The sequence below is a fragment of the Burkholderia sp. HMSC10F09 genome (genome assembly GCF_001806955.1).
GTDB classification, from domain to species: domain Bacteria; phylum Pseudomonadota; class Gammaproteobacteria; order Burkholderiales; family Burkholderiaceae; genus Burkholderia; species Burkholderia multivorans.
In genome coordinates this window covers 35,937-89,593 of the sequence record NZ_KV786860.1, presented here as the reverse complement: position 1 = coordinate 89,593, position 53,657 = coordinate 35,937, and the positions used below count along the sequence as shown (strand labels likewise).

General features: G+C 63.6%; 65 protein-coding genes and 1 tRNA gene (1 of these 66 only partly in view). 11 read left to right on the top strand and 55 right to left on the bottom strand.

Features of this window, described 5'->3' with window-relative positions; translation table 11 throughout:
* From HMPREF3115_RS23520 to HMPREF3115_RS31715, 33 genes are all read right to left on the bottom strand, one after another.
* Positions 1–1,268, bottom strand: the 5' portion of a protein-coding gene (locus tag HMPREF3115_RS23520; RefSeq protein ID WP_070556299.1) for a tail fiber domain-containing protein. It extends 55 nt beyond the left edge of the window; 1,268 of the gene's 1,323 nt are visible here — the first part of the coding sequence; the start codon lies at positions 1,266–1,268; its stop codon lies beyond the left edge, outside the window.
* 1 nt (position 1,269) lies between these two features.
* Complete coding sequence (locus HMPREF3115_RS23515) at positions 1,270–1,578, bottom strand: hypothetical protein (protein WP_233632899.1); 309 nt, start codon at positions 1,576–1,578, stop codon at positions 1,270–1,272.
* Positions 1,579–1,580: 2 nt separating this feature from the next.
* Entirely contained in the window at positions 1,581–1,919 is a 339-nt protein-coding gene (locus tag HMPREF3115_RS23510; RefSeq protein WP_070556294.1) for a hypothetical protein, read from the bottom strand.
* Positions 1,916–2,644, bottom strand: a complete 729-nt coding sequence (locus HMPREF3115_RS23505; protein WP_070556292.1) for a hypothetical protein — start codon at positions 2,642–2,644, stop codon at positions 1,916–1,918. The genes HMPREF3115_RS23510 and HMPREF3115_RS23505 overlap by 4 nt, the downstream gene beginning before the upstream one ends.
* On the bottom strand, positions 2,619–3,122 hold the full coding sequence (locus HMPREF3115_RS23500; RefSeq protein ID WP_070556291.1) for a DUF2514 family protein: 504 nt from the start codon (positions 3,120–3,122) through the stop codon (positions 2,619–2,621). The genes HMPREF3115_RS23505 and HMPREF3115_RS23500 overlap by 26 nt, the downstream gene beginning before the upstream one ends.
* Positions 3,119–3,538 (bottom strand): lysozyme family protein, encoded by a 420-nt coding sequence (locus tag HMPREF3115_RS23495; RefSeq protein WP_006405661.1) that lies wholly within the window; start codon positions 3,536–3,538, stop codon positions 3,119–3,121. The genes HMPREF3115_RS23500 and HMPREF3115_RS23495 overlap by 4 nt, the downstream gene beginning before the upstream one ends.
* Entirely contained in the window at positions 3,531–3,800 is a 270-nt protein-coding gene (locus tag HMPREF3115_RS23490; RefSeq protein ID WP_241756696.1) for a holin, read from the bottom strand. Before HMPREF3115_RS23490 ends, HMPREF3115_RS23495 begins: the two co-directional genes overlap by 8 nt.
* Positions 3,800–4,135, bottom strand: coding sequence for a hypothetical protein (locus tag HMPREF3115_RS23485; RefSeq protein WP_006405663.1), 336 nt, complete (start codon positions 4,133–4,135; stop codon positions 3,800–3,802). Before HMPREF3115_RS23485 ends, HMPREF3115_RS23490 begins: the two co-directional genes overlap by 1 nt.
* Positions 4,128–7,124: a glucosaminidase domain-containing protein gene (locus HMPREF3115_RS23480; protein ID WP_083302280.1), complete on the bottom strand. Its 2,997-nt coding sequence runs from the start codon at positions 7,122–7,124 to the stop codon at positions 4,128–4,130. The genes HMPREF3115_RS23485 and HMPREF3115_RS23480 overlap by 8 nt, the downstream gene beginning before the upstream one ends.
* Before the next feature lie 54 nt (positions 7,125–7,178).
* Positions 7,179–8,807, bottom strand: coding sequence for a hypothetical protein (locus HMPREF3115_RS23475; protein ID WP_233632900.1), 1,629 nt, complete (start codon positions 8,805–8,807; stop codon positions 7,179–7,181).
* Positions 8,808–8,814: 7 nt separating this feature from the next.
* Complete coding sequence (locus HMPREF3115_RS23470; protein WP_070556289.1) at positions 8,815–9,123, bottom strand: hypothetical protein; 309 nt, start codon at positions 9,121–9,123, stop codon at positions 8,815–8,817.
* Complete coding sequence (locus HMPREF3115_RS23465; protein ID WP_233632901.1) at positions 9,120–9,569, bottom strand: hypothetical protein; 450 nt, start codon at positions 9,567–9,569, stop codon at positions 9,120–9,122. The genes HMPREF3115_RS23470 and HMPREF3115_RS23465 overlap by 4 nt, the downstream gene beginning before the upstream one ends.
* A gap of 18 nt (positions 9,570–9,587) precedes the next feature.
* Positions 9,588–10,604 (bottom strand): hypothetical protein, encoded by a 1,017-nt coding sequence (locus HMPREF3115_RS23460; protein WP_233632902.1) that lies wholly within the window; start codon positions 10,602–10,604, stop codon positions 9,588–9,590.
* Between the two features lie 93 nt (positions 10,605–10,697).
* On the bottom strand, positions 10,698–11,120 hold the full coding sequence (locus tag HMPREF3115_RS23455) for a hypothetical protein (RefSeq protein ID WP_233632903.1): 423 nt from the start codon (positions 11,118–11,120) through the stop codon (positions 10,698–10,700).
* A complete protein-coding gene (locus tag HMPREF3115_RS23450) occupies positions 11,102–11,347 on the bottom strand; it encodes a hypothetical protein (RefSeq protein WP_233632904.1) in 246 nt (81 codons plus the stop codon). The genes HMPREF3115_RS23455 and HMPREF3115_RS23450 overlap by 19 nt, the downstream gene beginning before the upstream one ends.
* A gap of 71 nt (positions 11,348–11,418) precedes the next feature.
* The gene (locus tag HMPREF3115_RS23445) at positions 11,419–12,888 is read right to left on the bottom strand and encodes a hypothetical protein (RefSeq protein WP_070556285.1); all 1,470 of its coding nucleotides are present in this window, start codon (positions 12,886–12,888) and stop codon (positions 11,419–11,421) included.
* Positions 12,888–13,409 carry a phage adaptor protein gene (locus tag HMPREF3115_RS23440; protein WP_256276387.1) on the bottom strand — a complete coding sequence of 174 codons (522 nt, stop codon included), beginning with the start codon at positions 13,407–13,409 and terminating at the stop codon, positions 12,888–12,890. The genes HMPREF3115_RS23445 and HMPREF3115_RS23440 overlap by 1 nt, the downstream gene beginning before the upstream one ends.
* Before the next feature lie 76 nt (positions 13,410–13,485).
* A complete protein-coding gene (locus tag HMPREF3115_RS23435; protein ID WP_070556281.1) occupies positions 13,486–13,887 on the bottom strand; it encodes a hypothetical protein in 402 nt (133 codons plus the stop codon).
* A 1-nt stretch (position 13,888) separates the two neighbouring features.
* A complete protein-coding gene (locus HMPREF3115_RS23430) occupies positions 13,889–14,176 on the bottom strand; it encodes a hypothetical protein (protein ID WP_006405674.1) in 288 nt (95 codons plus the stop codon).
* Between the two features lie 239 nt (positions 14,177–14,415).
* Entirely contained in the window at positions 14,416–15,369 is a 954-nt protein-coding gene (locus HMPREF3115_RS23425) for an SU10 major capsid protein (protein WP_070556279.1), read from the bottom strand.
* A gap of 27 nt (positions 15,370–15,396) precedes the next feature.
* Complete coding sequence (locus HMPREF3115_RS23420) at positions 15,397–16,374, bottom strand: response regulator receiver protein (protein WP_070556317.1); 978 nt, start codon at positions 16,372–16,374, stop codon at positions 15,397–15,399.
* Between the two features lie 13 nt (positions 16,375–16,387).
* Positions 16,388–18,811, bottom strand: a complete 2,424-nt coding sequence (locus tag HMPREF3115_RS23415; RefSeq protein ID WP_070556277.1) for a portal protein — start codon at positions 18,809–18,811, stop codon at positions 16,388–16,390.
* Positions 18,808–20,085 carry a PBSX family phage terminase large subunit gene (locus HMPREF3115_RS23410; RefSeq protein ID WP_070556315.1) on the bottom strand — a complete coding sequence of 426 codons (1,278 nt, stop codon included), beginning with the start codon at positions 20,083–20,085 and terminating at the stop codon, positions 18,808–18,810. Before HMPREF3115_RS23410 ends, HMPREF3115_RS23415 begins: the two co-directional genes overlap by 4 nt.
* Positions 20,086–20,354: 269 nt before the next feature.
* On the bottom strand, positions 20,355–20,648 hold the full coding sequence (locus HMPREF3115_RS23400) for a hypothetical protein (protein WP_006405680.1): 294 nt from the start codon (positions 20,646–20,648) through the stop codon (positions 20,355–20,357).
* Positions 20,641–21,201, bottom strand: a complete 561-nt coding sequence (locus HMPREF3115_RS23395) for a terminase small subunit (protein WP_070556275.1) — start codon at positions 21,199–21,201, stop codon at positions 20,641–20,643. Before HMPREF3115_RS23395 ends, HMPREF3115_RS23400 begins: the two co-directional genes overlap by 8 nt.
* Positions 21,202–21,207: 6 nt before the next feature.
* Positions 21,208–21,477 carry a hypothetical protein gene (locus HMPREF3115_RS23390; RefSeq protein WP_125902803.1) on the bottom strand — a complete coding sequence of 90 codons (270 nt, stop codon included), beginning with the start codon at positions 21,475–21,477 and terminating at the stop codon, positions 21,208–21,210.
* Positions 21,453–21,728 carry a hypothetical protein gene (locus HMPREF3115_RS23385; RefSeq protein ID WP_070556271.1) on the bottom strand — a complete coding sequence of 92 codons (276 nt, stop codon included), beginning with the start codon at positions 21,726–21,728 and terminating at the stop codon, positions 21,453–21,455. The genes HMPREF3115_RS23390 and HMPREF3115_RS23385 overlap by 25 nt, the downstream gene beginning before the upstream one ends.
* Positions 21,728–22,120 (bottom strand): MarR family transcriptional regulator, encoded by a 393-nt coding sequence (locus HMPREF3115_RS23380; RefSeq protein WP_070556270.1) that lies wholly within the window; start codon positions 22,118–22,120, stop codon positions 21,728–21,730. Before HMPREF3115_RS23380 ends, HMPREF3115_RS23385 begins: the two co-directional genes overlap by 1 nt.
* Positions 22,121–22,151: 31 nt before the next feature.
* Entirely contained in the window at positions 22,152–22,556 is a 405-nt protein-coding gene (locus HMPREF3115_RS23375; protein ID WP_227747617.1) for a Gp49 family protein, read from the bottom strand.
* A 976-nt stretch (positions 22,557–23,532) separates the two neighbouring features.
* Entirely contained in the window at positions 23,533–24,357 is an 825-nt protein-coding gene (locus HMPREF3115_RS23370) for a toprim domain-containing protein (RefSeq protein WP_070556266.1), read from the bottom strand.
* On the bottom strand, positions 24,344–25,891 hold the full coding sequence (locus HMPREF3115_RS23365) for a DEAD/DEAH box helicase family protein (RefSeq protein ID WP_070556265.1): 1,548 nt from the start codon (positions 25,889–25,891) through the stop codon (positions 24,344–24,346). Before HMPREF3115_RS23365 ends, HMPREF3115_RS23370 begins: the two co-directional genes overlap by 14 nt.
* Complete coding sequence (locus HMPREF3115_RS30055) at positions 25,884–26,954, bottom strand: ParB N-terminal domain-containing protein (protein ID WP_175835824.1); 1,071 nt, start codon at positions 26,952–26,954, stop codon at positions 25,884–25,886. The genes HMPREF3115_RS23365 and HMPREF3115_RS30055 overlap by 8 nt, the downstream gene beginning before the upstream one ends.
* Positions 26,932–27,225, bottom strand: a complete 294-nt coding sequence (locus HMPREF3115_RS31715; protein ID WP_146608043.1) for a hypothetical protein — start codon at positions 27,223–27,225, stop codon at positions 26,932–26,934. The genes HMPREF3115_RS30055 and HMPREF3115_RS31715 overlap by 23 nt, the downstream gene beginning before the upstream one ends.
* A gap of 163 nt (positions 27,226–27,388) precedes the next feature.
* Between HMPREF3115_RS31715 and HMPREF3115_RS23355 the strand changes: the two genes are divergently transcribed.
* Positions 27,389–28,066, top strand: coding sequence for a hypothetical protein (locus HMPREF3115_RS23355; RefSeq protein ID WP_070556263.1), 678 nt, complete (start codon positions 27,389–27,391; stop codon positions 28,064–28,066).
* A gap of 32 nt (positions 28,067–28,098) precedes the next feature.
* On the opposite strand, the gene HMPREF3115_RS32735 is transcribed toward HMPREF3115_RS23355, so the two are convergent.
* The 8 genes from HMPREF3115_RS32735 to HMPREF3115_RS31230 all read right to left on the bottom strand — a co-directional run bounded on the left by HMPREF3115_RS32735 (position 28,099) and on the right by HMPREF3115_RS31230 (position 32,394).
* Positions 28,099–28,365, bottom strand: a complete 267-nt coding sequence (locus HMPREF3115_RS32735) for a hypothetical protein (protein ID WP_070556261.1) — start codon at positions 28,363–28,365, stop codon at positions 28,099–28,101.
* Positions 28,366–28,550: 185 nt separating this feature from the next.
* A complete protein-coding gene (locus HMPREF3115_RS23345; RefSeq protein WP_070556259.1) occupies positions 28,551–29,297 on the bottom strand; it encodes a hypothetical protein in 747 nt (248 codons plus the stop codon).
* A gap of 56 nt (positions 29,298–29,353) precedes the next feature.
* Complete coding sequence (locus HMPREF3115_RS23340; protein ID WP_070556256.1) at positions 29,354–30,061, bottom strand: hypothetical protein; 708 nt, start codon at positions 30,059–30,061, stop codon at positions 29,354–29,356.
* The gene (locus tag HMPREF3115_RS23335) at positions 30,058–30,351 is read right to left on the bottom strand and encodes a hypothetical protein (RefSeq protein WP_141751723.1); all 294 of its coding nucleotides are present in this window, start codon (positions 30,349–30,351) and stop codon (positions 30,058–30,060) included. The genes HMPREF3115_RS23340 and HMPREF3115_RS23335 overlap by 4 nt, the downstream gene beginning before the upstream one ends.
* On the bottom strand, positions 30,344–30,631 hold the full coding sequence (locus HMPREF3115_RS31240; RefSeq protein WP_141751722.1) for a hypothetical protein: 288 nt from the start codon (positions 30,629–30,631) through the stop codon (positions 30,344–30,346). Before HMPREF3115_RS31240 ends, HMPREF3115_RS23335 begins: the two co-directional genes overlap by 8 nt.
* Positions 30,624–31,073: a hypothetical protein gene (locus HMPREF3115_RS23330; RefSeq protein ID WP_083302278.1), complete on the bottom strand. Its 450-nt coding sequence runs from the start codon at positions 31,071–31,073 to the stop codon at positions 30,624–30,626. Before HMPREF3115_RS23330 ends, HMPREF3115_RS31240 begins: the two co-directional genes overlap by 8 nt.
* Positions 31,066–31,500, bottom strand: a complete 435-nt coding sequence (locus tag HMPREF3115_RS31235; RefSeq protein WP_141751721.1) for a hypothetical protein — start codon at positions 31,498–31,500, stop codon at positions 31,066–31,068. The genes HMPREF3115_RS23330 and HMPREF3115_RS31235 overlap by 8 nt, the downstream gene beginning before the upstream one ends.
* A gap of 36 nt (positions 31,501–31,536) precedes the next feature.
* Positions 31,537–32,394, bottom strand: a complete 858-nt coding sequence (locus HMPREF3115_RS31230; RefSeq protein ID WP_200053104.1) for a hypothetical protein — start codon at positions 32,392–32,394, stop codon at positions 31,537–31,539.
* Between the two features lie 54 nt (positions 32,395–32,448).
* Between HMPREF3115_RS31230 and HMPREF3115_RS23320 the strand changes: the two genes are divergently transcribed.
* Positions 32,449–32,727: a pyocin activator PrtN family protein gene (locus HMPREF3115_RS23320; RefSeq protein WP_070556247.1), complete on the top strand. Its 279-nt coding sequence runs from the start codon at positions 32,449–32,451 to the stop codon at positions 32,725–32,727.
* A gap of 27 nt (positions 32,728–32,754) precedes the next feature.
* Here HMPREF3115_RS23320 and HMPREF3115_RS31225 read toward each other — a convergent pair whose 3' ends face one another.
* The 6 genes from HMPREF3115_RS31225 to HMPREF3115_RS23305 form a co-directional block, all read right to left on the bottom strand.
* Positions 32,755–33,087, bottom strand: a complete 333-nt coding sequence (locus HMPREF3115_RS31225; RefSeq protein ID WP_141751719.1) for a hypothetical protein — start codon at positions 33,085–33,087, stop codon at positions 32,755–32,757.
* A gap of 224 nt (positions 33,088–33,311) precedes the next feature.
* Positions 33,312–33,527: a hypothetical protein gene (locus HMPREF3115_RS31220; RefSeq protein WP_125902812.1), complete on the bottom strand. Its 216-nt coding sequence runs from the start codon at positions 33,525–33,527 to the stop codon at positions 33,312–33,314.
* Positions 33,528–33,627: 100 nt separating this feature from the next.
* Entirely contained in the window at positions 33,628–33,933 is a 306-nt protein-coding gene (locus HMPREF3115_RS30040) for an addiction module antidote protein (RefSeq protein ID WP_080594244.1), read from the bottom strand.
* 2 nt (positions 33,934–33,935) lie between these two features.
* A complete protein-coding gene (locus HMPREF3115_RS23315; RefSeq protein WP_043282337.1) occupies positions 33,936–34,235 on the bottom strand; it encodes a type II toxin-antitoxin system RelE/ParE family toxin in 300 nt (99 codons plus the stop codon).
* A gap of 114 nt (positions 34,236–34,349) precedes the next feature.
* The gene (locus tag HMPREF3115_RS23310; RefSeq protein WP_070556245.1) at positions 34,350–35,540 is read right to left on the bottom strand and encodes a tyrosine-type recombinase/integrase; all 1,191 of its coding nucleotides are present in this window, start codon (positions 35,538–35,540) and stop codon (positions 34,350–34,352) included.
* Positions 35,541–35,713: 173 nt separating this feature from the next.
* Positions 35,714–35,800 (bottom strand) — tRNA-Leu (locus HMPREF3115_RS23305).
* A gap of 230 nt (positions 35,801–36,030) precedes the next feature.
* Here HMPREF3115_RS23305 and hpnD point away from each other — a divergent pair.
* The gene (hpnD, locus tag HMPREF3115_RS23300; protein WP_065494702.1) at positions 36,031–36,864 is read left to right on the top strand and encodes a presqualene diphosphate synthase HpnD; all 834 of its coding nucleotides are present in this window, start codon (positions 36,031–36,033) and stop codon (positions 36,862–36,864) included.
* A gap of 16 nt (positions 36,865–36,880) precedes the next feature.
* Here hpnD and HMPREF3115_RS23295 read toward each other — a convergent pair whose 3' ends face one another.
* The 3 genes from HMPREF3115_RS23295 to HMPREF3115_RS23285 form a co-directional block, all read right to left on the bottom strand.
* Positions 36,881–38,092 (bottom strand): DUF1501 domain-containing protein, encoded by a 1,212-nt coding sequence (locus HMPREF3115_RS23295; RefSeq protein WP_006408381.1) that lies wholly within the window; start codon positions 38,090–38,092, stop codon positions 36,881–36,883.
* A 61-nt stretch (positions 38,093–38,153) separates the two neighbouring features.
* Positions 38,154–39,641 (bottom strand): DUF1800 domain-containing protein, encoded by a 1,488-nt coding sequence (locus tag HMPREF3115_RS23290; RefSeq protein WP_070556243.1) that lies wholly within the window; start codon positions 39,639–39,641, stop codon positions 38,154–38,156.
* A gap of 122 nt (positions 39,642–39,763) precedes the next feature.
* Positions 39,764–40,042, bottom strand: a complete 279-nt coding sequence (locus HMPREF3115_RS23285) for a hypothetical protein (RefSeq protein WP_006408379.1) — start codon at positions 40,040–40,042, stop codon at positions 39,764–39,766.
* Between the two features lie 257 nt (positions 40,043–40,299).
* On the opposite strand from HMPREF3115_RS23285, the gene ompR reads away from it, so the two are divergent.
* From ompR to HMPREF3115_RS23265, 4 genes are all read left to right on the top strand, one after another.
* Positions 40,300–41,034, top strand: a complete 735-nt coding sequence (gene ompR, locus HMPREF3115_RS23280; protein ID WP_004192636.1) for an osmolarity response regulator transcription factor OmpR — start codon at positions 40,300–40,302, stop codon at positions 41,032–41,034.
* Between the two features lie 40 nt (positions 41,035–41,074).
* A complete protein-coding gene (locus tag HMPREF3115_RS23275; RefSeq protein ID WP_070556241.1) occupies positions 41,075–42,436 on the top strand; it encodes an ATP-binding protein in 1,362 nt (453 codons plus the stop codon).
* A 188-nt stretch (positions 42,437–42,624) separates the two neighbouring features.
* Complete coding sequence (locus HMPREF3115_RS23270) at positions 42,625–43,173, top strand: peroxiredoxin (protein ID WP_004192241.1); 549 nt, start codon at positions 42,625–42,627, stop codon at positions 43,171–43,173.
* A 77-nt stretch (positions 43,174–43,250) separates the two neighbouring features.
* Positions 43,251–43,778 carry a carboxymuconolactone decarboxylase family protein gene (locus HMPREF3115_RS23265; RefSeq protein WP_006402220.1) on the top strand — a complete coding sequence of 176 codons (528 nt, stop codon included), beginning with the start codon at positions 43,251–43,253 and terminating at the stop codon, positions 43,776–43,778.
* Positions 43,779–43,903: 125 nt separating this feature from the next.
* Here the strand turns inward: HMPREF3115_RS23265 and ispF are convergent, their stop codons facing one another.
* Positions 43,904–44,389: a 2-C-methyl-D-erythritol 2,4-cyclodiphosphate synthase gene (gene ispF, locus HMPREF3115_RS23260; protein WP_006408377.1), complete on the bottom strand. Its 486-nt coding sequence runs from the start codon at positions 44,387–44,389 to the stop codon at positions 43,904–43,906.
* Positions 44,390–44,418: 29 nt separating this feature from the next.
* On the bottom strand, positions 44,419–45,129 hold the full coding sequence (gene ispD / locus HMPREF3115_RS23255; RefSeq protein ID WP_006402218.1) for a 2-C-methyl-D-erythritol 4-phosphate cytidylyltransferase: 711 nt from the start codon (positions 45,127–45,129) through the stop codon (positions 44,419–44,421).
* 19 nt (positions 45,130–45,148) lie between these two features.
* Here ispD and mfd point away from each other — a divergent pair, with 19 nt between their 5' ends.
* The 4 genes from mfd (at position 45,149) to HMPREF3115_RS23235 (ending at position 51,794) form a co-directional block, all read left to right on the top strand.
* Positions 45,149–48,706: a transcription-repair coupling factor gene (mfd, locus tag HMPREF3115_RS23250; protein WP_105752497.1), complete on the top strand. Its 3,558-nt coding sequence runs from the start codon at positions 45,149–45,151 to the stop codon at positions 48,704–48,706.
* Between the two features lie 175 nt (positions 48,707–48,881).
* Positions 48,882–50,102 (top strand): acetylornithine deacetylase, encoded by a 1,221-nt coding sequence (gene argE, locus HMPREF3115_RS23245; RefSeq protein WP_006408374.1) that lies wholly within the window; start codon positions 48,882–48,884, stop codon positions 50,100–50,102.
* A gap of 61 nt (positions 50,103–50,163) precedes the next feature.
* Positions 50,164–51,183, top strand: coding sequence for a threonine/serine dehydratase family protein (locus tag HMPREF3115_RS23240; RefSeq protein ID WP_070556237.1), 1,020 nt, complete (start codon positions 50,164–50,166; stop codon positions 51,181–51,183).
* Between the two features lie 134 nt (positions 51,184–51,317).
* Positions 51,318–51,794: a DUF3574 domain-containing protein gene (locus tag HMPREF3115_RS23235; protein ID WP_070556234.1), complete on the top strand. Its 477-nt coding sequence runs from the start codon at positions 51,318–51,320 to the stop codon at positions 51,792–51,794.
* Positions 51,795–51,924: 130 nt separating this feature from the next.
* Here HMPREF3115_RS23235 and HMPREF3115_RS31210 read toward each other — a convergent pair whose 3' ends face one another.
* The 3 genes from HMPREF3115_RS31210 to HMPREF3115_RS32730 form a co-directional block, all read right to left on the bottom strand.
* Positions 51,925–52,326 (bottom strand): hypothetical protein, encoded by a 402-nt coding sequence (locus HMPREF3115_RS31210; protein ID WP_125902814.1) that lies wholly within the window; start codon positions 52,324–52,326, stop codon positions 51,925–51,927.
* A gap of 17 nt (positions 52,327–52,343) precedes the next feature.
* Entirely contained in the window at positions 52,344–52,751 is a 408-nt protein-coding gene (locus HMPREF3115_RS31205; protein ID WP_125902815.1) for a hypothetical protein, read from the bottom strand.
* Positions 52,752–52,963: 212 nt separating this feature from the next.
* The coding region (locus HMPREF3115_RS32730) for a penicillin-binding transpeptidase domain-containing protein (RefSeq protein WP_256276374.1) at positions 52,964–53,657 on the bottom strand (694 nt) is incomplete at its 5' end.

The window sequence follows — 53,657 nt, the reverse complement described above, 5'->3', positions numbered from 1 at the left end:
GCGAGGAGCGCCGTCATATTCGCGTACGCGATCGACTTCATGCCCTTCTCGTCGGTGTGCACGACCTCAGGCACGATCGGCTCCACGTCCTGCGCGATGAAGCCCATGTGACGCGCCTTGTCCTTCGAGCGGCGCCGCGTGAACGTCACGCCGACCAGCTCGCGTACCTTCGCCATCGCGCCCTTGATCCGCTTGATGTTCGACTTCACGCGGCGGTCGGAGAAGCCTTGAATATCGCCGCGCGCCCAGAAGTTACCGTTGTTGTCGAACCACCCGAGCTCAGCATTGTAGGCGTCATTGATGAAGCGAATTCGGCCACCGCCATCACAATTAATGATGTCTGTGTTGTTACTGCTGTCGCTCGTGAGCTGCATTGCAATGTGGTACGTGCCGTCCGTTCGCTTGAAGTAAATGCCGCGCGAATTGCCAAGCCGCACAATGCCGTTCATGCAAGTGAACGCTTGACCGTAAAAGTCGAGATTGCCTTGCCCATTTGCCGACCCGCCGCCGGTCGCAATGAGCCGAACGTCGTAGTCGTTGCCCGTTCCGGATGAGTGAAAATCGATGTACGACGCTTGTGCGGTTCCAAAAGAGCCGATCTCGGCCCACGGCATGTACACGCCGTAGTCTGCATTGAGTACCCCGGACAACGCGCCGCCGGTGCGCGGCAGGAAGCTCGTCGCGACAAACTTCGTGCTCGCCGCGTTATCCGTCGAGTCGCCCACCGCGCGCGTCGGCACACCGACATTGCCCGTGAAGGTCGGATTCGCCTTCGGTGCACCGCCGAGATTCGCGAGCGCAGTTGCCGCGTCGGCCACGTCCGACAAATTGTTCGCCTTCTTCAACGCGTTCGCCAGCGTCGCTGCAGCATTCTGCTCGCTGACCGACGCAGCCGTCGCGGAATTTGCTGCGCTCGTCGCCGACAACGTAGCGGACGTTGCGCTCGATGCAGCACTGCTTGCGGAACCCGCCGCATCCGTCGATGCCACTTGCGCAGCCGTCGCGTACTGCGATGCGTGCTGTTCGCTCGTTGATGCCGCGGCCGCGCTCGCTGCAGCCTGCGTTGCAGAATCCGCGCTCGCGGCGGCCGACTGCGCCGCTTGGCCGGCGGAATCGAGCGCGCTGTTTGCGCTATTCGTCGCCGTTTCGGCCGCCTGCTGAGCCAGAATACGGTCCGCGCGCGTTTCTGCCGCGCTGGATTCGATGAACTGGCCGAGAATTGCCTGATAGGTCTCGGTGTCGTCGGACAGGATGAGAGAAAGTTCCATGTCAGCTCAGCGGAGATTGTTCGATTCGGATATAGACGGGCGGCCCGAGCACAACGTCGCCCGTCGCCAGAGCGAGTCGCACATCGATGCGCGCCTTCTGTGGCGACCAGCCAGCCGTGGAGTCGGCCGTCAGCGTGAGCAGCCCCTTTGTGACGTCGAGCCATTCGACATTGAGGGCTGCAATCTGCTTCTTGCCCGCGCTGTCGAACAGCACGGCCGTCAACGTCGAGCCGGTGAAGTCGGCCGGCGCGCCATCTTTCTGCAGGCCGCCGACGAGCTTGAACGTCGATCCGATATAGACGGTCAGCATCTTCAATCCCCCTGCCCTTCGATGAGCGACGGCCGCTCGGTAATGTCGACCACCGCGCGGGCCTTCGGAATCCCGGTAGCCATCGTCAGCAGCGCTGTATTGAGGCCGTCCTGCCGCTGGACGACGTCGTTGCGCATCGACTCGACGGCAGCCTGAACACCGCGCGTCTGCCGTGCGCCTTCGGTCATCATCACCGGCAGCCACCGCACCGAGCAGTCCCAGTGATCGACATCGCGGCCGGTCTGCGGATCGCGGCCGACGACATGGGCGAACCACGCGCATTCGTGCTCGAGACACGGCTTCTTGAGCAGTGGGCACACAACTTTTTTCGCTTTCGTCATTGCTTCACCGCCACGATGCAATCGGCGTACTTGACCTGCGGGGCGCGGTACGTATGGTTGTGCGCGGCGTTGCCGCCATTTGCCTGAATGCTGACGTTGGTGCCAGCCCCGTAGATCCAGATACCCGTGCCACTGCCCTGAATGGAGATTCCAGTCCCGCTGCCGGTCGTGTTGATATTGGAGGGCTGGTTTCCGTTGTATTGCACAGGCGCCATGCCAGCACCCGGCGCCGTGTTAGGCGCGGAAATGCTCCACGCAATGCCAACGTGCGAATGGCCCGGGTCGTTCACGCCGTGCGCGTGCCCGGGATCCGCTACCCCGTGCGAATGGCCTGGGTCATTCACGCCGTGTCCGTGCGACGGCATTTCGCCGACGGTCAGCTGATGTCCGTCAACCGCGAATTGACCACCCCAGTTCCAGCCGCTCCAGCCAACTGCACCGTTCTGCTTGCCGACCGACTGATTGAACCGCATCGCGCAGTCCGTGAATGCCGGATCAGCGTCGACAGCCCATCCCGTCGGCGCCGCGGCTTGCTGCAGAACGATGCGCGTGCCCTTCGGCGCGTCGAGCGTTCCGTTGTTCACCTTGCCGTCGGCGAGCTGCCGCACGAACGCGCTCAACGCCTGAATGTATTCGTTCGCCTGCGACCCGACCGGCTCCGAGCCCTGCGGGCTGTTCTGGCTCGGAGTCGGGCTCAGGTCATTGATCGATCCCGGTACGGGCATGGTTCACCTCGTTCGTCAGTGAGTCGTAGTCGGCTTCGCATTGCTTGCCGGCGATGCCTCGGTCGTCAGCGATTTTTGCCAGCTCTCCCGCAGCTTCGTCAGCCCGGCCGAGCACGTCGGCAAGCAGATCGAGGGCGTCGCCGGTTGCCGCGCTTCCGGCGGCAGCGGTGGGATGGCGGGCACGCTCGACGTACGCGGCGAGTTGTTTGCGCAGGCCGTCAGCAGCAGAAGCAGCGGCATCAGCATCAGCGCGCGCCTGATCACGTTCTTTTGCAGCATGGATCGCGTTCTCCTGTTGCGCCGCGGTGCGGCGTTGTTCTTCCGCGCGTGCGGCCTCGACCGCTTTCGCCTGAGCCACCTGCGCGGCGGCGGTCGTCGTGCGTACGCCGTCGGCATGGCCCTTGAAGTAGCAGGCGGCCGCCGTGATCGTGAGCGCGACGACGAAGGCAAGCCAGACACGGGGGTCGAGGATCGTCATGCGCCGCTCCGCATCATTGAAGCCAGCCGCGTCGCGCGCGCACCGACCTGAGACGCCCATTTCGATGCGAGCATCCCGTCGGCCGCTGCCGCGTAGTCGCCGCGCTTGATCGCGGCTAACGTGTTGACGAAGGTCAGCAGCTTGCCCTGCATGTTGAACGCCATGTTCATCATCACGCGCTGACGCACGGGATCGAGCGATCGCCACCACGGCAGATTGCGGTCGAGCCATGCCTCGGTTTCGGCGATGTCGTTCTGGTACATCAGGTCGATCTCGTTGTCGCGAAAACCCTTGTCGGTGAGATTGCGGCCGATGCCGCCCGACACCTTGCCGACCGTGTCGACGTAGATGCGGCTGCGCCGCCCTTCGTCGCGCGTCAGCTCGGCCTTTAGCGCAGCCGCGTCGTAGTTACCCATGCTTGTGCCCCTTGTGCCACCAGTACGCCTTACGGCCCATCACCCACATACACACGATCGCCATGCCGACCATCATCATCGTTTCGGGCATGTCGATCACCGCGACCGCGCGCATCGGCTTCAACACATTCACGGCCGCAGCAATTCCGATGATCGAGAACCCGACCGTGCCCCACCAACCCGTAGAAATCGCGTCGGCTACGGCGATCCAGACGCAGAAGCCGAGCACGATCAGGTTCGCGAAAATGAAAATCGTGATCATCATTGCCCCCCAAGGAAGCGACGTTTCAGGGCCCCGATGAAGTCTGCATTGTTGATTTCTTTGAACAGCTCTTTGGTGACAGCCAATCCGAACAGGCCGACAAGAAAACCGATCGCCTGCTGCGCCCCGTTGTCGCCGATCGCAAACCACGCCACGATCAACGGACCCACAAAATACGAAACGGCGGCGCCCGCGACGAAAGACATCGCTTTCTGCCTGCCGCTCAACCCGTCGCCGATGAAGCGCAATGCAATCAGCGAGCCGACCGCGCCCGGCACGACCTTCAAAAGCAACGCGCCAGCAGCAGCTGCTGCACTCGTCGTCGGCTCAGCCATTTTTTTCGCTCCTTTTCTGTTGGCGACCTGCTTCGTAGGCTTGCACCGCACGAACACCGGCCTTCCCGGCACCGCTCGCCTTTTGCTTCAGCGCGTCGACGAACGCCTGCCGCGCTTTCGGCTGCCCCTTGAACTCCTCGAGCGCGCGCGCGAGCTTCTTCGGGTTCAACAGCAGGTCGATCGCCGCCTTCTCGGTGCGCGCCGCCGCCTTCGCTACCGCGCGTTGAACGACGTACGCGCCGACCGCCGCCGGGATGTTCCCCGTCGCTGCCGTGCCGATGATTGCCGTATCACCAGTGCGGCCGCGAATCAGGTTGCCGAGCAGACCTCCCCCGAGCTGCAGATTCGCTGCCGTCTGGCTGCCTGCGGCCCCGAGCGGCGCGTTCGTCGCAGTCGCACGCTGCAGATCGGCGAGCAGATTGCGCGCATACTCGTTCGCCGGACCAGTGAGGTCGCCGGCGCCGGACAAAGCCGCCTTCGCGCCTTGGAACGTCATCTGTGCATCGCCGAATGCATTGCTCGCCATCAGCCCGAGCTTTTGCAGCGCTTCTTGCACTGCCTGCCGCGACTGAAGATCGGCACCGGTCGTCGCTGCCTCGTCGAAGTAGCGCGCGTACGACGGCGATTGCGAACGGAGGTACGAGCTGAAATCGGCGGCCGCCGTGTTCGCGTCCTGCCGCATGAGCGTGTCCGCTGCGCTTCGCACACGCTCGGCCAGTGCCTGACGCATGAGCTCCTGCCCTTCACCGCTCAGCCCGGCAAGGTTCGTCGGCGTGGCCCGCGCCTGCTCGCCAAGCACGCGCAGATCGTCGAGCGTTGCAGGAGACACCTGATCAGCTGGCCGGATACCCGGCTTCAGCTGTTCGCCGGTGATGCTGTTGATCGTCTGCCGCAGCTTGTTCGGGCTGACGTCACCGGACAGCGGATCTACCGCGCCGTTGAGTCGCGTTTGCAGCGCCTGCTGTGCGTCGATCGGAGCCGAATCGGCTTGGTAACGAGCGCGCGCCGGCGCATATTCCGGACTCGCGCGGTCCATCAGCCCGACGAGCTCGTTTTTCACGGCGATCAGCGCGCGCGCCTCTGTATTGCGCTCGCGCTGCAGCGCGTAATTGATCTGATCGTCGAGGAACCCTTTCGCATACAGCAGTCCGCGGCCCGATAGCCACGCGCCAACCCCATCCCCTTCGGCCGTCACCACCGGGCCTTCGCCGAGGTTGTCGGACATGCGCTGCGCAAATCGCATTGCGTCCTGAAATGCGGGCTTCTGTGCGAGCTGTTGCGCTTCCGGCCATGCCATCGGCACGGAAACGTCGGTTTGCGCGAACAGTTCATCGGCTGTCTGCCCGCGCGCAGCCTTCAATGCGTCGATCGTCTCCGGCGTGCCGGCGACGCGGTCGATTCCTTCGCGCAGCGATTGCATGAGCGGCGCTTGCTGGTCGTCGAATGCCGAACTGCCGCGGCTTTCCGCGCTCGCGCGAGCCGTTTTCATCGCTTGCCGATATGCCGGCGACTGCATCACGTCGGCCTGCGCTTGCGTCAGCGGCGGCAACTCGGCCTGACCCGCGGCAACGCGCGCGGCCTGCTGCTGCGTGAATGCGTCCATCTCGTCTGCGAGATTCGCTCCCACGACGCGCTGCCCCTCTGCGAAGCGTGCAGCGTTGTTCGCGGCCTGACGAGCCGGAAATGCGACCTGACCGTCGGCGGTGTTCTGCAGTTGGCGCTGGATCCGGACGAGCGTCGGATTCTGGCCGGCCTCTGCCGCCGTCGGCAGGCTGCCGGGGATGAGCTCGTCGCTGTTGGAGCGCAGCGCGGCGATGGTCGGATCGAGATCAGCGCCGAGCTCGCCCGCGATCTTCGCCGCGGCCGCACGTTCGCCGCCACGTACGGCATTCCACGCGCCTGCCAGCGCGGGCCGTGCTGCAGCACCAATCGCGCCGATCGCTTTCCCGGCCAGATAGCCGCCTGCGCCGAGCCCCGCGCCTTCAACCGCGCCCGGAAGGATGCCGGTATCGTTCAGCGCACCTTGGCTCGCGCCATACAGGCCACCAGACACCAGTTGCGGCGCCAGTTCCGGGCCAGCGACGAGCAGAGGAGCGGCAGCGCCCACGAAATTGCCGGCGGTGCGCCAGCCACTTTCCCCCGCAGCATCCTGCGCCTCTCGCGTGAGCTTGTCCCGGCCCGAGCGCGCATCGTCGACGAGCCAGTCGCCAGCGTTCGTCGCGCCGACCGCAGAGAGCCCCTTTCCGATCAGCGCCTGCGCACCGAGCATGGTTTTGCCGAACCCTTCGCCAATCCCTGCACCAAGGGACTGCAGTGCTCCACCGCTACCCGCAGCGGCGGGCGCCGGAAGCGGCAAATCGGTAATGCCGGGCACAACAGGACCGCCATCATCCGGCGCGATGCCGAACGAGCTCAAGTCGTAAGGGTCTGCCGGCGATGCGTCTCGATCGCCAGTGCCCCGGCCAAACGTGGCGGCGCTCGCGCTCGGAATCAGCCCCCCGGACGATGCGACAGGATCGCGAGGGGTGAGCCCAAGCGCCTGCCCGACTGTGCGTGTCGCTGCGATGAGCTTGGAGCGATATGCGGGATCCTCGGCGTAGCCGCCTTTCACAAGGGCCGCTGCGGTAGCGGCCGCATCCGGCCCGGTGTTGAGCGCAGCCGGGTACTTGCGTCGAATCAGCGACGCGTAGTCGTCGGCGAACTCCATCGGAGACGAATAGACCCGATACGCGTCGTCCGAGCCCGTCATGTTGTCGCGCGCACGCGCGCCACGCCCAGTGAAATCCTTGATGTTCCCGAGATTGTTCGTTCCGGGGATGATCGAGCGCCCCCACCCAGTTTCGTGTCCGAGCTGCCCGAGAACCGTCACGGGATCGATACCGGTCTGATCAGCGATTCGCGACGCGACGTCGCCATATGCCGCTGCGAACGCCGCCGGCGTGAACGCGCCTTGACCGAAGCCGCTGATGTCGTAAATGTCGCCCGGCATCACACCCCCCAGCCGCGCGCCCGGAGCGCCTGAAGCGACTGCTGCGCGCGACCGTCACCCTGCGCCGCCATGCGCTGAAGCGTCTGGACCTGCGCGCGCTGCTCGGCGCTCATCTCGCCCGGCCGGCCGCCCGTGGATGCACTCGGAGCGCGGCCGCCAAGCACGTCGATCAACGATGCCCCAGCCGGGAACTGGCGCCCGCCGATCGTCGCCGGCTGCATCAGCGGCCCGAGGCTGCCGCGGTTCGCGGTGAGGTAGTCCGCGCCGCATTTGCGCGGCCACGGCGGCCGCCTGCTGCACGCGTCCGACCGCGGACAGATATGCCTGCCACGTTTCCTTCGACGCGTTGTCGGCCGGCGTCCCGTTGCGCACAAGCTGGATGTCTTTGTCCGATGCGGAGCCGGGCGGCAGCTGGTTCAGGATCGTGCTGTTCACGAACTGCGCGAGCTGACCGCGCAGCTGCTGGCCCGCATCCTTGTTACCCGTGATCTTCGTCAGGAAGTCGTTGAACGTCCCGGCTGCGCCGCTCGCGAAGTCCGGCGCGTTCGCGAGCTGGTTCGCAAGTGCAACCGTGTTCTGGTACGTCTGCCGCGCCGTAAGCGCCGCGTTCTGCGCATCGTTCACGTACTTCTGTTGCGACTCGCCGAGTGGCCCGCTGAGCGGGTCGGACTTGAGCATCGGCGTGCCGACCTGATTCCCGAATCGGTCGAGCTGCACGGTGTACGTACGGCCGTCCGGGCCGAGCATGTCCGTCGTACGCGCAACAGAGGGCTGCGCCTGCACAACGGGCTTGTACGAACCGTCCGGATTGCGCGCGTATAGGCTCTGATCGGCGCCGACAGAAATGGGCTTGCCCTCTTCCCACAATTGCTTGCGGGCAGCAAGACCGTTATCGAATTGCTGCTGCTGTTGCTGCTGATCGAGTTTCCGGGTAGCGAGCTGATTCGCGGCGTCGGTCTGCTTCACGTTGCTGTACTCATTCAGCCCTGCGATGCCGCCGATGCCGATCAGTTGCCCGAGATTGCGCGAGCCATCGTTACCTGCGAGCATCGTCAGGCCAGACGCGATCAGCGCCTGACTCGCGGCCGGGCTCATGTTGGAGATGCTGGCGCCGAGACGTTCGAGCAGCCCTTTCGACTTTTCCGGCGACCGCACCGCATCCTGCGCGGCACCCGACAGCATGCCGAGCAGACCGCCGGAAGCAGGCGTGCTCGGCGCGGGCGTTGCGTTCTGCGTCGTCGAGCCGTCATCGGCCATCACGGGAGTTACTGGCATATCGGGCACCGTTACGGGCTGCAGCTGCATCGGCGCGCCCGCGAGACGCCGTTCGAGCAGCGCGTCTGCCACCGGAGGATTCGCCGATTGCGCGACCTGCGACGCCGCGGCAGCGGTGAGCGGTGCCGGTTGCTGCATCGGATTCGGGCCCACGCCGACGAGCGCGCCACCTTGCTGTGCCTGCGCACGTGCCGCTTCGTCCGGCACGATCGTCGGAGACGCGAGCGGTGAAGTCGGCGCGGCACCCGCGTACGGATTGCGATCTGCGCTGCGGCCGAGCTGGTCGATCAGACTCGAGACGGACGTCGGCCGCGCGCCGAGCGCTGCGAGCAGACCGCTGAGCGTGTTAGCGCCAGCCGCCGGCGCAGCCGGATAGTTCCCGTTGATCAAAGTGTCGAGCAGAGGCATTTCGTCCTCACAGGAGCGTCGACAGGCCGCCAGCGAGGCCGCCAACACCGGCGCCGATCAGCGTGCCAATCCCCGGCACAACAGAGCCGACGGCCGCACCGGTGCCCGCGCCCTTGAGCGTCGCGCCCGCGATGTTGCCGAAGCTATTGCCGCTGTGGCTCGGGTCGACGAGACGCTGAATCAGGCCGCCCGAGATATTGCCGGCCGCCATCCATGGCGACGCAGCGCCCATTCCGCGCGCACCGAGTCCGACGAGCGAGTTCAGCTGCGAAGTCGGATTCGGTTGCGGCGTACTGCCGTTGTGGCTTTCGCTCATGCGATTGTCCCCGGTCTATAATTCATCAGCATTTGCAGCAGGCCGTTGCCCCCGACGGAGCCCGGTGCCGCTACGAAGTTCGCAATCGGTGCGCTGAACTCCTGCGCCCGCAAGCCCATCCCCGCGCCGCGGCCACCCATGCCCCCCATCGTCGTTGGTTGAGGGACCGACAGCGCCTTGCTTGCCGCGCCGAGCGTGTCGCTCAGCTTTCCGAGCGTATCGGCCCCGGGCATCGTGAAGCCGTACGTGTTCGGCCCCACATTCGGCGCACTCACACTCATCCCCGAACTGATTCCCGACAGGCCGGCAAGAGACGGCATACCAAAGCCCGACGAAAAGCCGTCCGGCATCGTGAAGCCGAAACTGTTGCTCCCTACGTCGGATGCGCCCTGACCAAAGGCAGTCGATGCGTTGCTCAAGCCGCCGCTGGATCCGAAAATGCCCATTCTTGACCCCGATTTCGTTTAGCCGAAGATGCCGCCGCTGAGCTTCGATCCGATCCCGAGCCCCAACTGACCGAGGCCAAGCAGTGTGCCCATCCCACTCCCACTGCCACCAGACTGCGTCGTCGAAGTGATGCCGGCACCGCTGCCGAGTGCGCCGCTGAGCCCCTTCGAGAGGATCGACAGCTGCTGGTACGGTTGATTGACTTGGTTGAACCATTGCTGATACAGCGCGTTCAGCCGGTCTTGGTCGTTCGATTGCGCGACCGTGCCGCCCGTCAGCTGATTGCCGTACAGGCTCGAGGTCGCGGTGTTCGCGCCGGTCGCCGTGCCGAGCGCGCCGAGAATGTTGCCCTGCTGGTTCTGGTAGTTCTGGCTCGCCTGCGAGTTGTACGCGGTGTTCGCGGCCGTGCCGACCGACTGGTTCGCGAGATTCACAGCGTTCTGCTGAGCCGCGTTCTGCGTCGCGACGTTCGCCGCCGTGTTGTACGCCGAGTTGTACATGCTCGACGTGTTGTCGTTCAGTGCACGCGCCAGATTCTGCTCGTTCTGCGACGTCACCTGCTGCTGCGCCGAGCCGCCGAATGCACCGGCATTGCGAAACTGCGCCATCGTGCTCGCGGCAGTACCGTTCTTGTACGCATCGGTGATTGCCTGATTCGACGAAGCGACCGTCTGTGCGAGATACGGGTTGTTCGCGGGATCCGCGAACCTCGCCGCGGCGTCGGACGCCGTAACGTTGCCCGTGAACGGATTCGAAATCGAAAAACCGTTCGGATTGCCCGTGAGCGTGCGGTAATAGTCCATTGCCGCCGCAGCGGTGCCCGCTTGATTGCCGGCCGCGTTCGTCAGCCCCTGAATCGCGCCGGTCTGCGTCTGGTTCAGGTCGGCAACCGTCTGCCCGGTGTACTGCGGAATGTCCTGCTTCGACAGGTCCGAAGAACGCTTGAGCAGGTCGAGCGCGTACGGCTTCGCCCAGTCCGGCAAATCCGTCGTCGTCGTTTGGCTGCCGCCACCACCACCGCCACTGTCCGCCATTTCGCTCTCCAAAAACAAAACGGCTCGCTTCCCCTTTCAGGGAAACGAGCCGTCCGCAGATAGGCTTAAACTTCAGTCGATTTTGTATGCCGACTATTGCGCCGTCAAATCGTCAAGGGGACATTCGTACGTTGTGCTGCGCATCTTGAACCCATGATGCCCCGCAACTTTTTCCCAGCCGCGGCGCGACGAACCGAACGTAAGCATGCGAGCGCCCGCCGCACGGGCCATCTGCATCAAATCGGCACGGAAAACGCTCATCACGTCGAAGCCGTTGCGTGCCCATAGCAGCCAGATATGAAAGTCCCGCCCGATGAGGTGAATTACCATCCAGCCGACGCGCTCGCCATCCACGAAGAGCAGGCAGAGAACCGCGCTTCCGTTCATACACGCAAAAAACACTTCTTCAGGTATCGTGCCATCCGACATTGGGATTTCATCGAACTGCCCGCGGATTGTCGGCCATACGTCGCGCAGTTCGGCCGGCGGCACGACGATCAATTGCCGGTCAGACATCTGCATTCTCTCCATTGGCCCGGCTTGCCTGCCTCGATGCACATCCAGCCGAGCACGATGTAGCGCGCGCCGGCATTGCCGAGCTCGGCCGGCGCCGAATTCTTGATGAAATCGCCACGCGCGTACGGTGTCACCGACGTTGCCGCCGGGGGCGCCGTGGCAGCGTTGTTCACAGCGGACGCTTGGCCGTCCGACAGCGCATTGAGCTGATTCACGATCGGCTCCATGCAACGCCGCAGCGCCGCAATGAGCGTCGCGATGTTCCCCGGTTGACCGAGATCGGGCGCACGCAGTCGCATCAGATGCTCCCCGCGCTCACGATCCGCGGCACGGCGCCGAGGATTTCGTGATTGCCCGTGAAATTGAACGTGACCTGCGCATAGCGGCACGAGAAGTCCGCCGCGAGCTCGCCGTCGAGCAAGTCGCCCAGCGTTGCCGCGTCCGGCTCCCCACCGAGCGAGGTCAGCGTGCGCGCGGCACCGGTGCACGTCTTCGGCCGGGCCGCGAACCGCGGCACGATGCCCTGAACGTACATGTAGTCGTAGTCATCGCCGAACCAGCCCGTAGTGAGCGAACTGCTCTCCGACACGCCGGACAGCGACTGCAGCCGATGATTCGTGTCGACGATCGCCGGAATCTCCGACGCCTGCACCCAGAATGACGAGTTGTACGGGATCTTCGGCAGCGTGCTCCACGTCGAAACACCGGGCAGCTCGCCAAGGCCATCCCACGTGATTTGCCCGCTGATAAACACCACCGACGCCTCGACCTTCGCGTCCGCGCGGCCGAACTTGCCCGTCAGATAATTCAGAACGAGGCACTTGTCCGGATTCCCATCGGTCGAGTTGGTCGAGCAGAAGTACCAGTAGACGAGAGAGTTCTCTTTGTCGTGATAACTCTCGACACGCTCGCGATATAGCTGCGACCAGCTCGCCGCGAGCCATTCGTGCACTTCGTCGCCGATCGGCGTTACGGTCGCGCCGTCGTACTGATATACCTGCGCATCGCTGCCGAGGAACACGTGCCGCGTTCCGATAGCGACGACGGCCTCCTGACACGGCGTCCCGACGATAGGCGAAATCTGGTTCATCGCCCAAATGATCGGCGGCCCCTGATACGAGCCGTAGAACATCGACGATTTCTTGTAGACGACGATATTCGTGCCGAGCGCGCGGCCGGCCGTGATTTTGCCCGGTGTATCGATGATTGCGCCCTTCGCGCACTGTGTCGCTTGGCTCGGCGTCCACACGGTCTGGTCATAGATGCCGCTGCAAAACCAGCCGTTCGGCCGATGACCATCCGTCGCGTCCGTTGTGTCGAGTAAGAACACGAAACCCTGAACGACCTCCACGATCGCCGCGCTCGGCGCGCCGTCAATCGACGAAAATGCGCCGACGCTGATCGACTGCTGAAGCGGATTCGCGCCGGCTCCGTTCACGGCGAGCGTCGCATTCCCGAACTGGGCGAAGCGCCAGCGATTCGCACCGCCCGTGTACTCCATACCCGACACATCGATGTGCGTGTCCTGCAGCACCTCGTACAGCTTCGTCGACGTGCCGATGATCGTGCGATACGAGCCGGACAACAGCTCGCACGTCGCACCGCCCGTGACCGCATCCGGAAACGGATCGGTGCTGATCGGCGACGGCGTCGGTGCTGCGCGCATGCCGCGCAACGTCGGCACCATGTTCGTGCAGTCGACGATTGCGCCCGGCGTCGTCGGGTCTACGCTAGGCGTAAAACCGCGAAAGGGGATCGTTGCGGCCATTACGAACTCCGCATGACGAGCGGCTGATCTGCCGCCTTCGCCGCATCGTCTTCGGTCGTCAGCTCATCGATCGCGAGATCGCGTTTCTGCATCCACAGCGTCGCGCGCGCGTCATCGCGCACGTACATAGCTGCTTCGTGGAGCGCGCCGAACAGGTAAATGTCCGGCGCATCCTCGAGCAGCCAGTTCGATTCGTTCGTGTCCGAAAGCGGCTCGATCACCGTGTAGTAATCGATCCGCAGCACCTGCCCGAGCTGATCAGCGCCGAACGCCAGCGTGTCGCCGTTGATCTGGAAACCGCCGATCATCAACTGCGCCTGTCCGCCCGCATAGGCCGATTCCTCGCCGATCGCATGCTGTTTCAGCGGACGGCCGCCGTAATACACCGCGATAAGGCGGTCCCAGTCCGGCGGCAAATCGACCGTGAACTTCGACGGCGTGAATTGAAACGTCGCGCGGCGAGCTCGCGTAAAGATCTTCCGATTGAAGTGCTGCTCGGCCAGCATAATGAAGTCCGGCATCAAATCGGAAAGATCATTTCGCTTCAGCCAGCGTTTCATGACCGACTGAAGTTCGCTATAGGAAGCGATGCTCATGTTACGCCGCCGCCTTGACTGCCGTAACGACGCCGTTCGCGACTGCCGCGGTCGCCGGGCTGTTCAGGCCCGCGTTGCCGGCCGACGTCGCGCCGTCCGACTTCTGCAGCGTGATCGTGGCGCCGTTCGTCACCAGCGCGTCAGTGGCCGCCAGCGTCGCGACACCGTTCGTCGCGGTGAGCGTGCGCGAGACAGTACCCGACGAGTTCTTGAGCGTGATCTGGCCGGACACGGGCGGCGTCACCGGATTTCCGGCACCGTCCGCCACTTTGACCCATGCGGCGCCGATCTTGGCGTAGCGGTCGCCAGTTGCGTCGTCGAGCGCGATCTGGCCGGCGAATCCGAGATCCGCGGTCAGAGCGTCGACGCCGTGCAGAGCAACCGATTTTTGCAGAATGAACATGTCAGACTCGTCCAGGTGCGACCCGGAAATACGACAGGTCCGGATCGTTGCAGATGGCTTTGATGTGCTTCGGGTCGCCCATGAATTCCTGAAACGTGATGCCGTGCGTATTGCAATACGACTCGATGATCACGCCCGGGATCTCCGCGACATGTCGCATTTCGCTCGAGCCGTGAATGCCCTCGTTGCGCATCGCCGCGGTCAGATCGAGCAAGCCGTCGAAATGGCCGACCCGCTCGACAATCGTCTGATCGCGATCCGGATCGATGTGAACGCGCGTCTCGATCATGGTTCAGTGGTTCCCGAGCTTGACGCCCGGCGTCGGCTTCTTTCCGCCGAGGCTGAGCGACTGTGTCGGCGTCCGCGTCGTGGACGTCTTCATAGCCGGCGCTTTCGGCGCAGCCGATGCTCGCGCGCCTTTCGCCGCGGCGGCGGCCGCCGCCTTCGGCGATCCGATTACCATCTTCCCGCTTGCTTTCATGATGATCGATCTCCAACGAAGGACGGCCCCGCAGGGCCGCCCGACTGTCACGCCGCGAGGTCGCGGATCTGCGCCGAACTCGCTTCGTTCCGCGCTTCCAGCGTCCCTTCCCACGTGATCTGCCAGTTGCGGGCGTCGCCGACCTTCGCGAGTTCTTCCTTCTCGAACCCGCGCAGCGTCGCGAGCGCCCACATCGACGGATCGATCGCATACACCGCCGTGTCGTTCACGGCCGACATAACGCGGTTCGGGATCATCGCGACGTTGCCGAAGTCCGACGCGTAGATCGAGTACGACGTCTGCAGCACGGCCGTCTTGCCCGTACCGTTGACCGACTCCATGCGGGTCGCATTGCCCGCGAATCCCGACGCACGCTGCTTGTCGACCGGACGCATGTGCACCTGCGTCACGTTGCCGCCGGCCTCATAGGCCAGCCGCAGCGCTTCTTTCAGCAGATCCTCGGTGAACGGGCGTGCGGTGCCGGCGACCGGGGGCGTGTTGTTGTCCGGATCCGGCGCGGCCGCACCGGCGCCGCCGAGGAAGTTCGTCTCGCACCAGCCCTTCACACCGCGCATCTTGCGTGCGACGGTCTTCGAACCGACCACGGCCGCGCCGCTCACCAGCGACGTCGCTTCGATGTCTTTCTTGAGCTCGATCGCCTTCTTTGCCGACAGACGCGCGACTTCCTTCGGGCCCGCGCGCTTCACCGATTCTTGCGTGCCCGACACGCTGAACGTGTCCTGCACGATCTGGCAGCGGTTGCCGATCCGCTTGGTCGGATCCTGCTCGTTGTACGTCGCATCGGCGCCTTCGACGGCTGCGTTGCTGTCGGTCGGCGCCCGCAGCGAATCCGTCTGCCATTCGTGGTAGACGGCCTCGGCGTCGGTTTTCTCGATTGCCGACGTGAACGGAGTGTCGGTCGGCGAGATCTGGAAGACCTTGTTGATGAGGTCTTCGCGGTTGCCGACCGCGGTATACGTGGTGTAGGTATTGGCAGGCATGATTCACCCTTTCAGCTTGCCGCGCCCTTACATGAAGAAGTTCGCGAGCGTTTTTTCAGAGGGGTCTGCCGCAAACGCCTTTTCCGCATTGGCTCGCGCCTGCTGCGTCTTCGTCGTCGTTCGCGCCGGACCCGGACGCGCGACACGCGGGACCGGCTGATTGCCGCCCTGCTGTGCCGCTTTTTGTCGGGCGATGGCTTGGTCGTACAGCATCGCCTTCTGAGCGATCAGCAGCACCTCTGCCGAGTCGATATTGCTCCGGACGTTTGCCGGAATGCCCTGCGACTCGAGATACTGATCAATCGCCCGTGCGCCTTCCTCTGCCTTCTTCGGGTCCGCCCAGGTCGGGTTGGCCTGAATGAGCTTCGTTTGAGCCTCATCCAGACGCCGCCGTTTGGATACCGCTTCAGCTTCAGCGTTGCGCTGCGCGAGCACTTCTTGCACCTGACGTGCTTCCAGCATTTGCCGCTGGCGAGCCTCCCAAGCGTGACGGGCCCGAACGTATTCGGTCGGGTTTTCCGCCAGCAGGCGCTCCCAGTTGGGCTGCTGTTCTGCCATCAGGGCTTCGTGTGCCCGGATGTAATGCTCAAGCACGATGCCGAGCTGCTTTTCGCGCTCCGGCAGCTGTGCCAGCTTCTGTTCCGCGTCCTTTCGGATAGCGGCGGCTTCCTCGAACTTCCGGTTTGCGCCGTGATACTTCGATGCGTCCGCAATCAGTTCCGACAGCTTCTTCGAAACCTTCTGGCCGTCGCCGACCGGAATCTCGAAAACCGGGTCGTCACCTTCCGGATCATCGCCGTTCTGATGCTGATCGGCGTCAGTGGACAGGTCAAGCTGTTCACCCTCGCCTGCGGGACTTTCCGCGTCACCGGCCCGCGGATCGTCCACGAAATGGCTGTTTCCGGGATCGGTGTTGCCGTTGTTGTCGGCCTCGGCGTCGCCGTCGAGAGCATCGAATGCACCGGCGAGATCAACCAGTGCGCCACCGTTGAGTTCTTCATCCATCATCTTCTCCTTGTTAGGCCGGTTGGCCGCCGTTGTTCATCTGCGCCCACGCAATGCGCTCTTGGTCGGCGAGTGCTTGCGCTTGCTCCTGCTGCTGGTCCTGCTGAATCGAGTCATTCATCGCGCGCTCGACCGACGGATCGGTGATCTTCGCGCTGAACGCAGCGCGTTCGCGCTCGGCCGCCAGCGAGGCGTAGAACTTCTCCCGCTCCCATGCGAGCTTTTGCGCGGCAACGTCGCGTTCGCGCGCATCGAGCAGCCGTTCGTGTTCCGTCTGCAGGCGCGCATCGAGCTCGATCTTCGCGGCGTCCGTCTGCTGCTTCAGATGCGCCTTTTCGCGCTCGACCTGAATCTGACCGGCGATGAGCTGGGCTTGCGGATCGGGCGGCGGCGCAGGGGGCGCCGGCGGCGGAGGCGGCGGATCGGACACGAACATCGACGGCTCGCCGAGCTGCAGCGCCTTCACGATCTCGTGAACCGTTCGTTGCAGGTTCTGCGGCGTGACCATGCCGGCAATCTGCGGATTGGGGCTCTGCGCGAGCGTCTGCTGCATGCCGAACAACTGCGTGAGGTGCGCGACGCGCTCGGTCATATCGCCGGTCCCGGTGCCGACGACGACCTTCATCGAATACTCGTTCCGCCACACGCGCGGGTCGATGTCGACCCATTTGCCCTTGCTCAGGGCAATCGACATCGGCTTGTCTTGGTGCTGCATCAGCAGCTTCTGGATCAAGCGGAACAGGTCCGTCACGCCCGTTTCGGCGAACTTGCGCGCGATCATCTTCACGCGGAGGTCGGCCCGCGCCGTGATCCGCTTGATGCCGTCTGCCGTGTGATTCAGCGTGTCAGCGTCGAGCCCTTGGCTGTACTTCGTGATGCCGGTGCGCTCCTGCGACATGGCATCGACGTACTGCAGCAGCTGCATCGCGCCAGCAATATCGGGCAGACCCTGTTTGATTGGAACGATCGCGTCCGCGCTCTTGATGCGCACACCGCCGCCCGGACGGTTGTCCATCCAGTCGTTGACGTTGACCTTCCCATCGACGAGCCCGACGCGCCCGTTGATCTGGATCTGCATGTTGTCGTCGAGGCCGCGCAGAAATTTTGTCTTGATGCGCTGGATCGGCATAGCGAGATCCGCGATTGATCGCCCGATGAGCAGACCCGGAATCGAGATCGGGCTGACCAGCGCGAACGGCGGCCCGTCGACCACCTCGTTATCGAGGATCGCGTTCCCGGCCTTCGTGATCTTGCGCCACTCGGAGATCCCGTCACCGTCGACGTCGATCGGGAGGTAGCACTCGTACAGCTCGACCTCGCGCTGCGACTCGTCGCCGAATCCATCGTCGAGCGCATTCATCACCACGCGGTTTTGCTCGTTCTGGCGCGCGAGCGCGAGTTCCGAGAGGTCGGCGGCCACGGCATTCGGCTCCGAATCGATCAGCTCGACGTTTTCGTAGCCTTCCGCCTTCAGATCCGACAGCGTTTTGCGCACGCGATGCGCACAGAAGCCGTCGCGCACGCGCCGCGATCGCGCCGACACAAGAAAATCCTCGGGCATCACGGCCTCGATCGCGACATGCCCGGCCTTCTTCGAACGCGTCAGCACGACGTTGTGCAGCCGCGGCAGTTGCTCGAGGTTGATCGGTTGAGGCGGCAGCAGCTGCGGAGCCGGCGAACCATCCGGGCCCGGCGGCAACTGCTGGCCGGCCTGTTGCGCCTGATACAGCTGAACCTGCTGCTGGTACTGGTCCATCGCGGCCCGCTCGGCCTGCGGATCGACGAAGCTTTCGACGCTCGTCACGACGACATCCGGATCCTGCGTCAGGATCGCGAGCTGAATGTCGGTGAGCGCCTGATACGTCTCCCGCGTGTCGGTCGTTTCGACCTGCCACCACGCCTTCACGATACCGACCTTGCTGAGCAACGCCGACTTGAACCAGTCTTCGAAGATCTGGAAACCGGGGTTCTGCACGTTCACGACGTGATTCACGACCATCGTCATCTGGTCGGCCGCGTCTTCGTCGCCGGGCCTGTTCGGCGTGAACCGCACAGGATCGCCGCTCGCGTAGAAGATCTCCATCAGCGTCGGCATCAGCCACTCGATCTGATCGCTCACGACGGTATCGACGATGTCGGATCGGTCTTCGACTTTCGGCGGCGCCAGATCGCCTTCAGGCTCGCCGAAGTAGTATTCCATCGCCTTCGCCTGCTGCTGCTGAATCTCGCTTCCGACCCAGTCTTCCGCACTGCGGATGTGCGCGTCGAGAATCGACGAAATCGTTTCGTCGCTCATGCGGTTGGCACCGCGCGGCTCATCGTCCGAGCCGATCGACTCGACGACCTGCACAGGCGCCGGCACCATTGCGACGTCCGACGGGTTGGTGTCTGGCATCATCGCCATCCCCACCTGATTCATGAGTTCGTCCTGATTCATCGCCTCGATCCCAATGTCAGTTTCGGGTAGTTCAATTCACCGCCCCACCCGGTGCGGTTGTTGTGCATCTGCGGCGCATGAACGGCGACGTATCGCACGCCATCGTTCGCATGCGAATGCTCGTCGTGCAGCGGATGGCCCGCCTTCGTGCGCTGGTAGCGCTTCATGTGCTCGATCAGGCCGACGGTTTTTGTGCCATCGGAGTACGTGCGCGGGCCGCAGCGTGTCTTGTCGATAAACGTCCGCGGCAGCATCTCGCGAACGAGTCGTATGCCGGCCTCGACAGGCATGTTCGCGGCAATCTCGACTTCCCATCCGAGCGCCTGCATCTTGGCTTTCATCGAGACGCCATCGCTGTCGAGACGCTCATGCTCGGCGTCGTGCGGCATGACCACGATCGCCCCTTCGTAGCCGGCCTCGATGAACTGCTCGCTGAACCAGCTCAGCGGTTTTCGGCGGTTCTCGAAGAAATCCACGATCCGGAACTCGCCTCCCACCTGCTGCACCACCGGGCACGACGTGAAGTCGTTGAAGCCCAAGTCCATGATGATGTAGGTGTTCAGCCCGTCGTCGATCGGGATGTTCAGCAGCCGACCCTCGCTCTCCATCTGAGAGATCTCGTTGAAGTAGATCGCGCCGGCGACGGCCGGCAACGGCATCCCGAGCCACACGTGGCGGTGCATGTCGGGATCCTTGCCCTTCATGTCCCGCTCTTCGAGCCGCAGTTCGTCCGGGAACCACGGGTTCTGATCGAAGTTGACGAACAGGCTCGCGCAGTTCGGCAGCCCCTCGATCACAACCTTCTGGTAGATAAAGTCCGTCTCGAGCTCCGGGTTCCACGACAGCCAGATCTGCGAGCCCGGCGCGCGGATCGACGGCGTCAGCTTTCGAAAGCTGTTCTCCGTGATCGTCTGCGCTTCCTCGACCCACGCAATGTCGATGTCGGCGAGCGACTTCACGTTGTCGGCCGTCATGTCGCTCAAGCCGCGGAAGATGAACGCCCCGCCAAGCTTCGGACGGATCTCGTTGGACAGCACATCGAAGTGCGACTCGAGGCCCATCTTCTTCATCTCGGACACCAGCGTCGCGTAGACCGATTCCTTGATCGAGTCCTGCACTTCACGCGTGCAGAGCACGCGCAACGGCTTCTGCGTCGCACGAATCAGCAGCGCACGCGCGAAGTTGACCGTCTTGCCCGAACCGCGGCCGCCGCGGACGCTGATGAAGCGCCACTGCGGCTCGAAAAGCACCCGCGACCACGCGGGCATCTGCATCCGAATCTCGTTACGCGTCGGCGCCGGCATACTGCTCCCACACGCCCGAATCGCGAAGCACCGCCGGCGCGCCATCGAGCACCGGAATACCACGCCAGATCGTGTGAATCACCGGCTCAGGCGGAGAAGGGAAACGAGCACGCGCGATGGTCTGGCCGTGCTCTTTGACGAAGGTGCGGAAAGTCCCCCAACTAGCGGGGGAAATGGGAGGGTTTTGTGCTGCCGACGCGCTTTCGATCGCCTCGACAGCAGGTGCTGCAGGCGACGAATCAGCGTTCTTGCGGGGGCGTCCGGGCCGTCCCATTCTTCGCGTTCTCCAATGACTGCGCGGCCATCAGGCCGGTATCCACGATCGACCGCAGCTTGACCTTGATCGCTTCAAGCGCTTGCAGTCGATGCCATGCATTCAACGCTACAGTCGACTGCGGATCGTCGCCACTTCGCCAATCGGAAATCGCCTCTTCCTCGACCTCGTTCAGTGCGCTGATCAGCACTTCGTCTTCCAGAATTTCGGCAGCGCGACGGCCGCGCGCCTGCTCTTCTCGCCAACGTCCCTCATTCATGCGTCTCTCCCTGTGCCTGCTTGCCTGCCTCGACGAACTCGACGCGCAACAGCGACCCGCCGGCTGGCAGGCCAAGATCGACCTTCTCGCGCAGCATCCCGAGGTGCTTCATTGCGTTCGTGAGCGCCGTGTTCTTGTCGAGGATTTTGTACTTCTTCGTGTACCCGCTCAGCGCGCGGTCCTCGCCGCTCCCTTCGTATTCCTCGAACACGTCGAGGCCAGCGATCGCCGCCGCGGTGTCGTCGTCGAGTTCGCTGATGGGCAGCGGTCGGCCGTCTGCATCGAACAGCTTGCGCGGGTCGAAAAACGCGATGCGCGCCAGTTCCCGCAGCACACGATCCTGCGTGATCCCGGTGCGTTGCTCGCGCGCCTTCATCGCTTCGGAGATTGCTTCCGCAATTTCAGGTTTTTTCAACAACTCGAATCCGATCTGGCCGGCCGTGCGTTTGCTGTATCCCGCACGTTCAGCGGCCTTCGTCGCGTTCAGGTCGATCAGGTATTCGTCGACGAAACGCTGATGCTTCGCGCTCAGCTTCTTGGCCTTCCCTCTCATGTGCCCTCACTCTTTCCCAAGCCGCATTAGGACGCGCAACTTGCGCCACGTGCAGCGCTCCTCCGCGCGCACGATCAACGAGAACCGCGGAGCGAGCGCGACGATCACCTCTACGGCCAGCACCGGCGGATAGCCGATCCACACGCGCACCGCTCTCCTGCAACGTTGCCTGAAAATCGTCAGCGTCGCCCCGTAGCCGCCCTCGTTCACGACAAAAGCGCGCTCGTCACAGTAGAAAAGACTGCGCATCATCAGCTCCGGTTGATCAGATTCCATTTCACGTATTCGAGTGCGCCGACCACCTCGACCGTACCGAGAGACGCGAAGCGGTCCTCCATCATCAACCGCAGCACCTCATCGTGAAACCGCTCGACGATGGGGTTGCCCTCGCGCAGTTGGATCACGCGCGCGAGCCCCTGAAGCCTCGTCGGCAATTGCGGCGGCTCGACGCTCAACACCTGATCAACCCACGCCTTTTGAGCATCTGCGAGCTCGCGACGCCTAGCCTCAAAATCGCGATCGTCCATCACGCCTCCTCCAGCAACGCTTGGCGCCGGCGCAGCTCGCGATAGTCCGCGATGATCTCGTTCAGCACCGGATTGCCCTGATAGATCCCACGGTTCACCAGTTCGAGGAACTTCAGCTTGCGCGAAATGATGTTGTCCGGCTGCTGCTCCATCTGCGCCATCGTGCGCACCGGCGCCGTCGCGAGATACCGATTGAACTGCTCGACCGTGCACGTGTACTTTGGGTATCCCTCACCCTCGACGCGAGTCAGGAACCCCTTCGCGACGAGCCGCGGAACTGCTCGCTGCACCGCATCGCGATCGGCCTCGATGAACCGCGCAAGCACGCCGCTCCCGAGCGGCATTTCGGCCGTGCGCATGAACGACATGATTTTGTAGGTCAGGTTCGACATCGATCCCCCAGATGTGAATGACACCGCCGCGTCAGGACTGGACTTCGGCCGGCCGGTTGTACTCGTACAGGCGCTGCTTCGACAAGTACCCCTCGAGCGACCAGATCTTCGCGATCGCGTTCTGGCGCGCGATCTTGCGGCCGATCTCGGCGTCGAAGTTCTCGGGCGATGCGCACGCGCTCTCGCCGGTCACGGTGAAGCCGTTGCGCAGCACAAGCACGCAGAAGGTGAGCAGCGAAAGCGCAGGCGTCGAGCCATTCTCCGTTCCGTCAACGATCGATGCACCGTAGACACCATCATCGGCCGTGAAGTAGTGCGTCTCCGCGATCACCGCCTCGACATCGTCCGGCGTCACACGCGGTGCGGTCTTGCCCTTCGCGACGATCTCGTTCTCGATCGACGCGTCGTCACCGCGCGCGCCGGGTTGCGTTGCCATGTTCATATCCGTCTTCTCCGTGAGGTAGGAATCCCCGTCTCTCCGAGGTGTCACGCCGGCCTTTCGGCCACCCTGACAAAGGGCTGATCGCGCGGCGTTCCGCATTGGATAGTGAGAGCGGCCGGTGCTGATCTCCGGCAAGGGAATGCGGTGCCTTCTTCTCCCGATATTCGTTACTTCCACCCCTCGGGATCGGCCATGTTCCGGGGTCGCCTCAGCTAGGCGCATTCGCTCTCACGGCTGGCGACGGCGACCGTATGCGCGTCGAAGGCATTCAGCCCGTACACCGGGATTCGAACCCTGTCATCGCCATGCGTGAGAGGACCGGTTACGCCGGTCAGGCGGCCGCTCGGCACATTACGGGATGCGGCGCGCTCCCTCAGAGTCGGGCGTTACGCCCGCGCATGTGCCATACGCTCAATCTCGTTCCTGCATCGGCGCCCGCTCCGCGCGTGCGGCCATTTGCTACGGAGGTACTTCTCAACTTCTCCAGCCAATAGCCCCCCTACCCCCACGGGGTTTCCGCGAGGAAGAGGGTTTCTCCAGCATGAATCCGCGCTTTCCACGGGTATCGGCTTCTTTTTCCCCGTGGTCCCCTGGTAGCGCGGCCCCGAAGGTCAGCCAGCACCAGCCCACATCCATCGGAATTGCACCGGGGTGGGTAACGTTTTTTTACGAGGATTCGCTGCCTCGGTGTTCAACTCCGCGCGGCCCATTCAAGCCCTTAGTTTCTCTGGCCCGGAGTGCCAGTCATGCGATTACGTCGCTTAGGACGCCAGTTCAGTTATTTCGTCAATCCAGACATCGAGGTACTCGCGGTGGTCCCAGTGCGCCTCTCTCGGATAGCGGCCAAGCGATTCGAGCAGCTGAGCTGCGCGACGTACCGGCGACTCGCCAATCGATTCGGCGCAACCGGTAATTTTTTGAGCGAACGCTCGTAGAACGCGCACGGGGACATGTTTGCGATGCGCCATAGTCACCTTTTGATCAGGTCACGAAGAAGCGCAACGACCGACGACAGGCCGGCACGCTGATGCAGGTCGTTTGCGTCGTCACCGACGGCCGGCGGCATCGTCCACGGCAGGCCCGTCGCTCGCGCGACGCGCTCGCCGGTGCCGCTCGCATCGTTGTCGGCGACCACATACCGCGGCCCATTGAACAAGGCCGCCACGTGCTGCAAATTGCCGGCCGAGAAACACACGACGACGCGCGCGCGCCGGTACAAGCGGTTCAGCGCTTCGCGGACGCTCAATCCAGTCGCGAACCCCTCGACGAACCAGTGCTCGCGGCCGGCCCCGAACATGAATACGGAACCCTTCGCCGCGCCGCCGGGCAAAAACTTCTTCTCGCCCGTGTCGTTGATCCACTGAACGCTGTTCACGCGCGCGTAGTCGTCCGCCGACCGCATCGGAATGACGAGCCGGCCGTCGGTGTCGACGAGGCCGATCTCATTAGGGAAGCCCTTGGACGCGAGATACGGGTGCGTGCCGTGCTCGCAGCGCGAGACGATGTCAGTCGCCTCCCGCGCCGCTTGCGCGCGTCGCTCTGCATCGCGCCGCCGCTCAGCCTGTATGTCGCGTCTCGGAACTTCGACCGGGCGAATCTCGTCCCGACCGGGACGGAATGCGATCGCGGCCTCATGTACAGCCCAGTTCTGAACCCACCCAGTGCGGCCGTCGTACAGGTACGCGCCGTTGCGCTTACGCGGATGGTCCGTGGTAGGTACGCGATGGGGACGGCCGTCCGCGATCAGGTCGCGGATGATGAGTCCGTGCGCAGCGGCGAAGTCAGCGAACCGCATTGGCCGACCTCCCCAGTTGGTGCGCGCGCTTGATCAGCAGTGACTGAACCTTCCCTTTCAGCTCGCGAGACGGCGGCTCAACGTCGGTTACTGAGAAGTCGGCCTTCGGCCAGTGCCCGTACAGGCTCTTGAACTGTGCCAATGCGAACTTGCGCGCCTTTTCCGTATCGCCGTTTTTGCGCTCGATCGCCAGTCCGCACAGCTGACGCCATACACTGGCCTTGTCGCGCAGATAATCCGGCCCCTTCGCAGTCGAGTTCTCGACCGCGCTCACAACCTCCATCACGCCGGCAACGTTCTCGACCAGAGAGCGACGCTCGCGTTCCTTGCCACACGCGGGGCAAGCTGTGCAATTCGGCGGCAACACAAAGCCGCAACCGGCACACGTGATCTGCTTCTTTTCCTCGAGCGACGGTTCCTTGCGCACCTTCGAATCGAGATCTCCGTCGTCCAAGCGATCGAGGCCGTGTTCGAAAATCCGGGCAGTGTCGATGCCGAACCGGAGTGCGTTTCCGCAATGGTCGAGCCACAGGCCGAAGGTTTTCCCCGGCGACGGCCGCATCACGCGCCCGAGCTGCTGAATATGGCTAGACAGGCTCTTGCGGTACGGACGCGCGGCAATGCCACAGAGAATGTCCGAGACGTCGAATCCCTTCGTGAACACTTCGCACGAAACGAGGCCGTGAATCTCCGAGTCCGGCTTGCGGAATTCTTCGATCAGCTCACGCCGTCGCTCGTCGCTCCCGTCGCGATAGCTGATCTGCTGGAAGTTGAACCCCTGCTCGTTGAACTGCCGGCAGAGTTCGGCGCCGTGCTCCACCGTTGCGCTGAACACGATCGTCTTGACCGGGCCGCCGAAATGAAGACGCGTCTTGTCGATCCACTCCGATACGATGTCGCCGATGATCGCCATGCCGCGCTGTTCGATCTCCTTGTCGCTCCACTCGCCGGCAACGACCTTCGCCCCTGTCATGTCGACGGCGCGAGCGGCATACACCTGCAGCGGTACGAGCCAGTTGTCGGCGATGAGCCTGTTCGTCGTGGTGACGTTGACGAGATTCGTATAGATCTGCGACAGCCCCTTCGTGAACGGCGTCGCGCTCAAGCCGATCACGCGCAAATCTGCGCGATTTTGGATCAAGCGCGTCGTTTCACGCCGCGTCGCGTGACATTCGTCGACGATCAGCAAATCGAGATCCGGGAAAAATCCGCGCTTCTCGAGTGTCTGTGCCGAACAGATCTGGATGCGCTCGTAGCCGCGGCGACGCCAGTGATCAGCTTGAATCACGCCATGCGGGATACCGTACTTGTCGAATCGCTGACTCGTCTGGTCAACGAGGTTCACGCGATCGACAACGAACGCCGCGCGCCGCCCCTTCTTGTTGACCTCATCGCAAAGATACGCGCCGATTTCCGTCTTGCCGGCGCCTGTCGGCGCCATGAGCACCTGCGCGCGATGGCCGGCGCGCATGCCGGCACGCAGCGCCTCGACGGATTCCAGCTGATACGGACGGAGAACGATGGGGTCAGCCATTTGCCTTGTACCCCAGTTGCTTGCGCAGACGCTTCACTTCGCGCTTGAGTTCGGCGTTCTCGTTCATGAGATCGTCACGGCGATCCTGCAACCGCCGGATCTCGCCTTTCAGGCGCGCGATTTCCTTGCTCGCTTCAATCAGCTTCGCTTCGCCTTGGCCGGACTCCGCCGCTCGGTATGCGTCGAGCTCCCCGCGAACTTCCTCGAGCTCGTCGGCAAGCGTCGAGACTTGCTCGCGCAGCTCGTCGATGATTTCCGCCGACTCGGCGGTTCGCGGACGCTTCGAATCTACGGCGCAGGTGCGCGCCGCCATTTCGGCGGCGCATTCCGGCTCGGCCTCAACGGTGTCACGCGATACTGGTGCTGGATGGTCCGGCGCGCGCAATGCCGCGGACCCGCGGAGCTCCGCGATGCTGTCAGCCAAAGGGTGATTTACTGCTTTACCATCCGCGCGTGAATTTCCGCCTCGGGGCCCTGAATGACGGCCGATATTGACCGTCTTCATCACTGCTTCGGTGCCATGCCTTGTTGTATAGATTCGCGGTTTGCCGTCCTCAACCGATGCACGAAGCAACGTAGTGGATGGACTAGATGCATCGTCACCGATAACGTTATCGGTGAGAGCTGCGCGAAGTTTCCCGACAAACGGTTGCGATACCTTACAGGCACGTGCTATTTCGTGATCGCTCCATGCCGCCCACTCGGCATCCTCTAGCATCATCGATACTGCGCGACGCTTGTCCTCGTTCGTGCGACGCAGACCATGAATCGCATTTGCGCCAAGGGCATAGAGTTGTGCGTCCCGCCGCGTGCCCTTATAAACGTCGGCCGGAATTTCCTCGACTCGCGCAGCGACATACGCCTCGTACCGATGCCAGCCGTCGGCGAGGTAGTAGTAAATCCCGTCGAAGAACGTGACGACTGGGGGAAACTTCGCGCCGCCCTGCAGTGCTTCCTTGTACTCCTCAACGGTCGACACATTAATCTCCGCCCGCGTCTGGAGGGAAATCTCGCGGCGAATTTCCGTATGCTTCAGCAGTTTAGAGGTCGACTTCTGCTGCATTTTCGAGACGATCCCGGGAAGATTTGGCAAGGGCGTGATTCGGGAATCTGCGTACGACACGCTCATCGACAGCGCGGTTGAACGCAGTACGGGCGATTGACTTGTGCGCAGCCGGATAGCCAGATTGTGACCATTCGAGCTCGAATTGACTGTCCCGATAGATCGTCAGCCCAATAAGTCCGTTGACATGCAAGCCGATCAGATCCGCATGCGAACTGAATCGGCTCTCGATTTCGGTGACGATTGAGACGTCTAATTGATCGCGCTTCATCAATATGCCCCCAGATCCAGCGAACGGATCAAAAACGTAACAACCGGCGCCGGCAAAATGCGCCAGTTGTATCCTGCCATCAACGCTTGCTTGATCTTCGACTTCATCCTGTCACCGCTTTCTCTTAGGACTACTTTTGATCACTTAAAAAGAACCCCTCGTTATGGAACCGCTGGTAATCGGCCAGATCGGTTTGCTGCAGGGGATCCTCTTAAAACCGGCTTCCTTCTTCCTCCATCGATTGGCAGTCGACGTCCATAGGCTATTTCGGTTTCCCGGCGGTAGAATCCTGATCGCTACAACCAAATTGACCAGCAGCCGGGGGATTGCCATGGATCTTTCGCTCGTCAGCGGCGCAGTCGCTTCCATCAACGCCGCCAAGGACATCGGGAAAGCCGCTCTCGGCCTTCGAGACTTCAACCAGATGGCGGCGAAGATCAGTGAGATGAATGCCTCGCTGCTGGACGCCCAAAACAGCCTCTTCACGCACAATTCCCAACTTCTGGCGCTCCAGCAGGACTACTTCGAGGCCACAAAGCAATTGGCCGAAGCTAAAGAAGCCCTCGCGGAGAAGGGACGCTACGCGTTGTTCGAAATCGTTCCGGGCAGTTTTGCGTATCGCGCAGACGCTCGGCCAGCTGGCACCCATGACGGAAATCCAGTCCCGGCGGAGCCGGAGCACTACATCTGTCAGCCCTGCTTCGACGGCCCCGATCGTCGCAAGGCCGTCCTCCGCCTCCATCCGACGACCCAATACGCCATCGGCTGGTGGCATTGCCCCGTCTGTGACACCGATATCAAGCTTCCCGGCCAGGCAGCGCCCATCAATGCACGCCGGTGACGCAGTTGTCGCAGTGGGATCGAGCTGTGATTTCACGCCGCCTCCCGCCCTTCCTGAGGAGCCGCGGCATAGCCGAGCGGATCGGCCAGCCAGCGGTGCACCTCGGCGTTGCTGTAGCAGGAGTGCGTGCGGCTCATCCGGATTGGCTGGGGAGCCTTGCCGGCGATCCCCAGCTTCCTCCAGGACTCGCGGCACATCGGAATAAAGGGCGCGATCTGCGACCACTTGGAGAGGCCGACCCGCGGGAGGATCGGCTCGGTCGGCTTGCCGGAATCGGCTGGCGCTGCTGTCTTTTTCACGTTAGCTCGCGTTGGGAAGTGATCGTGAGCTAATGGTAGAAAAAGCGCAGAACACAAAATAGGAGAGAGGGTTAAGAAAACCTAACCCACATCTCCCAAGGCAGTGGCCGCCTACAGCATCGCCATCGCCTCCTTCAGGAAACATTTTCACATATAATCAAACACATACAGCATACCCATGGTTATCAAGAACCTGGGGTACTGGGCGCTCCACCGCTGGTCTTCCAGTTAGCAACTCGGGCGCACTCTGAAATCGCAGCCTTGTTGATCTTCCCCTCCCAGACTAGACCGAGTTCCACGTAGCGACTCGACAACCAGTCCTCCATGGTTTTCAGGACCGCCTTGCCCTCATATAGATTGCCATCCTCCATAGCGAGCCAAACCTTGATTGCGGCAGCGAGTTTTGGGGAATAGCGCGGATGCCGAGCATCTAGGTATGCCTCCTCGCTCGAGGACTCCGGAAAAAAGAAGCCGGACTTCACGCCGCGACTGGATAGCCAGGAAACGAGGTCGTCTCGTGAAACTGTCGTCAATGACCAATCCGGAAATGGCTTGTAGAAGCACGACTTGTCCTCCGACAACGTTTCATCGTCATCCGCGGTGGTGCCGTATGCCGATACGAACTGCGATTCGGAGTATTCTAGATCGGCCATTTGGTCTGCATAGCCATATTCCCGTGCTGAATATCTGATCTTCGCGCGAAGGCGGTCACTCGTGATCGCGCTCATAAGGGCCTTAAATGCAACTGCGTAATTTGGGTATACCTTATCGAAAAAGGTATCGTTCTTGTGCCTTTCAACAAATGTCGGCTCATACCCCGCCACAAGCGCAGCAGCATCCACAACGGAAAAATCATCGCTCAGCCCCCAGAGATGATTAATCTCGTCGTGCCCGGCATACGTCGCCCCGAAATCTTCGTCGTCGTATCCCACGTTATCTCCCTCACATAACTATCATTCTGGAATGGTTGAAAACTGATGAACCAATTCTAGTTCTGCTCCAGCCACCGATCATTGTTCTCTTCGCAGTCATCCCAGCACCTCAGCGGATCGCCATTGTCCGGCCAATTCCGCGCGATCCACTGATGCATCTCGTCCCACTGAGGATGATTTTTGCCACTTTGCGGGTACCAATATGACCAGTGGCACCGCTTGAGCTCGTACTGACGATCCAACACAACGAGCTGACAATGGTTGTCTTTCGGATCGAATTTCTGATCGACGAAATATCGAGTCAGGAGGGTAACCTTCGGATCTGCTGCCCGATCCCACGTGGCGCGGACACCGTAGTCGCCATGTAACTGAAAGCGCCCCTCCTTCGAGCCCTGCACGGTCCAGCCCGCAGGCAACAGAATGTCGACGGTATTTGCCTCAAAATTTCCCCATTCAACGCCCCACGCACGACGCATTGCCTCGCGCACGTCCTCGACGGATTCGTAGCCGCTCGGGATTTCCAGTCCGCGGGGAATTGTGAAAATTCGCGCTGCAACGTCCTCATCAAGTTCGATCCGATCAGCGAAATCATTCCCAAACGGATTCGACAAGTGCGTTGAGCGATACCCAGTGTCGGCGGTGTCGTTCGAGTCGACTCGGACCACGGGCTCAATGTCGCGGGCAGCCGTAGCACTGCTCAAACCGCGGAACAAGCGGTCTGCCCGCGCGCGAGCACGTTTGGATTTTTCCCCCTTCGACATCATTCCCCCCGCTGTGTAGTCGACAGTGAAAGAACGCGCGTGCGCTCGGTCGCCCAAGCGTCGCGGTCCTCGTTAGCAAGCATATTGTGCTGCAAGCCGTACTCGAGCGCCGACACGATCCGGCTGCGGCCGTATGGGTCGATCCGATCAGCGACCGCGAGGCACTCGCGGAGCGGCATCGTGTCGATTCGCCCGTCACAGCGCATGAGTTGAAAAATAGCCGGCGCCCCATCGCAAAGCAGCGAGTCACCGAGCCATTTGAGTGTGCCGGCCGGCACGCGATCGTTAATCATGGCGCGCCTCCTTGCCATCGCGCGCAATAGCCGTGACAGCGGCATCGAGCAAGCCCTTGGCTATTTCTACGGACGTGAGAACGGCATACAAATGGCTCGAGCTTGCGGCGCTATTGGAGGCAGTCTCGTTCAGCACGTCGCGCGCAATCGCCAGATGGCAGGACGAGGCTTCTAGGGCATCTACCAGCGGCAAGCCTGCAGTGATCGACAGAAAACTGGTCACTGCACTGCTGCTAGAAAGCAGCTCGGGAGAGGTCTTCAGAGCACGAATGTCAGTCATGGCACACCTCGACATCGCTGCCCGCGCGCGGGTCGTCAGCCAACATCATTTTCTTGATGCCGCGTGCTGCTCCAGACGTCAGGAATAAGCCGATCGTCGCCAAATGATAGGCGCGTGTCTCTGGTTCTACCTCGTCCTCGATCGCATCGAACAAGGTGCTTGCCTGCTCAAACTTCGCCGCGAGATCCAAGAGATCAGATTCGTCGATCCGGTACATCGATGCTTCTGGGGCCGTCGACTTCACCCCTTCGGGCTTGGCACCGTCCGGTTGTGCAAGTCCAGCGGCGTCATACAGAGCACTCGCCACGTCTTCGTGGTCGCGTTCGAGTGCACCCACCAGATTTGCGAGGAAGCGATGCGGCGACCAGTCAGCCTTGCTACTGCCCGCCGCCGCTCGGAAACAGGCAATCAGGTCGCTGTGGGTGATGGTTCGCTTAGCCATTGCGCACCTCCACACGAGCCAGATCGGCAAGACGGCGAAGCGCTTCACCGGTCGCATCGAGCGCATCGCGATCAGTTGGTGCGGTCGCCGCGACACGCAGAGCGTCACGGATAATTTCGAGTGGGGATTGAATTTGCTCAGGACGAGCTGGGACGTGGCGCAACATAATGCGACCTCCAATGTCGAAATTGAAGACCTGCTTCCCGTCGCCAAACGGGGTGGGCAGGCGCTGAGCGAGGTTGGCGAACCGGGACATTGGAACCGGCAGACCCGAAGGTCTCCCCACCCAGGCCCACCCATTGACTGGACGTGCGAAGGCATACGGACGTAAAAAAACCGCGCAGCGGCGGTTGTCCGCCAATATCGTCAGGTCGCCAAACCCGTCCGCTGTTGTCTCAGCGGCGATTTCAGAATAGCCACGTGTCACCGAGGCGTCAAGCGGATTTTTACGCGCTCGCAGTCGTCACGGCTCCTGTTGCTGCGGGAAATGCCTCGAGCTCGGATCCAACTCGTCGGCAGTCTGAAGTGCCCATTGGCGCCACGAGGCATAGTCCTCGGTCGGCTGTGTGTCGGCCGCATGTCTTTGATCGAGCGACTGCACGTATCGACGAATCAGGTCGGCATCGTTCCAATCGCGCACCTCTTTCAGCAGATCGTCGACGCGACGCTGATCCAGCTTCCGCTCAACCTCCCGCGCAGCAGCCTCTTCTCGTATCTGCCGGATTGCCTCGTCGCGCCGTCGCTCTCGCCGTAGACGTTCGAGCGATTCAACATGACGAGTCTCGATCGCGGCCACGATGTCGGAGAGCCGGTCGAGAACGTTGGAATCCTGATGATCCTTAAATCGCTTCGCCTGATCAGAGTACTCGTCGATGATGAGCTCGAGAAGGCCGGAACCGAGGACGCCTTGATCCAGAACTCGATCCCAGTCTTCTTGTGCGAGCTTCGTCGTGTCTGCACGGAACCCTCGTTCGAGAACACGCACTCTTACTGCTGCCTCGTCGCGGATCAGGTCAAGGTGATGACAGCGATATCCCATCCTCGTCGTGAACCCGCGTGCTGCTGCAGCAACGCAAACTGCATCGAGAATCTGCAGCGCTCGTGCAAGCTTTGATTTGCTACTCCGGATCACTTCATGATCGTAGGCTCGACGCTCGGCATCGCCAGGTCGCGGCGGGAAATACTCCTCCCACGAGATCCATCGCTTCGCGGTTCGCTGAGCCTCATGCATCTGCGCGATCCGCACGACGACCGGATCCTTCAAGCCACGTGCAAAATCCATCTGGCGCTTCGACATGGGAACCTCGATAGTGTTGAACACGAATCTCTGCAATGTCGATCGGCGTGCAACGTCTGACAATATCATTCCCGACCTATGAAGACCGTCTTTATCCTCTTGGCCCAATATGATGCCCGCGCGATCATTCCGATCGAAGATGTCTGCCGGGACTACTTCGCCCCGCTCACGGTCGCGACATTGCTGCGGAAGATCGGCGCCGGCGAAATCCGGCTCCCGATAGTTCGAATGGAAAAATCGCAAAAAGGCGCAAAGGGAGTCCACATCTCGGACCTCGCGGCATTCATCGACAAGCAACGCGCCGCCGCTATCAAGGAGTACGAGTCGTTCCATGCAACGAAATGGAATGCCGAGTAGCTGGGATCCCGTCCTCCATCCACTCGATCACGGCCAAGGCAAAATCAAGCCAGGCTTGTCCGGATCCAAGAGCGCCGCTTTCTTACACTGCTTGAACTGTTCATAGCGCCGGGCAAGCTCAGGATCGGACCGCAGGATATCCCCTACGCAACGCAGTTCCTCCTGAGTGGTTCGCTGGCGACGTTCGGCCGCTTTGAACTGAGCTCGCACATCGACGAATGGTTCGAATGAACGCATATCATTGATAGTCCAGAAACCACCCCACACGGCAGCAATTCCGTAAAGCGATGAGGTCAGTGCGGCAACACCGGCGCCCATCATCCATCGAATCACCTCGAAACAACCGACGATCGAAACCAATACGACCACTGCGATCGAAGGCCGATCAATCCCTGTGATCTCCTTCTTGCGCGATAAGCATCGGCAGCGTACATAGAGTCTCCTTACCGTGACAGCTCGCCATCGGCGCATCCGTCTACAGGCGATCGAGCGCCGGCTCGATGTCCAACTCCTCCATCGGATAGAACTGCAGCATCGCCCGCACTCTTGATGTTCGACGCGTCAGCCGATCAAACGGGAGTCGATCAATGCACGGCGAACTGGCGCCATCGCGGATACTGCTCGAAGAAGCGTTCGTCGACGAAGGCAGAGTACAGCGTCGGCGACTCAGGATTTGTCGTCTCCATCTGAGGGGCAACTGCCAGTTTGGGATCGACGCCGGTGGTGGCCGACCAGGCGGACAGATCGCCGTTGAACTCGAAAACGTCTTCTCGAGGGATACGCAGCTTGATGGCAGGCATGGCATGCTCCGAGTCACGCGACTCGTCATCATCGCGCAGTCCGCCGGATGTGAAAAGCCCCGCTCGGGGCGCGGGGCTTGCGATTCTGCACAAGGGCGGCTCAGCTCTTTCGATTGGGGACTGCAGTGAATGTAACCCCCAGAGCATGCATTAGCTTCTTGATGGTGTCGAATTTAGGATTCGCACCTGGCCGCAGAGCCTTGTACAGACTCTCTCGGCCCAATCCAGCATCGGCTGCTACCTTAGCCATGCCTCTGGCTTTCGCGACGTCAGCGAGAGCTAGAAGAAGAACATCTTGGTCGTCTGCTTCAATCGCTGCGCTGATGTAGCTGGCGATCGTGTCTTCGTCGTCAAGGTATTCCGATGCATCAAAGGGCGTCACTTTGATCGCTTCGGTTGTTGTCATGGCTACTCCTTCCTCAGTTGTTCCCAGATCGCCTTTGCGTGCTTGATATCCTTGTCCTGAGAGGATTTATCACCCCCGCAAATGAGCAAGTACACCACCTTGCCTTCGCGGCCGAAATAGACGCGGTAACCAGGCCCTACATCGATCCGCATCTCCCAAACACCATCACCCAAGTCCTTATGGTCGCCAAAATTCCCACCACGAGCGCGGGTAATTCGACCGAGGATGGCACCCTTTCCGACCTTGTCCTTCAGATCGTGGAGCCATTCCTGGAACTCGTCAGTTTGGTTGATCGTGTTCATGGATCAACTGTATCCGCACGGATACATTGTAGCAAATAGGTTTCTTCAATCGATGGGCTAGCAATTTAGTGGTATGACAACCACTCTCTCGCGCTGCATCGGTGCAATTAGCCGTCAGCGGGCAACTAGGTTTGAATCAGCGTTGCCCAAGTAGTCGCCCCACCACTGCATCATCTTCCGGCGCTCCGGCAGGTACTCCGCATGGTTGTACGCAGCCCGGACGCCGTCCCGCTCGCTGTGAGCTAACTGCCGCTCGATCCAATCCCGGTTGAAATTGTGCTCGTTCAGGATAGTCGACGCGAGACCACGGAAGCCGTGCCCCGTCATCCGTGAGTGGTAGCCCATTCGGTACAGGGCATACAGGATCGTATTCTCGCTCATCGGTTTCTTCGAACTCGACCGGCTCGGAAACAGGAACTGGCTATGGCCGTTCAGTTCGCGCAGCTTCGCAACAACCTCAAGCGCCTGCTTCGACAGCGGCACGATGTGCGGCGCGCGCATCTTCATCTTCTCGGCCGGGATGCGCCATTCTTTCTTCTTCTCATCGATCTCGGTCCACTCAGCGAACCGGAGCTCGCTCGTTCGGACGAACGTCAGTGCCATGAACTGCAGCGCCAGCCGAGTCTGGTAGTCACCTTCGTACGCGTTGATCTTCTGCATCAGCTCCGGCAGCTCAGCCTCGCTGACGCGCTTCATATGTACGACGGTGCGCGTCTTGAGTGCGCCGCGGAGATCAGGCGCCGGGTCTCGCTCTGCCCGACCGCTGGCGATGGCATATCGGAAGATCTGGCTCGTCGCCTGAATCGCCTTGTGCGCGAGCTCGATTGCATCGCGAGCCTCGATCTTACGAATCACCGCCAGCAACTCGGGCGCCGTGATCTCGGCGATGGGTCGCGCGCCGAGCACCGGAAACAGCTCTCGCTCGAGCAACTTCATGATCCGGTCAGCGTGTCGCTCGCTCCAAGCGCCCTTCTTCTGCTCATGCCACTCCCGCGCGATCGGCTCGAACGAGTTCGCGCGATCCAGACTGCGCTGCGCCTTCGCGCGTTTCTTTTCGTGCGATGGATCGAGACCGGCGCGCAACTGCTCCTTGATCTGGTCACGGGCCTTCCGGGCAGCGAGCAACGTCACGGCCGGATAGACCCCGAGGGCCATCCGTTTCTCCTTGCCATCGATGCGATACTTCAGCCGCCAGTACTTCGACCCGTTCGGCATGACTTCGAGGTACATGCCTTGGCCATCGGCCAGCTTATAGGACTTCTCGCGAGGCTTCGCCGCGCGAACAGCGACATCGGTAAGGGGCATTTGGGCATGGGGGCATTTCGATGCCCCAAAATATCGGAAACTGCCCCCTACGATGCCCCCTGATACTGTGGGTGTCAATGGGAAACGATGGGCAACGCTGGCAACAAAAAGCCCCGTAAGTACTTGACTGACGGGGCTTTTTGGCCAAACATTGGATTGCTTGGGAGTATATGTGGTGCGTGAGGCCGGACTCGAACCGGCACACCCTTGCGGGCGTCAGGACCTAAACCTGGTGCGTCTACCAATTTCGCCACTCACGCGGATCCTTGCGTCGCCAGAGCGCGCGGGCACATCGTCTGCGCCCCGCACGTCGGGGTTTTCGGCCGGCGACACCGGCGCCCCGATCAGGCGAGCGCGAGATTCTACCCGATCTGCGCGGCGTTGTCTCGCTCGCCGGCACCGCGCGGTCGGCGGTGCTAGAATGCCGCGCTCGACGTGACCGCGGCACCGGCCGTGCGCGTCCGTCCCTGCCCCGACCCGAATCTGCCCCGTGAACTTCGACGATTACTGCCAGCAAAAGGCCGCCCCCGCGGGCTCCAGCGTCTACTACGCATTGCGTCAGGCGCCGGCCGCGGTCGAGCCGCGCCTGACCGCGCTGTTCGCGCTGCGCCGCGAACTCGAGGAAACCGTCAAGGAAATCAGCGACCCGACCGTCGGACACACGAAGCTCGCGTGGTGGCACAAGGAACTCGCGGCGCTCGCGAACGGCCAGCCGTCGCATCCGGTCACGCAGGCGCTCGCGCGGCACCATCCGTCGATCGCCGCCGAAGCCGACGCGCTGCGCACGCTCGTGAACGGCTACGGGATGGATCTCGAGCAGGCGCGCTATCTCGACTTTGCGAATCTGCAGCGCTACGTCGCACAGGTGGGCGGCACGTTCGCCGCGCTCGTCGCACGTGCGGCCGCCGCGCAACCGGGCGCCCCGCAGCCCTGGGCGGCCGACGTCGGCCGCGCACTGATGCTCGCGCAGTTCGTGCAGGAGCTCGGCAACGACGCGCGCCACGGCCGCATCTATCTGCCGATCGACGAACTGCAGCGCTACAACGTGACGGCGGCCGACCTGCTGAACCGGCGCTACAGCCCCGCGTTCACCGAATTGATGCAGTTCCAGACGGCCCGCGCGCGCGAAGCGCTCGACGCAGCCGACGCTGCGATTCCGGCCGCCGAACGCCGCGCGCAACGCACGTTGCGTGCGCAGATCGCGCTCGCGCGCGCGCTGCTCGACGAAATCGAGCGCGACGGCTATCAGGTGCTGCATCAGCGCATCGCGCTGACGCCGATCCGCAAGCTGTGGATCGCCTGGCGCGCCGCGCGCCGTCGCTGACGCGGCGCGACCGGCATCACGCCTTCAGCAGCGGCAGCGTATCGAAGCGCTGCTGGAGCACGCTCGTCGCATCGAGGCCCCACCACGGGCCGAGCACGGTCGCATAAAGCTGACGAAAATCGACGGCGACCGGCAGATTGCCGTTGCCGTCCAGTCGCGCCAGCGCCGGCGGCGCGCCATACAGGCCGCCGATCACGCGACCGCCCATCACGAAGTGCGGCGCGGCCGTGCCGTGATCGGTGCCGTTGCTCTGGTTCTCGCGCACGCGCCGCCCGAACTCCGCGTAGGTCATCACGAGCGTCGTATCCCAGCGCCCGAGCTCGATCAGCGCGCCGCGCAGCGCCGTCATCCCTTCCGCGAACTGCTTGAGCAGCGCCGCATGCTGGCCCGGCTGATTCTGGTGCGTGTCGAAGCCGTTGAGCGTCAGCCGCAGCACCGCGACGCCGTCCTGCGTGCCGCGCCCGTTCGCATCGCACGCGGCCAGCACCTGCATCGCGGTCTTCACCGACGTGCCGAACGCGCCGCCCGGAAACGCCGTCGCGAACGCGCGCATGCCGCCGCGCGGACGCAGCCGGTCGGCGGCCTTCACGATATCGTTCTCGACATCGATCACGTGCGCGAGCGCCGGATTGCGTTCGCGCAGCGACGACGGTTCGGCGAGCCGCGCCGCGCGCACGAACTGCGCGGGATTGACGAGCGCAATCGCACGCGCGCCGTTCGCGAGCGGCCCCATCTCGGCGCTGCCGAGCACCACGCCGTCGGCCGCGAAGCCGGGCGGCACGGGCGCCTGCGCGAACGTGCGCGTGAGCCAGCCTTCGTGCAGATACTGGTCGGCGCGCGACGCGGTGTCCCAGATCTCGATCGAACGGAAATGCGACAGGTTCGGCTGCGGATAACCGACGCCCTGTACGATCGCGAGCTGCCCGTCGCGCCACAGCGGCATCAACGGCGCCAGCGACGGATGCAGGCCGGTCTGCGCGTCGAGCTGCAGCACCTGGTCGCGCTTGACGCCGATGCTGCGCCGATACTGGTAATAGAGCGGATCGGCGTACGGCACCACGGTGTTGAGCCCGTCGTTGCCGCCCTTCAGCTCGACGAGGATCAGCACGTTCTCATAGCGGGCCGCGAACGATTGCCCGGCAGCCGCCGCGCGCGACACCGAGGGCCATAGCGACACGCCCGCCGCGGCTGCGGCTCCGGTCAGCGTCAGAAAATCTCGTCGGTTCATCATGCATCCTTCGGCCTGCCGCGCGGCTTGCGCGCCGCAGCGGCAACGGCCCGTGTCGTCGTCATTTCAATTGATAGGCCGGGTCCATCAGCAGCGCCTGCAGATACGCGCTGCCTGTCGACGCCGTGTCGATCGCGGCGACCGGCGGCACCGGCAACACCGCATGCTGCAGTTGCAGCTCGGTCGACAGCCCGACGACCGCCTGCGGGCGCGCACGGTACTGCGCAAGCCAGCGCTCGAGATCGAAGCGCAGGCCGCCGCGCGCGGGCGACGCCGGCCACGCCGCCACACCGCTCGTCATCGCGGCGGCGACGGACGGCCCGGCGCGTGATGGCGCATTCGCCGCGACGCCCGCGCGCATGCCGGCCGTCTCGGTCGCGCGGAACAGCTGCTCGACGAACTGCTTGCGCGCGAGCAACGTCGTGCTGTTGATCCACATTGCGCCGCCGGGCCAGCCCTTCACGTTCGGCGGATAGAACAGGTTCTGGCCGAGCGTGCGCACGGTGTTCGCGAGCATCTGCGGATCGCCGTACGCGACGTCGAACATCCGCACCGACCCGACGACGAATTCGGCCGGCGACTTGACCAGCACGCCGCGGTTGCGCGGATCCCAGAACGCATCGGTCGACCACAGCGCGGCGAGCGCTGCGCGGATGTCGTAGCCGCTCGCGCGAAAGCGGTCGGCGACGATCTCGAGCTCGCGCGCATCGGGCGTGTCGGACACGAACTCGCGCCACAGCTTCGCGGCGACGAAGCGTGCGGTCCCGCGCTGCTTCAGCAGGATGTCGAGAAACGCGTCGCCGTCGAACGGGCCGGTCTCGCCGAGTATCGTCTTGTCGCCGGCGTCGTGCCAGTCGGTGCGCACGACGAAGCGCAGCGTATCGGGATCGACGGTCCAGCCGGTCATCGCCCGCGCCGCTTCGGTCACGTCACGCTGCGTATAGTGCCCCTCGCCCAGCGTGAACAGCTCCATCACCTCGCGCGCGAAATTCTCGTTTGGTCGCCCGTTGCGATTGCTCGCGCCGTCGAGGTACTGCAGCATCGCCGGATCCTTCGCGACCGCATGCAGCAGCGTGCCGAAATTGCCGAGCGCCTCGCGGCGAAACAGCGCGTTCTGCGCGGCCATCGTCTGCGGGTACGGCACCTTGTCCTGTCCCGACGTGAAGTGACCATGCCAGAACAGCGTCATGCGCTCGGTGAGCGGCGACGGCGTCGCGACCATCTCGCCGACCCACGCGGCCCGTAATGCGTCGTAACGCCGATCGCGCAGCCGACGCGCTTCGCGCCGCATGTCGGGCGTGAGCGCACGGCGCAGCGCGCGCGGCGGCGGCGGCTCGTCGATCCAGTCGGGCCATGCGGTGACCGGCGTGCGCCGGATGTTGCCGAGCGTGTCGGCGACGAGCTGCGCGCGCGTCATGCCGACCGCCCGCGCGACGTCTGCCGGCGCCGGCGAGAAGCCGGTGCGCGTGAGGAAGAACAACGCGTCGTCGGCATCGAGCGGCGTCTGCATCGCGGGCGACGATGCCGCGCCGGCTGTATTCGCTTCCATCGTGATCGGCTCCGGAAACGCACGCAGCGTGCGAATGCCGGTTCAACGGCACGCATCGCCGCGGCGTTGACGGAGAAATTGCTACCGTGTATTTCCGCAGCGCGGCGCAGACGACGGCGCGCTCAGCGCTTGTAGAGCTCGCGCACGGCGTCCTCGATGTGCTGACGCAGCAGATGACGCTCTTCCGGCGTCATGTGGCCGTCGCGGCGGCGCTGCTCGAGATCGGGAGGCACGGCGGAACGGACGGACGGATCGGCGGCGCGATCGGGCTGCGGCGCCTTGCCGCGCGGCGCCTTGCGCGACCATGCGCCGTGCTCGGGACGTTGCGCATACGCGAAGTTCGACGCATACGGACCGGCGAGCGCGATCGTCAGCATCAGTGCAATCCGGGCAGATCGCATGACCGTCCTCGCTTCTTTGGTCGATTTGTTCCCTTCGTCACGCGGCAACCGGCTACCTCTGGTACTAGAAAAACCCTGCGGAATTCGGGTGTGCAAAGATGAAAGATGGAGTGCAGCGAGTATCTACCGAATTTCGGCTTCGAGTAAAGGAATCTCTATAGCCTGCCTTTACTCCGCGCGACACCACGGGTAAATTTTGTAACTGACTGTAACGCGCCAAAATCCTCGACGGCGCGCCATTTCTCATTCGCGATAAGATGCCGCTCATGGAAACGAAAAACCCCTCCAAGATTCTCGTCGTCGACGACGACCCGCGCCTGCGCGATCTGCTGCGCCGCTATCTCGGCGAGCAAGGCTTCAACGTCTACGTCGCGGAGAACGCGACCGCCATGAACAAGCTCTGGGTGCGCGAGCGCTTCGACCTGCTCGTGCTCGACCTGATGCTGCCCGGCGAAGACGGCCTGTCGATCTGCCGCCGTCTGCGCGGCAGCAACGACCGCACGCCGATCATCATGCTGACGGCGAAAGGTGAAGACGTCGATCGCATCGTCGGCCTCGAGATGGGCGCCGACGACTACCTGCCGAAGCCGTTCAACCCGCGCGAGCTCGTCGCGCGCATTCACGCGGTGCTGCGCCGCCAGGCGCCGGCCGAGCTGCCGGGCGCGCCGTCGGAAACCACCGAGGTGTTCGAGTTCGGCGAGTTCTCGCTGAACCTCGCGACGCGCACGCTGACGAAATCCGGCCAGGAAATTCCGCTGACCACCGGCGAATTCTCGGTGCTGAAAGTGTTCGCGCGTCATCCGCGCCAGCCGCTGTCGCGCGAGAAGCTGATGGAGCTCGCACGCGGGCGCGAATACGAAGTGTTCGACCGCAGTCTCGACGTGCAGATCTCGCGTCTGCGCAAACTGATCGAGCCCGATCCGGGCAGCCCGCGCTTCATCCAGACCGTCTGGGGTCTCGGCTACGTGTTCATCCCGGACGGCGCCGCCTGATCGTCCTTCTTTCCGGTTTCGCCCGCTCACGGCCCGTCCCATGCGTATCGACCGGCGCCTTCTGCAGCTCGCGTTCGGCGGGCTGTTCTGGCGCACCTTCCTGCTGATCGCGCTGCTGATCTCGGTCAGTCTCGCCGCGTGGTTTCAGAGCTTTCGCGTGATCGAGCGCGAGCCGCGCGCGCAGCGCGTCGCGCTGCAGCTCGTCGCGATCGTGAAGCTCACGCGCACCGCGCTGCTCTACTCCGATCCCGATCTGCGCCGCGCGCTGCTGCAGGATCTCGAGAGCAACGAAGGCGTGCGCGTGTACCCGCGCGAGAAGACCGACAAGTTCCGGCTGCAGCCCGACGAATCGCTGAACCGGCTGATCGAACACGACATCCGCAGCCGCCTCGGCGACGATACCGTGATCGCACAGTCGGTCAACGACATTCCGGGCGTGTGGATCAGCTTCAAGATCGACGACGACGACTACTGGGTCGCGCTCGACCGCGATCAGCTCGATACGGTCACGGGCCTGCAGTGGGCCGGCTGGGGGTTGTTCGCGCTCGCGCTGTCGCTGTTCGGCTCCGCGTTCATCACGAGCCTCGTCAACCGGCCGTTCTCGCGGCTCGCGCTCGCCGCGCGCCAGGTCGGTTCGGGCCAGGCGCCCGAGCCGCTGCCCGAGCGCGGGATGGGCGTCGCGGCCGAAACCAACCGCAGCTTCAACCAGATGGTGCGCGACCTCGAGCAGCTCGAGGCCGACCGCGCGCTGATGCTCGCCGGCATTTCGCACGACCTGCGCACGCCGCTCGCGCGGCTGCGTCTCGAAACCGAAATGAGTCCGTCCGATCAGGCGACCAAGGACGCGATGGTCGACGACATCGAGCAGATGGACCGCATCATCGCCGCCTTCATCGACTACGCGCGGCCGACGCAGCGCAAGCCCGAGCCGGTCGATCTGTCGACGGTCGCGCAGGACGTGGCCGCGCGCGTGTCGAGCGAGGACGGCGTCGAGATCCGCCTGCGGCTCGCGCCGGCCGCGATCATCGAGGCCGACGAAACCGACATGCGCCGCGTGGTCGGCAACCTCGTCGAGAACGCGCGCAAATACGGGCAAAGCAAGCACGACGGCATCTCGCGGATCACGCTCGAGACGCGCGTGTCGCATGCGCGCGTCGAACTGTCGGTCAGCGACGAAGGCCCCGGCATTCCCGAAGATCAGTTGCCGCTCGTGATGCGGCCGTTCTACCGCGTCGACGCCGAACGCTCGAAGGCCGACGGCACCGGCCTCGGGATGGCGATCGTGCTGCGCCTCGTCGGCCGCTATCGCGGCACGCTGCGCCTGCGCAACCGCAGCCCGGAAGCGGGGCTGGAAGTCACGCTCGAATTCCCCGGCACCGGCAAATTGCGCGCGACCGCATGACGCGGGCGCGCACGTTTATTGCGCGTCACACTATCGCCGCGGTTGAGAAAATCTATGGGGAGTGTTAGTCAAAATCTATTGAATCGCTTCACTAATAGTGTTATAGTCTCCCCATGCTGTCACATGATCGTTGCAGCACCGAGGTAGCTTGACTCAGTCTTCTTCCCAACTCATACAGGAGTATCCGCATGAAAACCGTGGGCGATAAACTCGAAGCTTTCACCGTCGTAGCCGCGAAGCCGGGCTTCAACAATCACGAGGAAAACGGCCAGTCGGCGTTCGAGACCGTCACCGAAGCGTCGTTCCCGGGCAAGTGGAAGATCATCTACTTCTATCCGAAGGACTTCACGTTCGTGTGCCCGACGGAAATCGTCGAATTCGCAAAGCTCGCGAAGCAGTTCGAAGAGCGCGACGCCGTTCTGCTCGGCGGCAGCTCGGACAACGAATTCGTCAAGCTCGCATGGCGTCGTGAGCACAAGGACCTCGACAAGCTGAACCACTACTCGTTCGGCGACGTCAAGGGCGAACTGATCGACCAGCTCGGCGTGCGCGACAAGGAAGCCGGCGTCGCACTGCGCGCAACGTTCATCGTCGATCCGGACAACACGATCCAGCACGTTTCGGTGAACAACCTGAACGTCGGCCGCAGCCCGGAAGAAATCCTGCGCATTCTGGACGGCCTGCAAACGGACGAACTGTGCCCGTGCAACCGCGCAATCGGCGGCGCAACGCTGTAAGCGCATCGATGCACGAAAGCCCGCGGCGCGCGTCCTGCCTGCGGGCTTTTTTCACGGCCAACTCATAGGAGATATCAATGGAATTCATCGATTCGATTAAGGCACGTATTCCCGACTACGCGAAGGACATCCGTCTGAACCTCGACGGCACGATCTCGCGCTCGTCGCTCGAAGGCAACGATGCGGTCGGCGTCGCGCTGGCCGCGGCGGTCGCCGCGAAGAGCACGGTGCTCGTGAAGACGATCCGCGAAGCGAACGTGCTGTCGCCCGAAGAAACGCATGCCGCGCTGACCGCGGCCGCGCTGATGGGGATGAACAACACCTGGTATCCGTACGTCGAGATGGCCGACGACGCCGATCTGAAGACGCAGCGCGCCGAACTGCGCATGGGCGCCTATGCGTCGCACGGCGGTGTCGACAAGCGCAAGTTCGAGATGTACGCGCTCGCCGCATCGATCGTCGGCAAGTGCCACTTCTGCGTGAAGTCGCACTATGCGCTGCTGAAGAACGAGCAAGGCATGACCGTCACGCAGCTGCGCGACGTCGGCCGCATCGCGTCGGTGATCAACGCCGCCGCGCAGGTCATCGCCGCTGAAGGCGAATAAGCGATACCGCAGCGTCCGGCCTCGCCGGACGTGCGCCGCAAACGAAAATGCCACGCATCCGCGTGGCATTTCGCTTTTCCGGGCGCCGTGCAGCGCCGGCTGCCGCGCTGCGCGGCACGCCGTTGTCACGCGCCCTGCTTCACGAGCAACGCCGCCGCCTGCGCCTCGATTCCTTCGCCGCGACCGAGATAGCCGAGCTTCTCGTTGGTCTTCGCCTTCACGTTCACGCGTTCGAGCGGCAACCCGAGATCGGCCGCGATGTTCGCGCGCATCGCTTCGATGTGCGGCGCGAGCTTCGGCGCCTGCGCGATGACCGTGCTGTCGACGTTCTGAATCGCGAAGCCGGCCGCCTTCACGCGCGCGACGCATTCGCGCAGCAGCACGCGGCTGTCGGCGCCCTTGAACGCGGCGTCGGTGTCGGAGAAATGACGGCCGATGTCGCCGAGCGCGGCCGCGCCGAACAGCGCGTCGGTGATCGCGTGCAGCAGTACGTCCGCGTCCGAGTGGCCGAGCAGGCCGCGCTCGTACGGAATCGACACGCCGCCGATGATGAGCGGGCGCCCCGCGACGAGCTGGTGCACGTCGTAGCCTTGTCCGATTCTGAAATCCATGCGTGTTCCGATTGAGGAGAAATTGACAATCACGAAGCGTTCGCGGCGCGCGCGAGAATTGCCTCCGCCAGCGCGAAATCTTCCGGATACGTGACCTTGAAGTTGCGCAGGCTGCCCTGCACGACGCGCGGCGTATGGCCGGACCATTCGATCGCGCTCGCCTCGTCGGTCAGGTCGTGCCCTTCGCGCTGCGCGCGCTGGATCGCGTCGCGCAGCATGCCGATGCGAAACATCTGCGGCGTCTGCGCCTGCCACAGTGCGTCGCGCGGCTCGGTGCGCGCGATCGCGTCGCCGCCGGCCGGCACGCGCTTGAGCGTATCGGCGACGGGCAGCGCGACGATGCCGCCGACCGGATCGTCCTTCAACGTCGCGACCAGCGTGCGGATCAGTTCCGGCGTGATGCCCGGGCGCGCGGCGTCGTGCACGAGCACCCAGTCGTGATCGGCCGCGCCGAATTCGGCAAGGCCGAGCAGCCCGTTGAGCACCGAGGCCTGCCGCGACGCGCCCCCGCAGCGGCGCACCGCGAAGCGCAGCCCCGCGAAGCGGCGCGCATCGAAGTGCGTGTCGTCGGGGGCGAGCACGACGAGCGTCTGCGCGAATTCGCTGCACGCGTCGAACGCGGCCAGCGTGTAGTGCAGCAGCGCGCGGCCGGCGAGCGTCCGGTATTGCTTCGGCACGGCCGAGCCGGAACGGCTGCCCGTGCCGGCGCAGGGAATCAGGGCGAAAAGTCGGGGAGTCACGAAGGAGAACGCCGGAAAGGTGAAATCGAGAAGCGGATTTTATAATAGGTCTTTCGTCTCGGCCGCCGCCTTGCCATGCGCGCGCGTCCGCCACCCTGCCGTCCCTATGCCAGACAACGCTTCCACCCCGTTCGCTTCGCCCGTTGCCCGCGTCAAGCCCGGCCAGCGGTTCGCCTTCGACGGCACGCACGGCTCCGCCGATGCGCTCGCCATCGCCCGCTACCTCGCCGACAACCGTGAACACGTGCCGCTGCTCGCCGTGATCTGCGCGAACGCGGTCGACGCGCAGCGTCTTTCGCAGGAAATCGGCTATTTCTCACCGGACGCGCGCGTGCGCTTGCTGCCGGACTGGGAAACGCTGCCGTACGACACGTTCTCGCCGCACCAGGATCTCGTGTCGGAGCGTCTCGCGACGCTGCACGATCTCGGCGAAGGCCGCTGCGACATCCTGCTCGTGCCGGCCACGACCGCGCTGTACCGGATGCCGCCCGCGTCGTTCATGGCCGCCTATACGTTCGCGTTCGCGCAGGGCGAGCGTCTCGACGAAGCGAAGCTGAAATCGCAGCTCACGCTCGCCGGCTACGAACACGTGAGCCAGGTCGTGCGGCCCGGCGAATACTGCGTGCGCGGCTCGCTGATCGACCTGTTCCCGATGGGCTCGCCGCTGCCGTACCGGATCGACCTGTTCGACGATCAGGTCGACTCGATCCGCGCGTTCGATCCCGACACGCAGCGCAGTCTCTACCCGGTGCGCGACGTGCGGCTGCTGCCGGGCCGCGAATTCCCGTTCGACGAAGCCGCACGCACCGCGTTTCGCAGCCGCTGGCGCGAAACGTTCGAAGGCGACCCGAGCCGCGCGCCGATCTACAAGGACATCGGCAACGGCGTGCCGTCGGCCGGCATCGAGTATTACCTGCCGCTGTTCTTCGACGAAACCGCGACGCTGTTCCACTATCTGCCGCAGAACGCGCATCTGGTGTTCGCCGGCGATCTCGACGCGGCGATCCGCCGCTTCACGGCCGATACCAGGCAGCGCTATGCGTTCCTGTCGCACGACCGCGAGCGGCCGATTCTCGAGCCGCAGCGGCTGTTCCTGTCGGACGACGATTTCTTCACGCTCGCCAAGCCGTTCGCGCGTCTCGTGCTGCCCGCGCAGCCGGCCGGCGGTTGGGCGACCGCGCTGCCCGAACTGACCGTCGACCGTCATGCCGACGATCCGCTCGCCGCGCTGCGTACCTTCGTCGAGACTTCCGGCAAACGCGTGCTGCTGACCGTCGAGTCGGCAGGCCGCCGCGAGACGATCCTGCAGCTGCTCGCCGAACATCGTCTGCGCCCCGCGTCGAACGATCATTTCGCCGGCTGGCTCGAGAGCGACGCGCGCTTCGCGCTCGGCGTCGCGCCGCTCGCGAACGGCTTCGCGGTGCCGGGCGAAGGCTATGCGATCGTCACCGAGACCGAGCTGTACGGCGCGCTCGGCCGTCGCGCGGGCCGCCGCCGGCAGGAACAGGCGAGCAACGTCGACGCGATGGTGCGCGACCTGTCCGAGCTGAAGGTCGGCGACCCGGTCGTCCATGCGCAGCACGGGATCGGCCGCTACATGGGCCTCGTGTCGATGGATCTCGGCGAAGGCGAAACCGAATTCCTGCATCTCGAATACGCGGGCGAAAGCAAGCTGTACGTGCCCGTCGCGCAACTGCACGTGATCTCGCGCTACAGCGGCGCCGATCCCGACAGCGCGCCGCTGCATGCGCTCGGCTCCGGCCAGTGGGAGCGCGCGAAGCGCAAGGCTGCGCAGCAGATCCGCGATACGGCGGCCGAGCTGCTGAACCTCTACGCGCGCCGCGCGGCGCGCGAAGGCCATGCGTTCGCGCTCGATCCGCGCGACTACGTGAAGTTCGCGGAAAGCTTCGGCTTCGAGGAGACGCCCGACCAGGCCGCGGCGATCGCGGCCGTGATCGGCGACATGACGAGCGGCAAGCCGATGGACCGCCTCGTGTGCGGCGACGTCGGCTTCGGCAAGACCGAGGTCGCGCTGCGTGCGGCGTTCATCGCGGTGATGGGCGGCAAGCAGGTCGCGCTGCTGTCGCCGACCACGCTGCTCGCCGAGCAGCATACGCAGACCTTCGCCGATCGCTTCGCGGACTGGCCGGTGCGCATCGTCGAGCTGTCGCGCTTCAAGACGACCAAGGAAGTGAACGCGGCGATCGCGCAGATCAACGACGGCAGCGTCGACATCGTGATCGGCACGCACAAGCTGCTGTCGTCGGACGTGCAGTTCAAGCGGCTCGGCCTCGTGATCATCGACGAGGAACACCGCTTCGGCGTGCGCCAGAAGGAAGCGCTGAAGGCGCTGCGCGCGGAAGTGGACGTGCTGACGCTGACCGCCACGCCGATTCCGCGCACGCTCGGGATGGCGCTCGAAGGGCTGCGCGATTTCTCGGTGATCGCGACCGCGCCGCAGAAGCGGCTCGCGATCAAGACCTTCGTTCGCCGCGAGGAAGAAAGCGTGATCCGCGAGGCGATGCTGCGCGAGCTCAAGCGCGGCGGCCAGGTGTACTTCCTGCACAACGAGGTCGAGACGATCGAGAACCGCAAGGCGATGCTCGAGGAACTCGTGCCCGAGGCGCGCATCGTGATCGCGCACGGCCAGATGCACGAGCGCGAGCTCGAGCGCGTGATGCGCGATTTCGTCGCGCAGCGTGCGAACGTGCTGCTGTGTACGACGATCATCGAAACCGGCATCGACGTGCCGAGCGCGAACACGATCATCATGCACCGCGCGGACAAGTTCGGTCTCGCGCAGCTGCACCAGCTGCGCGGCCGCGTCGGCCGCTCGCACCACCAGGCGTATGCGTACCTGCTCGTCCACGATCCGCAGGCGCTCACCAAACAGGCGCAGCGCCGGCTCGAGGCGATCCAGCAGATGGAGGAACTCGGTTCGGGCTTCTATCTGGCGATGCACGATCTCGAGATCCGCGGCACCGGCGAGGTGCTCGGCGACAAGCAGTCGGGCGAGATCCACGAGATCGGCTTCCAGCTCTATACGGAGATGCTCAACGATGCGGTGAAGGCGCTGAAGAACGGCAAGGAGCCCGACCTCACCGCGCCGCTCGCCGCGACGACCGAGATCAACCTGCATGCGCCCGCGATCCTGCCGGCCGACTACTGCGCGGACGTGCAGGAGCGGCTGTCGCTCTACAAGCGGCTCGCCAACTGCGAGCACGCCGATGCGATCGACGGCATTCAGGAAGAGCTGATCGACCGCTTCGGCAAGCTGCCGCCGCAGGCGCAGGCGCTCGTCGAAACGCATCGGCTGCGGCTCGCCGCGAAACCGCTCGGCATCGTGAAGATCGACGCGAGCGAAGCCGCGATCGGGCTGCAGTTCGTGCCGAATCCGCCGATCGATCCGATGCGGATCATCGAGATGGTGCAGAAGCATCGGCACATCAAGCTCGCGGGCCAGGACAAGCTGCGCATCGAAACGCGCTCGCCCGATCTCGCGATCCGCGTGTCGACGATCAAGGAGACGCTGCGCGCGCTCGGGCATCGGCAGGACGCGGCAAGCGCCGCACGTTGACGCGCAACGCGCGGCCCGCGCGCGACGGGCGACGGTGTGCGGCATGGTCCGCGCATCGGAGGCCCGTTTGCGGGCGGCGATACGGCGCGGCGATGCTGCACCGCACTGCGTGCGACGAAGGCGGGCCGGGGCGTTTTTGAGTATGATTTTCCCATTCATCTGACGGAGTTCTGCCATGTCCACTCTCGACGCGACGACCCAACCGGCCGCCGATTCACGCGATCACGCACTCGTGGGCCTGCCCTGGGTCAAGCAGCTGGTGTCGATGGACACGACGAGCCGCGTGCCGAACCTCGGGCTCATCGAGACCGTGCGTGACGCGCTCGCCGCGAAAGGCATCGCGTCGACGATCACGCGCGATGCGCGCGAAGGCTGGGCGAACCTGTTTGCGACCGTGCCCGCGCACGACGGCTCGACGAACGGCGGCATCGTGCTGTCGGGGCACACCGACGTCGTGCCCGTCGACGGCCAGCAATGGGACAGCGATCCGTTCGCGCCGGACGTGCGCGACGATCGCCTGTACGGCCGCGGCACCTGCGACATGAAGGGCTTCATCGGCACGGCGCTCGCGTTGCTGCCCGAGATGCAGGCGACCAAGCTCGCGAAGCCGATTCACTTCGCGCTGTCCTACGACGAAGAGATCGGCTGCGCCGGCGCGCCGCTGATGATCGCCGATCTCGTGAAGCGCGGCGTGCAGCCGTCGGGCTGCATCGTCGGCGAGCCCACGAGCATGCGTCCGATCATTGCGCACAAGGGCATCAACGCATACCGCTGCTGCGTGCGCGGCCATGCGGCGCATTCGTCGCTCACGCCCAAAGGGCTGAACGCGATCGAGTACGCGGCGCGCCTGATCTGCCATATCCGCGACATCGCCGATCGGTTCCGCGCGGAAGGCCCGTTCGATACGCTGTACGACGTGCCGTTCACGACCGCGCAGACGAGCACGATCCAGGGCGGCAACGCGATCAACACGGTGCCGGCCGAATGCCGATTCGACTTCGAGTTCCGCAACCTGCCGACGCTCGACCCCGAGCAGATCTTCGCGCGCATCGAAGCGTATGCGAACGAGACGCTGCTGCCGCAGATGCGTCGCGAGCATCCGAACGCGGCGATCGAGTTCTCGAAGATCGCGGCCGCGCCGGGGCTCGATGCGACCGAGCAGGCCGCGATCACGCAGCTCGTACGGGCGCTGACGGCCGACCAGGACAAGCGCAAGGTCGCGTACGGCACCGAAGCGGGCCTGTTCGAACGCGCGGGCATTCCGAGCGTCGTGTGCGGGCCCGGCAACATCGAGCAGGCTCACAAGCCGAACGAATATGTCGAACTCGCGCAGCTCGCCGCCTGCGAGCAGTTCCTGCGCAAGTTCATCCGCAGCATGTCGGTCGACGCACACTGACCGCTCTCTCGCCCGCCGGCCCGTGTGCGCGGGCCGGTTCATCTCCGCCACACGCCACGCCATGTCGACTGAACCGCAGGGCTTCGTTCATACGACGATCGACGGCGAGCCGATTCCGACGCTCGACGAAATCGCCGCGCAGCATTTCGCGCTGACGCCGTGGGTCGCGCGCACGCCCGTGTTCGAGCGCGCCGATCTGCCGTCGCTCGAGGGCACGCACGTGAACTTCAAGTTCGAACTGCTGCAGGTGAGCGGCAGCTTCAAGGCGCGCGGCGCGTTCACGCACCTGCTCGCGCTCGACGACGCGCGCAAGAACGCGGGCGTCACCTGCGTATCGGCGGGCAACCATGCGGCGGCCGTCGCGTATGCGGCGATGCGGCTCGGCCACGGCGCGAAGGTCGTGATGTTCCATACCGCGAGCCCGACGCGCATCGCGCAATGCAAGCAGTACCGCGCCGAAGTCGTGCTCGCGGGCAGCGCATCGCAGGCATTCGAGATCGTGCGGCGGATCGAGGCCGAGGAAGGCCGCTTCTTTATCCATCCGTTCAACGGCTATCACACGATTCTCGGCACCGCGACACTCGGCTACGAATGGGCGACGCAGGCACCCGACCTCGACGCGGTGATCGTGCCGATCGGCGGCGGCGGGCTTGCGGCGGGCGCCGCGACCGCACTGCGTCTGGCGAATCCACACGTGCACGTGTACGGCGTCGAGCCCGAAGGCGCCGACGCGATGAGCCGCAGCTTCGCGGCCAATCACACGATCAAGATGAGCGCGATGCAGACGATCGCCGACTCGCTGATGGCGCCGCACACGGAGGAATACAGCTACCAGCTGTGCCGTCGTCATATCGACCGGATCGTCACGGTATCCGACGACGCGCTGCGCGCGGCGATGCTGTTCCTGTTCGCGAACCTGAAGCTCGCGGTCGAGCCGGCGTGTGCGGCTGCACTCGCGGCGCTGCTCGGGCCGCTGCGCGAACCGCTGCAAGGCAAGCGCGTCGGCGTGCTGCTGTCGGGCACGAATACCGATCCGGCGACGCTCGGCATGCATCTCGCGCACGCGAAGCTGCAGCGCTGACGCGCGCGCGAGCGACCTAGGGTTATCCCCAGTTTGTGTTGACAGCCCTGTTGATAACTCGCCGAACAAGCCCGCAAGTGGTTGAACGGGCAGTGTTTTACGCGCGAGAAACGCGCTGGGCGCGAAATGGGCAGATGCGGTGTGCGCGGCTGCGCATGCGCGCTGCCGCGTGGCGACGACGCGCGCGGCTCGCGATCGGCGCCGCGGCAATCGCGCTCGTCGCCGGTTGCGCGGGCACGCCCTCGCCTGTCGCAGGCATCGCGGGCGCATGTACGCAGCCCGGCCAGCACGCAGCGCTGCAGGCCGATCTGCTGTTCGGTCGCGACATCGCGGGACGCGCGCCCGTCACCGATGCGGAGCGCGCGGCGTTCCTCGCGGATGTCGTCACACCGCGATTTCCCGACGGCTTTACGTATTGGGACACGCACGGACAGTGGCGCGATCACGCGAGCGGGCGGATCACGCAGGAGGCAAGCTTCGTCGTGCGTATCGTCGCCGACGATACGCCGGACACGCGCACGCGGCTCGATGCGATCCGCGATGCGTATGCGCAACGGTTTCAGCAGGAATCGGTGGGTATTACGCTCGTGCCCGTTTGTGCGTCGTTCTGATCTTCGGGGAATTCTTGGGCGGCGCTTGTCAACTCGGAAGCGACGTTCATCATCGCCGAAAGCGGACCTTGCCGGGGTGCAGACCTGCGGTCCAGAATCGGCGTTGATCGAGGTCAGCCGCGATCTACGTTTAGATGAGCGTGGCACCGCGGAAAACGTTATAGGGCGCGGATTCGAGGTTCAAGCGTTCAGGGATTGGCAGTCCGTTGCAGCAGTAGTCGATTTCAACATAACTCAAATGGCCTGAATTATCGGCAAACAAAAGGATTTCAAGCGACCGCAACCCTTCAGAGCCACTGTGATCGCGGAAGTCTGCTTCAAACACTAGACCGTAACCGTGTCCGCTAGTTGCTATTCTAGGCACCTCGTCGGGGGTGGTCATTGACAGTGCGAAACTGTTGCACCCGCATTCACAAAACTCAACGATTTTGGCGTTCGCAAATTGGGCTGCTAGCGCATTGGCATTGGGAAATTGGCAGCGTTCAAGAATGAACGCAATCCAATAAGCTGCCCGGTCTTTGTCGTTTCGCATATTGGGGCCCGGGTCTCTCAGGTAGGTTGCGGCTTGCGAGCACAAAAACCCCAATCTGTGGGCGAAAAAAACGAGAACCCTAGCTCGACGAGCGCGGACCGTAGTCGCTCGGTAAGCGTTATCCCATAGACCTCCAGGATCGAATAACCCGGATCGTACGAGTGGCAATTGTGGTGTTCGTCGACAGCATTGAGGATTGCATCGCACCAGCTTTCTTGATCCACACCATATTGAATGAACGTGGTAGCGCCGCCTTCCATGTTGAGCCTGGATGGGTTCGGCGATGCTCTCCAGATTTGCTCGGCAACAACAACATTCGCGGGAGTAGCAACAACCCATGTGTGTCGTACTTTCGCGGCCACTTCTTGGATACGAGCGCCGAAATCAGGGTCTACGATGAGTGCGACCGTGTTGTTCGTCGGCATCCGTCCTCTCCCGTTGCTCGCAACTATCCCATGAGGAACAGGCAGGTTGAAAGAATCCGATGGCAATTGTCAACGATTCAGCTAGCAATGTCGAATGTCAGAAACCGGCCGAACTCCGCCATTGCCCCCCCAGCGCTCCCCAAAAATCCGAAACAAACAAAAAAACGGGCACCCGAAGGCGCCCGTCGCATGCATCAAGAACAGCGCACCGCTTACTTGCTCTCGAACATATCCATGATCTGCTGCTTCTCCTGCGGCGTGACCGGCGGCGGCGTGAGCCCTTCCGCACCGGCCGAGCCGAGTGCATCGTTCGCGCTGATCGCGTTCGCCGCCGGATTGATGTCGACGCTCGCGACGAACCCGTTGCCCGGCGTGCGATCGGCGTAATACAGTTCGCCGTCGATCGTCGTCAGGCCGTCCGGCATCGGCATCTGCTGCTCCGGCACGCCGTTGAGCGCGGTACGCATGTAGTTCACCCAGATCGGCAGCGCGAGCTGCGCACCGAATTCGCGGCTGCCGAGGCTCTTCGGCTGATCGAAGCCCATCCACGCGACCGCGACGAGCGATTGCTGATAGCCGGCGAACCAGCCGTCCTTCGCGTCGTTCGTCGTACCGGTCTTGCCCTGCAGGTCGTTGCGGCCCAGCGCGTTGGTGCCCGCGCCCGTGCCGGCCGTCGCGACCGTATGCAGCAGGCTGTTCATCACGTAGGCGTTGCGGCCTTCGATCGTGCGCGGCGCCGTGCTGCCCGCGATCACGGGCTGCGACTTCTGCAGCGGCTGGCCGCGCGCGTCGTCGACTTCGGCGATCAGATACGGATCGACCTTGTAGCCGCCGTTCGCGAACACCGCATAGCCGGTCGCGAGCTGCAGCGGCGTCACGAGGCCGGCGCCGAGCGCCATCGGCAGA

Bases quoted from the DNA above. Each gene is read 5' to 3' on its own strand.
- ompR (WP_004192636.1), top strand. From the start codon at position 40,300: ATGCCGCTCATGGAAACGAAAAACCCCTCCAAGATTCTCGTCGTCGAC.
- HMPREF3115_RS31205 (WP_125902815.1), bottom strand. From the start codon at position 52,751: ATGCCGACGAACAACACGGTCGCACTCATCGTAGACCCTGATTTCGGC.
- HMPREF3115_RS23490 (WP_241756696.1), bottom strand. From the start codon at position 3,800: ATGATCACGATTTTCATTTTCGCGAACCTGATCGTGCTCGGCTTCTGC.
- HMPREF3115_RS23355 (WP_070556263.1), top strand. From the start codon at position 27,389: ATGGAACCGCTGGTAATCGGCCAGATCGGTTTGCTGCAGGGGATCCTC.
- HMPREF3115_RS23495 (WP_006405661.1), bottom strand. From the start codon at position 3,538: ATGGGTAACTACGACGCGGCTGCGCTAAAGGCCGAGCTGACGCGCGAC.
- HMPREF3115_RS23385 (WP_070556271.1), bottom strand. From the start codon at position 21,728: ATGGACGATCGCGATTTTGAGGCTAGGCGTCGCGAGCTCGCAGATGCT.
- HMPREF3115_RS23450 (WP_233632904.1), bottom strand. From the start codon at position 11,347: ATGGAGCCGATCGTGAATCAGCTCAATGCGCTGTCGGACGGCCAAGCG.
- HMPREF3115_RS23320 (WP_070556247.1), top strand. From the start codon at position 32,449: ATGAAGACCGTCTTTATCCTCTTGGCCCAATATGATGCCCGCGCGATC.
- HMPREF3115_RS23335 (WP_141751723.1), bottom strand. From the start codon at position 30,351: ATGATTAACGATCGCGTGCCGGCCGGCACACTCAAATGGCTCGGTGAC.
- HMPREF3115_RS23275 (WP_070556241.1), top strand. From the start codon at position 41,075: ATGCGTATCGACCGGCGCCTTCTGCAGCTCGCGTTCGGCGGGCTGTTC.
- HMPREF3115_RS23365 (WP_070556265.1), bottom strand. From the start codon at position 25,891: ATGGCTGACCCCATCGTTCTCCGTCCGTATCAGCTGGAATCCGTCGAG.
- HMPREF3115_RS23420 (WP_070556317.1), bottom strand. From the start codon at position 16,374: ATGGATGAAGAACTCAACGGTGGCGCACTGGTTGATCTCGCCGGTGCA.
- HMPREF3115_RS23445 (WP_070556285.1), bottom strand. From the start codon at position 12,888: ATGGCCGCAACGATCCCCTTTCGCGGTTTTACGCCTAGCGTAGACCCG.
- HMPREF3115_RS23485 (WP_006405663.1), bottom strand. From the start codon at position 4,135: ATGGCTGAGCCGACGACGAGTGCAGCAGCTGCTGCTGGCGCGTTGCTT.
- HMPREF3115_RS23315 (WP_043282337.1), bottom strand. From the start codon at position 34,235: ATGAACACGATCAACCAAACTGACGAGTTCCAGGAATGGCTCCACGAT.
- HMPREF3115_RS23460 (WP_233632902.1), bottom strand. From the start codon at position 10,604: ATGGCGGACAGTGGCGGTGGTGGTGGCGGCAGCCAAACGACGACGACG.
- HMPREF3115_RS23265 (WP_006402220.1), top strand. From the start codon at position 43,251: ATGGAATTCATCGATTCGATTAAGGCACGTATTCCCGACTACGCGAAG.
- HMPREF3115_RS23410 (WP_070556315.1), bottom strand. From the start codon at position 20,085: ATGCAGATGCCCGCGTGGTCGCGGGTGCTTTTCGAGCCGCAGTGGCGC.
- HMPREF3115_RS23330 (WP_083302278.1), bottom strand. From the start codon at position 31,073: ATGGCTAAGCGAACCATCACCCACAGCGACCTGATTGCCTGTTTCCGA.
- HMPREF3115_RS30055 (WP_175835824.1), bottom strand. From the start codon at position 26,954: ATGCAGCAGAAGTCGACCTCTAAACTGCTGAAGCATACGGAAATTCGC.
- HMPREF3115_RS23430 (WP_006405674.1), bottom strand. From the start codon at position 14,176: ATGATCGAGACGCGCGTTCACATCGATCCGGATCGCGATCAGACGATT.
- HMPREF3115_RS23290 (WP_070556243.1), bottom strand. From the start codon at position 39,641: ATGGAAGCGAATACAGCCGGCGCGGCATCGTCGCCCGCGATGCAGACG.
- HMPREF3115_RS23375 (WP_227747617.1), bottom strand. From the start codon at position 22,556: ATGGCAACGCAACCCGGCGCGCGCGGTGACGACGCGTCGATCGAGAAC.
- HMPREF3115_RS23425 (WP_070556279.1), bottom strand. From the start codon at position 15,369: ATGCCTGCCAATACCTACACCACGTATACCGCGGTCGGCAACCGCGAA.
- HMPREF3115_RS23400 (WP_006405680.1), bottom strand. From the start codon at position 20,648: ATGAATGAGGGACGTTGGCGAGAAGAGCAGGCGCGCGGCCGTCGCGCT.
- HMPREF3115_RS23435 (WP_070556281.1), bottom strand. From the start codon at position 13,887: ATGTTCATTCTGCAAAAATCGGTTGCTCTGCACGGCGTCGACGCTCTG.
- HMPREF3115_RS31210 (WP_125902814.1), bottom strand. From the start codon at position 52,326: ATGCGAAACGACAAAGACCGGGCAGCTTATTGGATTGCGTTCATTCTT.
- HMPREF3115_RS23380 (WP_070556270.1), bottom strand. From the start codon at position 22,120: ATGTCGAACCTGACCTACAAAATCATGTCGTTCATGCGCACGGCCGAA.
- HMPREF3115_RS23235 (WP_070556234.1), top strand. From the start codon at position 51,318: ATGCGGTGTGCGCGGCTGCGCATGCGCGCTGCCGCGTGGCGACGACGC.
- HMPREF3115_RS31715 (WP_146608043.1), bottom strand. From the start codon at position 27,225: ATGAAGCGCGATCAATTAGACGTCTCAATCGTCACCGAAATCGAGAGC.
- HMPREF3115_RS23480 (WP_083302280.1), bottom strand. From the start codon at position 7,124: ATGCCGGGCGACATTTACGACATCAGCGGCTTCGGTCAAGGCGCGTTC.
- HMPREF3115_RS31220 (WP_125902812.1), bottom strand. From the start codon at position 33,527: ATGCCTGCCATCAAGCTGCGTATCCCTCGAGAAGACGTTTTCGAGTTC.
- HMPREF3115_RS23505 (WP_070556292.1), bottom strand. From the start codon at position 2,644: ATGCCCGTACCGGGATCGATCAATGACCTGAGCCCGACTCCGAGCCAG.
- HMPREF3115_RS23340 (WP_070556256.1), bottom strand. From the start codon at position 30,061: ATGATGTCGAAGGGGGAAAAATCCAAACGTGCTCGCGCGCGGGCAGAC.
- HMPREF3115_RS23500 (WP_070556291.1), bottom strand. From the start codon at position 3,122: ATGACGATCCTCGACCCCCGTGTCTGGCTTGCCTTCGTCGTCGCGCTC.
- HMPREF3115_RS23295 (WP_006408381.1), bottom strand. From the start codon at position 38,092: ATGAACCGACGAGATTTTCTGACGCTGACCGGAGCCGCAGCCGCGGCG.
- HMPREF3115_RS23510 (WP_070556294.1), bottom strand. From the start codon at position 1,919: ATGACGAAAGCGAAAAAAGTTGTGTGCCCACTGCTCAAGAAGCCGTGT.
- HMPREF3115_RS30040 (WP_080594244.1), bottom strand. From the start codon at position 33,933: ATGACAACAACCGAAGCGATCAAAGTGACGCCCTTTGATGCATCGGAA.
- HMPREF3115_RS23390 (WP_125902803.1), bottom strand. From the start codon at position 21,477: ATGGAATCTGATCAACCGGAGCTGATGATGCGCAGTCTTTTCTACTGT.
- HMPREF3115_RS23465 (WP_233632901.1), bottom strand. From the start codon at position 9,569: ATGGGCATTTTCGGATCCAGCGGCGGCTTGAGCAACGCATCGACTGCC.
- HMPREF3115_RS23475 (WP_233632900.1), bottom strand. From the start codon at position 8,807: ATGCCTCTGCTCGACACTTTGATCAACGGGAACTATCCGGCTGCGCCG.
- HMPREF3115_RS23285 (WP_006408379.1), bottom strand. From the start codon at position 40,042: ATGCGATCTGCCCGGATTGCACTGATGCTGACGATCGCGCTCGCCGGT.
- ispF (WP_006408377.1), bottom strand. From the start codon at position 44,389: ATGGATTTCAGAATCGGACAAGGCTACGACGTGCACCAGCTCGTCGCG.
- HMPREF3115_RS23370 (WP_070556266.1), bottom strand. From the start codon at position 24,357: ATGCGGTTCGCTGACTTCGCCGCTGCGCACGGACTCATCATCCGCGAC.
- HMPREF3115_RS23415 (WP_070556277.1), bottom strand. From the start codon at position 18,811: ATGAATCAGGACGAACTCATGAATCAGGTGGGGATGGCGATGATGCCA.
- HMPREF3115_RS23440 (WP_256276387.1), bottom strand. From the start codon at position 13,409: ATGCCGGACTTCATTATGCTGGCCGAGCAGCACTTCAATCGGAAGATC.
- HMPREF3115_RS23455 (WP_233632903.1), bottom strand. From the start codon at position 11,120: ATGTCTGACCGGCAATTGATCGTCGTGCCGCCGGCCGAACTGCGCGAC.
- HMPREF3115_RS23310 (WP_070556245.1), bottom strand. From the start codon at position 35,540: ATGCCCCTTACCGATGTCGCTGTTCGCGCGGCGAAGCCTCGCGAGAAG.
- HMPREF3115_RS23470 (WP_070556289.1), bottom strand. From the start codon at position 9,123: ATGAGCGAAAGCCACAACGGCAGTACGCCGCAACCGAATCCGACTTCG.
- argE (WP_006408374.1), top strand. From the start codon at position 48,882: ATGTCCACTCTCGACGCGACGACCCAACCGGCCGCCGATTCACGCGAT.
- HMPREF3115_RS23270 (WP_004192241.1), top strand. From the start codon at position 42,625: ATGAAAACCGTGGGCGATAAACTCGAAGCTTTCACCGTCGTAGCCGCG.
- HMPREF3115_RS23515 (WP_233632899.1), bottom strand. From the start codon at position 1,578: ATGCTGACCGTCTATATCGGATCGACGTTCAAGCTCGTCGGCGGCCTG.
- HMPREF3115_RS23240 (WP_070556237.1), top strand. From the start codon at position 50,164: ATGTCGACTGAACCGCAGGGCTTCGTTCATACGACGATCGACGGCGAG.
- HMPREF3115_RS31240 (WP_141751722.1), bottom strand. From the start codon at position 30,631: ATGACTGACATTCGTGCTCTGAAGACCTCTCCCGAGCTGCTTTCTAGC.
- HMPREF3115_RS23395 (WP_070556275.1), bottom strand. From the start codon at position 21,201: ATGAGAGGGAAGGCCAAGAAGCTGAGCGCGAAGCATCAGCGTTTCGTC.